The sequence below is a fragment of the Ectopseudomonas guguanensis genome, from assembly GCF_900104265.1.
In the GTDB taxonomy this organism is placed as follows: domain Bacteria; phylum Pseudomonadota; class Gammaproteobacteria; order Pseudomonadales; family Pseudomonadaceae; genus Aquipseudomonas; species Aquipseudomonas guguanensis.
Genome location: NZ_FNJJ01000011.1, coordinates 1 through 55,921, shown reverse-complemented (window position 1 = coordinate 55,921; position 55,921 = coordinate 1). Strand labels below are relative to the sequence as shown.

Genomic DNA, 55,921 nt, shown 5'->3' with positions numbered 1-55,921 from the left:
CCTTGCCCGACGCTACTGCACCGCTGCGTTTCGCCTTCTGGGGGGCCAACACCCACGGCGTGCGTTTGAGCCGAGCGCTACGGGAACTGCGCCCCGGCAGTGAGCTGGTGGTGGTAGTGGATGAATACCTGCAGGCCGACAGCTTCTGTGGTGTGCCCGTGGTGCGTTCCGATGCTCTGCCGAGATTGCGGCAGGAGGGCGTCTATGTGTTCATTGCAACCTATGCAGGGCGTGACTATGCCGAACGGCATTTGCAGCAGGCGGGGGTCGAGCATGGTTGTCTGTTCGATGACCTGCTCACCTTCCACGCGCTCTCGTAGGCCATGCGGTCAACAGGGATAATTCGCCCGGCCAGCCCGGGAACGCCTTGCTCGAAGGCATGCGGCCCACGGCAAGTTCCGACGCCGATGCCCTTGCGGGGCGCAACACAATGACAGGGGGCATGATGCAGAGTGAAGTGATGGTCGGAGGTCGTTGCCTCGACAGGCCGTGGCGGGTAGGTATCGCAGGCGTGGCCTGCGATGATCCCGAGCAGCTTTTCGTCCTCGACGAAGCATCCTGGCAGCCTTTGCTGCTTGAGCTGCCCTGGCGGCAGCTGCAGGCCTATGGCGATGCCCATGGGCTGATTTTCGAGCGCCTGGTGACGGGGCAAGAGGTGACGCATGACGCCCTCCTGCTCGTGGCAGGCGTCCCGGCCGGGCCAGCGCTCGTTGCGGCGAACCCGCAGGTGCGTCGCTATCTTCTGCTGCGGGGCGCGCAGCCACGTTTTTCCGCCGAGCAGGAGGCCTCGTTCGCACGCATTTTCCTTCCGCTCGGCGAGCCCTTCACCGATGGCCGACTCGTTTGCCTGAACCAGCCGCTTAATCTGCCGGTATCGCCATCCAGCGCATCGCACTGGGCAATCTGCGCCGATGCACCCGAGTTGCCGGGGTTGCTCTCGCCGCAGTGGCGTGAGTGCCTGGAAAAGGGCAGCGTACCTGTGCACCTGGGCGATTGGAACGTGCCCGAGTGGTTACCGCAAGGCTGCTACATCGATGCTCGGGGCTGTGCGGGTGAGCCGGAGATCAACGCACGCTGCAATGCCGAGGTCGGCGCCGCAGCTGCAGTGCTGCAGGCGTTCTTCACCGACAGGCGCAGTTATCCCCATTCCATCGAGTGCTGGATCGTTGCGCTGACCGCCGCCATCGCCGGTGATGCCGCCGCCGTCCGCGGCAGCGTGCCGTTGCTCAGCGTGATCATCCCGACCTACAACCACGGTCGCTTCCTCAGGCAAGCGGTGTCCTCGGTGCTGGAGCAGGGGCTGGAGGATATCGAGATTCTCGTTCTGGACAACGCCTCGACGGACGGCACTCCAGAGATCATGCGGGCCTATGCGGACGAACCTCGTGTGCGTTATCTGCGCAATCTGCGCAATGTCGGCCCCAGCTACAACGTGCTCAACGGCATCCAGCTTGCTCGCGGTCGCTATCTGTCGATGCTGATGGCCGATGACTTCTACAACCCCGGCTACCTGTCGCGCCTCTTGCCCCGATTGTTGCAAAAGCCCGAAGCCGTCGTTGGCTACACCGCGATACGTTGGGTCAACGAGCAGGGCGAGGCACTCGCCGCACCCAGGCATCCGGGCTATCGCAACGATGACTATGACGGCGGCCGCAACGAAGTGGCGGAGCTGCTGATTCATGACAACTACATTCCTCCGTCGGCGGCGCTGATCCAGCGAGCGCCATTTCTCCAGGTCTGGCGACGCGATCCTCGGCTCAATGGCGCCGGTGACTGGCTTTCCATGCTGCAGGTGGCGGAGAAGCACCCCGATTTCATCTTCCTGAGCGAGCCCGGCGTCACCTATCGGGCTCACTCGGCACAGCTCTCTACCGAGTTCTACTCGTCGAATGCGCCGCTGGCCGATCACATCCGCCTGGTTGAAGGCGTTTTCGAGCGCAATGCTCAGGGCAAGTTACGAGGTCGGGAGCGCGACGTGGCGGCGCACCTGCGCCGACGTCTGGCCCTGTATCCCGATGAGCTCGAGTCGCCGCTGGGCGTTCGCGTACGGCTCCTGTGCGAGCGGCTCGAGGCGCTCGCGGCGTTTGACGAGCGAGCGCTGTTCTCCATCATCCTCACCACCTACAACCGCCCCGATCTGCTGCAGGACGCCCTGGCCAGTGTCGGCAGCCAGACGCTGCGCGACTTCGAAGTCATCCTGGTCAATGACAACGGCGAGCCGGTGGAGCATTTGCTGGCTGCCTACGATTTCCCCATCACCTATATTCGCCAGGGGCGCAACCAGGGCCTGTCCGCGGCGCGTAACGCGGGGCTGGCGCTTGCTCGTGGGCGCTACATCGTCTACCTCGACGACGACGACATCTACCTGCCCAATCACCTGGCGGTGCTGGCCGAGGCGTTCGAGCGCCATCCCGATAGCGTCATCTATACCGGGGTGGAATACGTCAACGAGAAGCTGGAAGACGGCCAGCGCATCGAGCTCGGCCGTGGTCAGCCGTTCAAGCACGAGGTGTTCGATCGCGATCGTCTGTTCGTGCAGAACTACATTCCGGTCAATACCTGGGCGCATCCGCGGCAGATGCTCGCCAGCGTCGGCGAGTTCGATACCGGCCTTGCCGCGTTCGAAGACTGGGACATGCTGCTGCGCCTGGCCACGCGTTATCCCTTCGTGCACGTCCCGACCGTGACCAGCGAGGTTCATACGCGGGCGCCTGGTGCGGGCGGCGACCACATGCTGGGGCGCGAGCGCAAGAACTTCCCGGCGCTGTACCGCGAGCTCTACGAACGTTATTCGGGCTCTGCGAGCGAGGGCCTGCAGCGCGGCCGCCAGCAGATGCTCGAGAGCCTGGGCGAGCGCCCCCGGGGCGGCCTGACGCAATGGCTGGCCGAGCGTCTGCCGACGGCGACCGAGAACCGCCTGATCGCCGAATACCTGCAGGATCACCAGGGCGGGCCGCTGATCGGCATCGTGGTGCTCGATACCGACGGGCAGCCCGAACGGTTGATGGTCACGCTGAAGAGTCTGATCGGTGAACGCTGCCTGTACGCCACTTTGCGGATACTGGTAATCACACCCTCCGAAGTGCCGGCCACTTCGGCTGCGGACAAGCTGCATTTCCTGCGCCTGAGCGACGAGCCCCTGGCGACGCAGATCAACCGTGCCGTGCAGGCCAGCGATTGTCAGTGGTTCATGCTGGCGCGCGCCGGCGACGAGTTCACCCAGAGCGGGCTGATGATCGCCGGGCTGGAATTGACCACCAATCCCGATTGCCGTGCCGTCTATGGCGACCAGTTGCAGCGCTTGCCCGATGGCGGCCTGGGGGCTGCCTTTCTGCCGGGTTTCAACCTCGACCTGCTGCTCAGCTTCCCGATGGTGATGGCGCGTCACTGGTTGTATCGCCGCGATCTGTTCCTGGCCGTCGGTGGCTTCGACGCCGAATATCCCGAGGCCTTCGAGTTCGAACTGTTGACCCGCCTGATCGAGCAGGAAGGGCTGAACGGGTTGGGACACATCGACGAGCCCATGCTGATCACCGATGCACCAGCGTTGCTCGATAACGCCGATGAGCGTCGGGTGATAGAACGCCATCTGGGCAACCGCGGCTACCAGGCCCGGATCCTGCCCGGCTTGCCGGGTCGCTACCGGGTGCACTACGGCCACGCCGCGAACCCGCTGGTGTCGATCATTCTGGCGACGGACGTGCCCCTGGCTGCCCTGCAGCGCTGTACCGACAGCCTGCTGGAAAAGACCGCCTACGGGCATTACGAGTTGCTGCTGGCCGACAGTGGCAACCGTCCGGACGTCAGCGCCTGGCTGCGTGACGTAGCGGCTCTGGGGGACGACAAGGTGCGTGTGATCGGCGTCGGGGCGGGGCTGGCGCAGAACCGTGCTGCCGAACAGGCGCGCGGTGAGTACCTGTTGCTGCTGTCCGGCGAAGCGGCCATCGTCAATGCCGATTGGCTGGGCGAGTTGCTCAACCATGCCCAGCGTCCCGAGGTGGGTGTGGTGGGCGGCAAGCTCCTCACGGCGAACGGCCGTATCGCCCAGGCGGGGCTCCTGCTGGGCCTCAACGGCCCGGCCAGCCCTGCATTCGCTGGCGAGCCGATGGAGGCGCCGGGTTACCTGCAGCGCCTCCAGGTGGACCAGAATTACACCGCGGTCGGCGAAGACTGCCTGATGGTACGCGCAGAGGTCTTCCACCATGTCGGCGGCATGGACGCCACCCTGGCCGCCTACCGCGATGTCGATCTGTGCCTGCGGGTGCGCGATGCAGGCTACCTGACGGTCTGGGCAGCGAACGCCATTCTCCTGCATGAGGCCAGGCAGGAAGGCGCCAGCACCGAGGCGCAGGACGCGCTCTATGATCGGTACCTGCCGCAGTTGGCCAACGATCCGGCCTACAACCGCAACCTGGCATTGAGTGGCCCCGGCTTCGATCTGGAAAGCGACGTGTCCCTGACCTGGCGCCCGCTGAGCTGGAGGCCGCTGCCGGTGGTGCTGGCTCATCCTGCCGATCCCTGGGGATGCGGCCATTACCGGGTCATTCAGCCGTTCTCGGCGCTGAAGGAGCAGGGCCTGCTCGATGGCACCTTGTCCATGGGCCTGCTGCAGGTGACGGACCTGGAGCGTTACGCTCCCGATGTGGTGGTTCTGCAGCGCCAGATCGGTGAGGAGCGCCTGGACGCCATGCGCCGTATCAAGCGCTTCTCGCGAGCATTCAAGGTATATGAACTGGATGATTACCTGCCCAACCTGCCGCTCAAGAGCGTGCACCGGGGGCAGATGCCGCGGGACATTCTCAAGTCGCTGCGCCGCGGCCTGGAATTCGTCGATCGTTTCGTCGTCTCCACTCAGCCGTTGGCAGAGGCGTTCGCCGGCCTGCACGACGACATCCGGGTGGTCGAGAACCGTCTGCCGACAACCTGGTGGAAGGGCCTGCAAAGCCAGCGCCAACGCGGACGCCAGCCTCGGGTAGGCTGGGCGGGTGGCGTGAGCCACACCGGTGATCTGGAGCTTATCGTGGATGTCGTTCGCGAGCTGGCAGGGGAGGTCGAGTGGGTATTCATGGGCATGTGCCCGGATGCCATCAGGCCGTACGTTAATGAATTTCACGGCGGTGTCGATATCGAGGGTTATCCGGCTGCGCTCGCGAGCCTGGATCTCGACCTGGCATTGGCGCCGGTGGAGCCGAACCTGTTCAACGAGTGCAAGAGCAATCTGCGCCTCCTCGAGTACGGTGCCTGCGGTTTCCCGGTGATTTGCAGCGATCTGCTGTGCTATCGCGGTGATTTGCCGGTGACGCGGGTCAAGAACCGCTTCCGCGATTGGGTCGATGCCATCCGCATGCACATCAATGACCTGGATGCTGCTGCGCAGGCGGGGGATCGGCTACGCGAGGCGGTTTATCGTGACTGGATGCTCGAAGGCGAGAATCTGCACCGCTGGCAAAGGGCGTGGATGCCGGATTGAGCAGGCAAGGATCGTCGAGCGCTGCAAAGGCGCTCGACGGTTTTCAGTCAGGGCGGCCAGGAAAGGCTGGTATGGCTAGTTAAGTGATTGACTGAGAAGAATAAAAAAAAGCTGAAAATTGTCTCTAAAGCTCCTTAGGCAAGCGCCGATAAAGAGATCGAATGCGAACTCTCTGGGCGTCTGAGCATGCAGGCCCGAGCTCGCAAGCTCAGACAAACGGTTCTAAGGTCATCTGGAGGCAATACCATGGCCCTTACAGTCAACACTAACGTTGCGTCTCTCAACACTCAGCGTAACCTGAACACCTCGTCCAAAGGCCTGGATACTTCCCTCCAGCGCCTGTCCACCGGCTATCGCATCAACAGCGCCAAAGACGACGCTGCCGGTTTGCAGATCGCCAACCGCCTGACCAGCCAGATCAGCGGCCTTGGCGTGGCTACCCGTAACGCCAACGACGGTATCTCCCTGGCGCAGACCGCTGAAGGTGCACTGCAACAGTCCACCGGCATCCTGCAGCGCATGCGTGACCTGGCGCTGCAGTCGGCCAACGGCTCCAACGGCGCTACCGAACGTGCTGCTCTGCAGGGCGAAGTCGCCCAGCTGCAACAGGAACTGAACCGTATCGCTGACACCACCAGCTTCGGTGGTCGCAAGATCCTCGATGGCAGCTTCGGTTCGCAGAGCTTCCAGGTCGGTGCCAACGCCTACGAAACCATCAGCGTTTCCATCGGCTCTGCTTCTACCGATCGCATCGGCATCAACCGCTTCACCACCTCCGGTGGCGCTGCTCAGGCCACCGCTTCCGGTGCCACTTTCAGCGCCACTTCGGGCAGCGCCTACGGCAGCTCTTCGTTCAACATCAACTCCAAGCTTTCCAACGGTGATGTCGCCATTAGCGGCGCTGCCAGCGGCTCGGCCAGCGAAGTGGCTCGTGCGATCAACTCGAAGAGCGACGAGACCGGCGTAACTGCCAACGCTCGCACCGTGGCCGTACTGGGTGGCATCACCGCTTCCGGCACCGTCTCCTTCAACCTCTCCGGTCTGACCAGCAAGTCGAAGGACAGCGATGCAGCTACCGTATCGGCGGTCGTCGACGATGTAACAAACCTGTCCTCGTTGGCTGATGCCATCAACCGTGAAACCGGCAAAACCGGCATCTCGGCAGTCTCCAAAGGCGGCACCATCGAACTGGTCAGCTCGCGTGGCGATGCAATCAGCATCAGTAACTACGCCGGTTCGGGTGGTGCGACTCTGCAGGCCAAGAGCTTCGACGGTGTGGACAACGTGGGTGCCGCAGCGACCATCGTCGCAGGTGGCGGTGCACGCGCCGACGGCCAGGTTCAGCTCGAGGCAGCCGATGCCTTCCAGGTCACTGGCCTCACCGGCGGTCTGGGTGCTGACGGCTTCAGCCAGCTGGATGCGGTGAACACCATCGACATCAGTACGGCCACCGGCGCTCAGGACGCTCTGGGTATCATCAACGGTGCGATCTCCAACATCGACAGCCAGCGTGCTCAGCTCGGTGCCGTGCAGAACCGCTTCGAGAACACCATCTCGAACCTGCAGAACATCGCTGAGAACTCCTCCGCTGCTCGTAGCCGGATTCGCGACACCGACTTCGCTGCCGAAACTTCGGAACTGACCAAGAATCAGATCCTGCAGCAGGCCGGTACCGCGATCCTGGCTCAGGCCAACCAGTTGCCGCAGGCCGTGCTCAGTCTGCTGGGCTAAGGTCAAAGGCGCTAGACTACGGGGGAAAGGGCCTGGCTCTTTCCCCCGTTACCTCATTGTGAGGAGCAATTTATGGACGTCGGTTCGATTAAAACCTCTGTAAATCCCACGCTTGCACGTGATAGCGGCCTGTCGAGCAACGTCGATGCGCGTCAGAAGATCTCCAGTGCCGGCGCTGCCATGGTTTCCAGGACTGCCGAAGAGGCGACGCAGCAGCCCGAGGCCAGGGTAGTGGAGCCGCCTCAGGAAATCAGTCGCGAACAGGTCGAGGATGCTGTTGCGACCATTCAGGAGTTCGTTCAAAGCGTGCGACGTAGCATCAACTTCGCTGTCGACGACGGTTCCGGTCGAGTCGTGGTGAAGGTGACGGATGCGGGATCGGGTGATGTGATCCGACAGATTCCATCGGAGGAGGCGCTCAAGTTGGCAGAGAACCTGTCGGAGGTGCGCAGCCTTCTGTTCAAGGCCGAGGCGTAGTTCATGGTCTTGGCATGAGTTTTGACTGTTATCCGGTTGTTCCGCGGATACGGTCGGATTTTTGACGAGGTACAGCATCATGGTAGGGATTACAGGTGTAGGTTCAGGCATCGACATCGACACCATCGTGAAAACGCTGGTGAATGCCGAGAAGGCGCCCAAAACCAGTCAGCTTGATCGTCTGGAAAAGCAGACCACCACCCGAATCTCTGCGATCGGTACGCTGACCGGCGCGCTCAATACCTTCAAGTCCGCTGTCGATTCGCTCAACAAGACTTCCTTGTTCGAAGCCCGAACAGCCAGTTCGTCGAGCAGCAGCACGCTGAAGGCGACCGCTACCAGCACTGCGCCGGCTGGTTCCTACAGTGTCCAGGTGCAGCAGCTCGCTGCCAGTAGCAAGGTGGCCTTGCAGTCCGTTTCCACCTCCGGCAGCACGGCCGCCACCTTCAATAGCGGTACGCTGGAAATCTCCGTCGGTACTACCAGCATAAGCGTGGACGTTACCGCGGCCAACAACACCCTGGCCGGTATGCGTGACGCTATCAACGAGGCTGGCAAGAGCAGCGGCATCAGTGCCTCTATCATCACCGATGACTCCGGCTCGCGTCTTGTCCTGAGTTCCACCAAGACCGGCGCTGGCAACGATATCCGGGTGGTCGCCGAGGAAGACGGCGTGACTACCGGCAGCAACCTGCTGACCACCCAGAACTTTGCCCCGACTGCCGACCCGGCCAACGCGGGCGCCTTTCTCAAGCCCGACTCCACGAGTGGTGCCGGCGGCGTCATCACCCAGGCCAAGTCTGCACGCCTGACCATTGATGGCTTGCAGGTGGTGCGTAGCAGCAACAAGATTTCCGATGCCCTGGAGGGCGTCACCCTGGATCTGCTCGCGGCGCAGAGCAGCACCGATCTGACTGACGGCAAGACCATCAACATCACGGTCGGCGTGGACAAGGCGGGTGTGAGAAGCAGCCTGCAAAAGTTCGTCGATGCCTACAATGCCCTGATCAGCACCACCGCCCAGTTGACGGCCTTTGTTCCGGTAGACGGGTCCAATCCCGTTACCGGGCCGCTGTTTGGTGACACCTCGGTGCGCGGACTGCTGTCCGGGCTACGCAACGAGCTGGCCAACACTTCCGGGCAGGACGGTATCAAGGCGCTTGCCGAACTGGGCATCACCACCGGCAAGGATGGCAAGCTGTCCCTGGATGACACCAAGCTGACGGCTGCATTGGACAGGGATTTTGATCAGGTGGGTAGCTACCTGGCGGGCGATAATGGCCTGATGGGGCGCCTTTCCAGCTTCACCTCCAGTTATGTCGCCACCGACGGTGTGCTCAAGCAGCGTAACGATGCCCTGCAAGTCACCAAGAAGGATATCGACAAGCAGCGTGAATCGCTCAACAAGCGCGTGGAGAGCCTGCAGGAGCGCCTCTATGCCCAGTACAACGCCATGGACTCCCTGGTCGGTCAGCTCAAGCGCACCAGCGAAAGCCTGAGCGGCATGCTGGCCAACCTGCCCGGCTTCGTCAGAAAGGATAAGTAAGTCATGAGCAAGAACCCCATCGATGCCTACAAGCAGGTCAAGACCAGCCAGGAGGTTTCTCCCTATCGCACCGTGCAGCTCCTGCTCGAAGGCGCGCTGCAGCGCGTGATGCTGGCCAAGCATGCGCAGGCCGAGGGCGATACCGAGATTCGTGGCATGGCGGTGGGTAGCACCATCACCATCCTTGGCGTGCTACAGGCTGCCCTGGACAAGGAGCTGGGTGGCGAAATCGCCGAGAATCTGGATGCACTTTACGATTACATGACCCGCCGTCTGGCAGGTGTCGCGCTGGACGATACGCCGCGCACGCTGGACGAAGTTCAAGCGCTGCTCGGCGATATCAAGAGCGCCTGGGATGCGATCGGGCCGGAGGTCGAGCCGGCGCCTGCCGGTTGATCGCTCGCTGTTGGCTGGCCGTTTTCAGCGACAAAAACGCTAAAGCTTTGTGCCACAGGGCCGATACCTGGAGTATCAGCCCACCGGTAGAGCGAGAGCGACTATGAACGCAATGGCGGCCCTCAAGCAGTATCAGACCGTCAACAACCAGGCGCAGGCCGCAGAGGCCAGCCCGCATCGACTGATTCAGATGTTGATGGAGGGTGGGTTGTCGCGCATCGCTCAGGCGCGAGGTGCCATGGAGCGTGGGCAGACGGCGCTGAAAGGGGAGTTGATCGGCAAGAGCATTGCCATCGTGGCGGGACTGCGCGAGAGTCTCGACCATCAGCAGGGCGGCGAGCTGGCCGGCAACCTCGATAGCCTGTACGAGTACATGATTGCCCGTTTGACCGAAGCCAATGTCAGCAACGAACCGGAGCTTCTCGAGGAAGTGTCGGTATTGCTGCGTAACGTCAAGCAGGGTTGGGATGCCATCGCCCAGTGATGGGCGGGCATCGAAGGAGAAGCGAATGAGTTCATCCGTCCAGCGTTTGGAAGCCACAGGGTCGGCCATGCGTGATGCGCTGGCCAAGCAGGATTGGGCCGCGATCGGCGAGCTCGACCTGCAATGCCGTCTGGCAGTCGAAGCGGCCATGGTCGACAGCCGTGACGAAGAGGACCTGCGCAGCGGTCTGGAAAATCTCCTGGCCCTGTACCGCGAACTGGTAACCGTCTGTCAGACCGAGCAGCAGCGTCTGGCCAGTGAGCTGGTGCAGCTCAACCAATCCCGCCAGGGCGCCAAGGTTTATCAGCTTTTCGGTTGATTGCCGCGTGTTCGCCGAGTTTAGCCAGCAGGTTGGGCTCGGTCGCCTCTCTCCACGATCTGCCATTTCCTGTTTTCAGCGATGGGCGCGACCTGGCTTTGCAAGGCGCTACCCAGCCAAGGCGCTTGGCGGGCAAAAAAGTTACGTCATAAATTTGACTGACTTCAATTTTTTGACTTTACTAGTGGCTAATTGCCGGTGCGCGCTAAAGATCTGGCGCATCCTTCCCCTCACTCCTCGAGTCAGACAAGCACAAGATGTGGCGTGAAACCAAAATCCTGTTGATCGATGACAATGCTGTGCGCCGCCACGAGCTGGCGATCATTCTGAGTTTTCTCGGGGAAGAGCATCTGGCCTGCAGCAGTCAGGATTGGCGCAGTGCCGTGGCTGAGCTGGGCTCCAGTCGAGAAGTGCTCAGCGTTCTGCTCGGTGATGTCGAGGCCAAGGGCGGGGCACTGGAACTGACCAAGCAGATCGCGGGCTGGGACGAGTTCCTGCCGCTGTTGACGGTCGGTGAATCCAGCATCGCCGAGTGGCCGGAAGATCTGCGCAGGCGCGTGCTGGCCAGTCTGGAAACTCCGCTCAGTTACAACAAACTGCTCGATTCCCTGCATCGCGCCCAGGTCTATCGTGAAATGTACGACCAGGCCCGTGATCGTGGTCGCCAGCGCGAGCCCAACCTGTTCCGCAGCCTGGTGGGCACCAGCCGTGCCATCCAGCAGGTGCGGCAGATGATGCAGCAGGTGGCCGATACCGAAGCCAGCGTGCTGATCCTTGGTGAGTCCGGTACCGGCAAGGAAGTGGTGGCGCGCAACCTGCACTATCACTCCAAGCGTCGCGAGGCCCCCTTCGTGCCGGTCAACTGCGGCGCCATCCCCGCCGAGTTGCTGGAAAGCGAATTGTTCGGCCACGAAAAGGGTGCCTTCACGGGCGCCATCACCAGCCGGGCAGGGCGCTTCGAGCTGGCCAACGGTGGCACGCTGTTCCTCGACGAGATCGGCGACATGCCGCTGCCCATGCAGGTCAAGCTGCTGCGCGTGCTGCAGGAGCGCACCTTCGAGCGTGTGGGCAGCAACAAGACGCAGACGGCCGATGTGCGCATCATCGCCGCTACCCACAAGAACCTGGAGAAGATGATCGAGGACGGCAGCTTCCGCGAGGACCTGTACTACCGCCTCAACGTCTTCCCCATCGAGATGGCGCCGCTGCGAGAGCGCATCGAAGACATCCCGCTGCTGATGAACGAGCTGATCTCGCGCATGGAGCACGAGAAGCGTGGCTCCATTCGTTTCAACTCCGCCGCCATCATGTCGCTGTGTCGTCATGACTGGGCAGGTAACGTGCGCGAGCTGGCCAACCTGGTCGAACGCATGGCGATCATGCATCCCTACGGCGTGATCGGCGTTGGCGAGTTGCCGAAGAAGTTCCGCCATGTCGATGACGAGGATGAGCAGCTTGCCGCCAGCCTGCGCGACGAGATGGAAGAGCGTGCCGCGATCATGGCCGGTCTGCCGGGGCTGGATACCCCGGCCATGCTGCCGCCCGAAGGCCTGGACCTGAAGGATTATCTCGGCAATCTGGAGCAGGGACTTATCCAGCAGGCGCTGGATGACGCCGGCGGCGTGGTGGCGCGCGCGGCCGAACGCCTGCGCATCCGCCGCACCACCCTGGTGGAGAAGATGCGCAAGTACGGCATGAGTCGTCGCGACGAGGAAGGTCAGGACGAGGAGTGACTGGTCTGGGGGCGGCCGTGCAGCTTTACAAGTCATGCTCCTGTACTGCTGGTGCGCATGGCGCCCCCTGCTAGTGATTGCTGACCCAAGAGCCGGAGCTTTGACGCAAGCTCCGGCTTTGTTTTTTCAAGTCATTGATAAACAAGGATAAAAAAGTAGGCACGGGGATTGCTAAGGCTCTCGTATCCGACCGTCTTCTGACGGTGCGTCGTACGAGAGAAGCCGATGGAAGCCAACCTTCGTCCTACCGAGTCAGCCGAGCCGAGCCTTCCCGCGCCGCTCGAACAAGCCAGCCGCGCAGGACTGGAGCAGGCCTTTGCCCTGTTCAATCAGATGTCCAATCAGCTCAGCGAGTCGTACAGCCTGCTCGAGGCGCGGGTCAATGAGCTGAAGGGGCAGCTGGCACTCGTCAGCGCTCAGCGCATGCAGGAGCTGGCCGAAAAGGAGCGCCTGGCGCATCGCCTGCAAAGCCTGCTGGATCTGCTGCCTGGCGGGGTGATCGTCATCGACGGTCAGGGCGTGGTGCGCGAGGCCAACCCGGTGGCGCGCGCCTTGCTCGGCCAGCCGCTGGTTGGCATGCTCTGGCGCCAGGTGATTGCTCGCAACTTCGCCCCGCGCGAGGACGATGGTCACGAAATTTCCATGCGCGACGGCCGTCGTCTATCCATCGCCACCCGTTCCCTGCATGGCGAGCCCGGGCAGCTCGTGCTTCTGACCGACCTGACGGAAACCCGTCGCCTGCAGGATCAGCTGTCTCGTCACGAACGTCTTTCCGCACTGGGGCGAATGGTCGCCTCCCTCGCGCATCAGATTCGCACGCCGCTGTCCGCTGCATTGCTCTACGCCAGTCACCTCAATGAGCAGGTCCTGCCGGCCGAGCAGCAGCAGCGTTTTGCCGGGCGCTTGAAGGAGCGCTTGCACGAACTGGAGAACCAGGTGCGCGACATGCTGATCTTCGCTCGCGGCGAACTGCCGCTGCCGGATCGCCTGTCGCCGCTGACCCTGTTCGACGCATTGCGCGCCGCTGCCGATGCCCATGTCGGCGACATGGCCGTGCGCTGGCAGTGCGACGTGCGCGAGGGCGAGTTGCTGTGCAATCGCGACACGCTGGTCGGCACCGTGCTCAACCTGATCGACAACGCCATCCAGGCGGCCGGCCGCGATGCGCGTCTGAAGATTCATCTGTATCGCCGCGACAGCCAGCTGCGCCTGTGCGTCAGCGACAACGGGCCGGGTATGAGCAAGGACACCCTGGCGCGCCTGGGCGAACCCTTCTTTACCACCAAGACCACCGGAACCGGCCTGGGCCTGGCGGTGGTCAAGGCGGTGGCGCGTGCCCACCAGGGCCAGCTGCTGCTGCAATCACGCGCGGGTCGTGGTACCTGCGCCATCGTTTCTCTGCCGCTGCAAGACGCGGCGACTCACTCGAATCAGGAGTAATCCATGGCTACCAAAGTCCTGCTGGTCGAAGACGATCGCGCGCTGCGCGAAGCCCTGGCCGATACCCTGTGCCTGGGGGGGCATGATTATCGGGCGGTCGATTGTGCCGAGGCGGCATTGCTTGCCTTGACCGAAGAGCCGTTCGGGCTGGTGGTCAGTGACGTCAACATGCCGGGCATGGACGGGCACCAGCTGCTGGCGCAGATTCGCAGCCGTTACCCGCAATTGCCGGTGCTGCTGATGACGGCCTTCGGCGCGGTGGAAAGGGCGGTGGATGCCATTCGCCAGGGGGCGGCCGATTATCTGGTCAAGCCGTTCGAGCCGCGCACGCTGCTGGAACTGGTGGCCAGGCATGCCCTTGGCAAGCTGACAACGGGGGATCGTGACGGTCCGGTAGCGCTCGAGCCGGCCAGCGTACAACTGCTGGAGTTGGCGTCGCGCGTGGCGCAGAGCGATTCGACGGTGATGATCACCGGTGAGTCCGGTACCGGCAAGGAGGTGTTGGCGCGCTACATCCACCAGCAGTCGCCACGTGCCTCGGGGCCTTTCATCGCCATCAACTGCGCGGCGATTCCCGACAACATGCTCGAGGCCACCTTGTTCGGTCATGAGAAGGGTGCCTTCACCGGTGCGGTCACCGCGCAGCCGGGCAAGTTCGAGCTGGCCGATGGCGGCACTATTTTGCTCGACGAGATTTCCGAAATGCCGCTGGGCCTGCAGGCCAAGCTGCTGCGTGTGCTGCAGGAGCGCGAGGTGGAGCGCGTAGGGGCGCGCAAGCCGATCAACCTGGACATCCGCGTGCTGGCCACCAGCAACCGTGACCTGGCCAGCGAAGTGGCGGCCGGACGTTTCCGCGAGGACCTCTACTATCGTCTGTCGGTTTTCCCGCTGGCCTGGCGGCCGCTGCGCGAACGACCTGCCGACATCCTGCCGCTGGCTGAGCGACTGCTGGCCAAGCACGTCAAAAAAATGAATCAGGCGCCGGTGCGTTTGTCCGAGTCGGCTGCGCAGAGCCTGGTACAGCATCAGTGGCCGGGTAACGTGCGCGAGCTGGATAACGCCATCCAGCGCGCATTGATTCTGCAGCAGGGCGGAGTGATTCAGGCGCAGGACCTGTGCCTGCATGCGCCTGTCGGCCAATCGGTGCAAGGTGCGGCACCGCGCCTGGCCGTGGTACCGAGCGTTGCGCCGCCAATGGCGCAACCGCTGGAGTCGCCGGGTGCGGTCGATGCCGGTGCGCTGGGCGAGGATCTTCGCCGTCGCGAGTTTCAGGTGATCATCGACACCCTGCGCGCCGAGCGTGGTCGCCGCAAGGAGGCCGCCGAGCGCCTGGGCATCAGCCCGCGCACCCTGCGCTACAAGCTGGCGCAGATGCGTGATGCCGGCATGGATGTCGAGGCGTATCTCTACGCCAGTTAGTTTGCCGACCTGGGTAAGTAGGACCTGCGGCTGATAGGGTGGAATCCCCGCGTTCGCGGGAGTAGCCTCGGGTTTTCTATCACCGTCATCCCCGCGAAGGCGGGGAACCAGCGGCGGCGCTCAGGTTGTCCTGGCTTATTGAGCGATTATTTGTCGTTCGGGCTTGAATCGACCGTTGAATAGGTTTCCTTGCTCACGCAGGGCACAATCTGCAAAGGACTGCAGCATCAAACAACCAGCCGTTTACATTATGGCCAGCCAGCGTAATGGCACGCTCTACGTCGGAGTTACCGCGGATTTGCTGCAGCGTATCTGGCAGCATAGAGAGGGATCGCTTGAGGGCTTTACGCGCCGCTATGGCGTGAAGTTGCTGGTGTGGTACGAGCAGCATGGAAGTATGAGTGACGCGATAGCCCGGGAGAAGGCGATCAAGAAATGGAATCGTGCCTGGAAGCTGCGTCTGATCGAGGAGCGAAACCCGCATTGGCAGGATCTCTGGCCGGTGATTATTGGTGATTCGTCTCTTGCTGCTGGGTCCCCGCCTTCGCGGGGATGACGGTCGTTATCCCCTTTATCTGCTTGTCCTCGGTCTGATTCCCATAAGCCGCCTGTAGCCGCTCTTTTGGCACCCTTGTTGCTAATACCCCTGCATAGCGCCGCTAGCGTCAAAAAGCGGGCAGTGGAGGAAGTCATGAGCCAGGGTGTCGAATTCAATCGCTTGATGCTGGAAATGCGAGCCATGCAGGCCGAGGCCATGGCCCGGCAGAAGCCGGCTGTCAGCGAGCCAGTGCCGGGGGCGCCGAGCTTCTCGGAAATGCTCGGCCAGGCGGTGAACAAGGTCAGCGAGACCCAGCAGGCTGCCAGCAAGCTCGCCACTGCCTTCGAGATGGGGCAGAGCGGGGTCGATCTGACCGACGTGATGATCGCCTCGCAGAAAGCCAGCGTATCCTTCCAAGCCATGACCCAGGTGCGTAACAAGCTGGTCCAGGCGTATCAAGACATCATGCAGATGCCGGTCTGAGGGTTGATTCATGGCTGAAGCAGCAGTAGCAAACGTACCGGCCAAGGCCGAAGCGGGCGAGCCGAAGAAGCCCCTGCTGGGTCTTAGCTTCCTGGAAAACCTCGCCGAGATGTCGGTGCTGCGTCAGCTCGGCCTGCTGGTCGGTCTGGCGGCCAGCGTGGCCATCGGTTTTGCCGTGGTGCTCTGGTCGCAGCAGCCGGATTATCGTCCGCTCTACGGCAGCCTCAACGGTATGGATGCGACCCAGGTGGTCGAAACCCTGACCGCTTCGGGTATCGACTACACCATCGAACCCAACTCCGGCGCACTGCTGGTCAAGGCCGACGATCTGGCGCGGGCGCGCATGCGCCTGGCCGCTGCCGGTGTGGCACCGACCGACAACAGCGTCGGTTTCGAGATCCTCGACCGCGAACAGGGGCTCGGCACCAGCCAGTTCATGGAGGCGACCCGTTACCGCCGCGGCCTCGAAGGTGAACTGGCGCGTACCGTTTCCAGCCTCAATAACGTCAAGGCGGCTCGCGTTCACCTGGCCATGCCCAAGGCTTCGGTCTTCGTGCGTGACGAGCGCAAGCCGTCGGCCTCGGTTCTGGTCGAACTCTATCCGGGGCGTGCGCTGGAGCCGAGTCAGGTCATGGCCATCGTCAATCTGGTGGCGACCAGCGTGCCCGAGCTGGACAAGAGCCAGGTTACCGTGGTCGATCAGAAGGGCAATCTGCTTTCCGATCAGCAGGAGCTCTCCGAGCTGACCATGGCTGGCAAGCAGTTCGACTACACCCGCCGCATGGAAACCCTGTTCACCCAGCGCGTGCACAACATCCTGCAGCCGGTGCTGGGCACCGGCCGCTACAAGGCGGAAGTCTCGGCTGATGTGGACTTCAGCTCGGTGGAGTCCACCTCCGAGATGTTCAACCCGGATCAGCCGGCGCTGCGCAGCGAGCAGCAGGTCAACGAACAGCGCCAGAGCAGCCTGCCGCCGCAGGGCGTACCGGGTGCGCTGTCCAATCAGCCGCCTGGTCCGGCTGCCGCTCCGCAGCAGGCCGCCGGTGCCGCTGCGCCGGCTGGTCCGGTGGCGCCGGGGCAGCCGCTGGTCGACGCCAACGGCCAGCAAATCACGGACCCGGTTACCGGCCAGCCAATGCTGGCGCCGTACCCGGCGGACAAGCGCGAGCAGTCCACCCGCAACTTCGAGCTGGACCGCTCCATCAGCTACACCCGTCAGCAGCAGGGGCGCCTGCGTCGCCTGTCGGTGGCGGTGGTGGTGGACGACCAGATGCGTGTCGATCCGGCCACCGGCGAGACTACCCGAGTGCCGTGGACGGCCGATGACCTGGCGCGCTTCACTCGCCTGGTGCAGGACTCGGTGGGCTTCGATGCCAGCCGTGGCGATAGCGTCAGCGTGATCAACACCACCTTCACCGCCTCGCTGGGTGAGGAAATTCCCGATATTCCGTTCTACACCCAGCCCTGGTTCTGGGACATCGTCAAGCAGGTGCTCGGCGTGCTGTTCATCCTGGTGCTGGTATTCGGCGTGCTGCGTCCGGTGCTCAACAACATCACCGGTGGCGGCAAGGGCAAGGAACTGGCCGGTTCCGGCGATGTGGAGCTCGGCGAGATGGCCGGCCTGGATGGCGAGCTGTCCGACGACCGCGTCAGCCTCGGTGGGCCGCAGAGCATACTGCTGCCGAGCCCCAGTGAGGGGTATGATGCACAACTGAACGCCATCAAGAGCCTGGTGGCCGAAGATCCTGGCCGCGTAGCCCAGGTCGTCAAAGAGTGGATCAACGCCGATGAGTGACAATCGTACCGCTACCAAGCTGACCAAGGTCGACAAGGCCGCGATTCTCCTGCTCTCGCTGGGCGAGACCGATGCCGCGCAGGTGCTGCGTCACCTCGGGCCCAAGGAAGTGCAGCGCGTCGGTGTCGCCATGGCCGGCATGCGCAACATTCATCGCGAGCAGGTCGAGCAGGTGATGGCCGAGTTCGTCGACATCGTCGGCGACCAGACCAGCCTTGGCGTGGGCGCCGACGGCTACATTCGCAAGATGCTCACCCAGGCCCTGGGTGAGGACAAGGCCGGCAACCTGATCGACCGCATCCTCCTGGGTGGCAGTACCAGTGGTCTGGACAGCCTGAAGTGGATGGAGCCGCGCGCCGTTGCCGATGTGATTCGCTACGAACACCCGCAGATTCAGGCCATCGTCGTCGCCTATCTCGACCCGGACCAGGCCGGCGAGGTACTCAGCCATTTCGATCACAAGGTGCGCCTGGACATCATCCTGCGGGTGTCCTCGCTCAACACCGTGCAGCCCTCTGCGCTCAAGGAACTCAACCAGATCCTCGAGAAGCAGTTCTCCGGCAGCGCCAACACCACGCGCGCCACCATGGGCGGCGTCAAGCGTGCGGCGGACATCATGAACTTCCTCGACAGCTCGGTGGAAGGCCAGCTGATGGACTCGATCCGCGAAGTGGACGAAGACCTGTCGACGCAGATCGAGGACCTGATGTTCGTCTTCGACAACCTGGCCGATGTGGACGACCGCGGTATCCAGGCGCTGATGCGCGAAGTCTCCTCCGAGGTGCTGGTGCTGGCGCTCAAGGGCGCCGACGATGCGATCAAGGACAAGGTGTTCAAGAACATGTCCAAGCGTGCTGCCGAGCTGTTGCGCGACGATCTGGAGGCCAAGGGTCCGGTGCGTGTCAGCGATGTGGAAGCGGCGCAGAAGGAAATTCTCACCATCGCCCGGCGCATGGCCGAGGCCGGCGAGATCGTGCTCGGCGGCAAGGGCGGCGAGGAAATGGTTTAGCAGGGTCTATTCCCGTTTCGCCACGGCCGCGCCGGAGCCAGTTTTTGCGCGGGGCAAGGCATGAGGAGAGAAGTTTGGTCATTCCAAATGAACGACGAATAACGCAGCAGCGCGCAAAAACCGGCCCGGCCCTTCGGGTTGCGCGGCAAATGGCGCCATGCGGTGTTGCGGGACTTGGCAAGGGGGCAACCATTCCCTGCGTCCCGCGCCTTGCCTGGCGCCATTTGGCGCAGCAACGCGGCTCGCGTCGAAACGGGAACAGACCCTGATGGCAGCCAAGGAGCCCGAGAGCGAGCTGATTCGCGCCAAGGACCTGGGCACTTTCGACCGCTGGGCACTGCCCAGCTTCGACGCGCCGGGTGAGGAGCCGAACGAGGCCGAGAGCGCGAGCGACGAGACGCCGCCTGCTCCTGTGGCTGCCGAGGCCGAGGAAGCCGGGCAGGTGGAGGAGGTGGCCATCGAGGACGTCAAGCCGCTGACGCTCGATGAGCTCGAGGCGATTCGCCAGGACGCCTACAACGAAGGTTTCGCCACTGGCGAGAAGGACGGTTTTCATGCTGGCCAGCTCAAGGCCAAGCAGGAGGCCGATGCCGCGCTGGCGCTCAAGATCGGCAGCCTGGAACGCCTCATGGTGCAGCTGCTCGATCCGATTGCCGAGCAGGATCAGCAGATGGAGGTGGCCCTGGTTCGCCTGGTCAGCCATATGGTGCGTGAGGTGATCCAGCGCGAGCTGAGCATCGATTCCAGCCAGATTCGTCAGGTGCTGCGCGAGGCGCTCAAACTGTTGCCCATGGGCGCCGACAACGTGCGCATCCAGGTCAACCCGCAGGATTTCGAGACGATCAAGGCGCTGCGCGAGCGCCATGAGGAAAGCTGGCGCATCCTCGAGGACGACAGCCTGCTGCCCGGCGGCTGCCGCATCGAGTCGGAACACAGCCAGATCGACGCCAGTGTCGAGACGCGCATGGCGCAGGCGCTCAAGCAGCTGTTCGAGCAGCAGCGCGCGCAGAGTACCCAGCCGCCGGAGGCGGACATCCACCTGGATCTGGATGGCGGCGATGCGCCTTGATCGCGTGAGCTTCGCCCGGCGTCTGGAGGGCTACAGCGAAGCGATCAGCCTGCCCAGCCAGCCCATACTCGAAGGCCGTCTGCTGCGCATGGTCGGCCTTACCCTGGAGGCCGAAGGCCTGCGCGCGGCCATCGGCAGTCGCTGCCTGGTGATCAACGACGACAGCTATCATCCGGTTCAGGTCGAGGCCGAGGTGATGGGATTTTCCGGCGGCAAGATCTACCTGATGCCGGTGGGCAGCCTGGCCGGCGTTGCCCCGGGCGCGCGCGTGGTACCGCTGCCCGATGCCGGGCGTCTGCCCATGGGTATGTCGATGCTCGGCCGGGTTCTCGACGGCGCCGGCCGTGCGCTGGACGGCAAGGGCGGTATGAAGGCCGAGGACTGGGTACCGGTGGATGGCCCGACCATCAACCCGCTCAACCGCGATCCCATCAGCCAGCCGCTGGACGTCGGCATTCGTTCGATCAACGGTTTGCTCACCGTCGGGCGCGGTCAGCGCCTGGGCCTGTTCGCCGGTACCGGTGTCGGCAAGTCGGTGTTGCTGGGCATGATGACGCGCTTTACCGAGGCCGAGATCATCGTCGTCGGGCTGATCGGTGAGCGCGGGCGCGAGGTCAAGGAGTTCATCGACGAGATTCTCGGCGAAGAGGGGCTCAAGCGCTCGGTCGTCGTGGCCTCGCCGGCCGACGATGCGCCGCTGATGCGGCTGCGTGCCGCGCAGTACTGCACGCGTATCGCCGAATATTTCCGCGACAAGGGCAAGAACGTCCTGCTGCTGATGGACTCGCTGACGCGCTACGCCCAGGCGCAGCGTGAAATCGCCCTGGCCATCGGTGAGCCGCCGGCCACCAAGGGCTATCCGCCTTCGGTGTTCGCCAAGTTGCCCAGGCTGGTCGAGCGTGCCGGTAATGCCGAGGCTGGCGGCGGTTCCATCACCGCGTTCTACACCGTGCTGAGCGAGGGCGACGACCAGCAGGACCCCATCGCCGATGCCGCGCGCGGCGTGCTCGATGGCCACTTCGTCCTGTCCCGGCGCCTGGCGGAGGAGGGGCACTATCCGGCGATCGATATCGAGTCGTCGATCAGCCGGGTCATGCCGCAGGTGGTGCCGCCGGAGCAGCTCAAGCAGGCGCAGCGCTTCAAGCAGCTGTGGTCGCGCTACCAGCAGAGCCGCGATCTGATCAGCGTCGGCGCCTACGTTGCGGGGGGCGATGCGGACACCGACCTGGCCATCGCCCGTCAGCCGATCATGGCCCAGTACCTGCGCCAGGGGCTGGAGGAGAGCGTGGGGCTGCCCCTGAGTCGAGAACAGCTGGCCGCCGTGCTGGGGCAATGATGAAGCGCGCTCGCTATTGTTTCGACGTCATTGAGGCCGCGGCGCCATGAGCCTGAGTCGTGCCCGGCGCCTGCAACCGGTGGTCGAGATGGCGCAGAAGGCCGAGCGCGAGGCGGCGCGTCAGCTCGGGCACTGCCAGGGGCTGGTCGGCCAGGCCGAGGCCAAGCTGGGTGAACTGGAGCGCTTTCGCGGCGATTACCAGCAGCAGTGGATCAGCGAGGGCAGCAAGGGGGTTTCCGGCCAGTGGCTGATGAATTATCAGCGCTTCCTGTCACAACTCGAGACGGCGGTCGGCCAGCAGCAGCAAAGCCTGGAGTGGCATCGTGCCAACCTGGAGAAGGTACGTGCCGTGTGGCAGCAGCGCTATGCGCGCCTCGAAGGCCTGCGCAAGCTGGTGCAGCGCTATATCGACGAAGCCCGGCTGGCCGAGGACAGGCGCGAGCAGAAACTGCTCGATGAACTGGCGCAGCGCCTGATCGACCGCGGCGAACCCTGATCAGCGCCGCTCGGCGACTTTTTCATACAAATCTGAAAGTTGTTTCGGCGCCTGGCAGGTGCTACACCTTCAGACGTGAACTGCCCTATCTGGCAAAGTCTCGACAAAGGAGTAGACATGGCCATCACCTCGCAGCCGTCGGCAGACGGGCAAGAGCTGACCATCGTGATCAGAGGACGCTTCGACTTCGCCTCCCATCAGGAGTTTCGTGACGCCTACGAGCGCGTCAATGTGACGCCCAAGCGCTATCAGGTCGACCTGCGCGACACCAGCTATCTGGATAGCTCGGCGCTGGGCATGTTGCTGCTGTTGCGTGATCACGCCGGCGGCGATTCGGCGCAGATTCGTCTGCTCAACTGCAGCAGCGACGTGCGCAAGATCCTTGCGATTTCCAATTTCGAGCAGCTGTTTCAGATCAGCTGATGCCCGATCGTCTTGCGATCCTGATTGCCGAGGACAATGCGGCTGACCGCATGCTGTTGTCCACCATCGTCAGCCGCCAGGGCCATCGTGTGCTGACCGCCAGCAATGGCCTGGAGGCGGTCGCCCTGTTCGAGCAGGAGCGCCCGCACCTGGTCCTTATGGATGCGCTGATGCCGGTGATGGATGGCTTCGAGGCGGCGCGACGGATCAAGGAGCAGGCCGGCGAGGCGCTGGTGCCGATCATCTTCCTTACCTCGCTCACCGAGGGCGAGGCGCTGGTACGGTGTCTGGGAGCCGGTGGTGACGACTTTCTCGCCAAGCCCTACAACCGGGTGATACTCGAGGCCAAGATCGGCGCGATGGATCGTCTGCGCCGTCTGCATGACACCGTGCTGCAGCAGCGCGACCTGATCGCCCGGCACAACGAACACCTGCTGCGCGAGCAGCGCGTGGCCAAGGCGGTATTCGACAAGGTGGCGCATTCCGGCTGCCTGGACGCGCCGAACATCCGCTACATGCAGTCGCCCTATGCGTTGTTCAACGGCGATCTGCTGCTGGCGGCCTACAAGCCCTCTGGCGGCATGCACGTGATGCTCGGCGACTTCACTGGCCATGGCCTGCCTGCGGCCATCGGCGCCATGCCGCTGGCCGAGGTGTTTTATGGCATGACGGCCAAGGGGCATGCACTGGCCGAGATCCTTCGCGAGATCAATGCCAAGCTCAAGCGCATCCTGCCGGTCGGGGTGTTCTGCTGCGCCACCCTGCTCAACATCAGCAGCAAGCGCGGTCTGCTGGAGGTGTGGAATGGCGGGCTGCCGGATGGCTACCTGCTGCATGCCGATGGCCGTCCGCGCCAGCCCCTGGTGTCACGCCATCTGCCTCTCGGCATCCTCGAACCCGCGGCATTCAGCGATCGCTGCGAGGTCTATCCGCTGGCGCCGGGGGATCGCATCTTCCTGCTCAGTGACGGCGTCCTCGAAGCCAGTGATCGGCAAGGGCAGCTGTTCGGCGAGGCGCGCCTGCTCGGGCTGCTCGATGCCAATCGCCAGCCGCAGGCCTTGTTCGAGGAAATCCAGCAGGCGCTGGTGGCATTCCGCGGGGAGCAGCAGGACGACGTCAGCATGCTCCAGGTCGGGCTCGCCGAGGACGACGAGCGTCCGCGGCCGCTGGCCTTCGCCGATAGTGGCCAGAGCAGCCTGATGGACTGGTCGGCCAGCTTCGAGTTTCGCGCGCTGAGCCTGCGCCATTTCAACCCCTTGCCGTACCTGCTGCAGCTGCTGCTGGACGTGCAGGCCCTGCGCCCACGTGGCGGCGAGCTGTATACGGTGCTCGCCGAGCTGTATTCCAATGCACTGGAACACGGAGTGATGGGGCTGGATTCCTCGCTCAAGCAGGACGCCAGCGGCTTCGCCGAATACTACCGGGAACGGCGCCTGCGCCTGGGAGCCCTGCGTGACGGCTACGTACGTTTTCATCTGCAGATGCTGCCCGAGGACAATGGCGGTCGGCTGATCGTGCGGGTGGAGGATAGCGGGCCGGGTTTCGACCCCGCCAGGCTCATGGCGACGAGGGAGGGCGCGCTCTGCGGGCGCGGGCTTGCGCTGGTGCGTGAGCTGAGTGACGGTTTTGCTTGCGGCCCCGACGGACGGGGCGTCAGCGTGGAGTTTTGCTGGTCCGCTGAGGCATAATCCGGGCCTTGAAGTTCAGGGAGTGACCCGGTGTCCGATATCCATCTCGACGATGCCGTCCTGGCGGCCTTGCAGGACGTCATGGAAGACGAATACCCCATTCTGCTCGATACCTTCGTCGCCGACTCGGAAGAGCGTTTGCGCCTGTTGCATCAGGCCCGCGCCGAGGGCGACGCGCAGGGCCTGCGGCTGGCTGCGCACAGCTTCAAGGGCAGTTGCAGCAACATGGGCGCCGTGCTGCTGGCCGGTCTGTGCAAGGAGCTGGAGGATGCCGGGCGGCGCGAGGCGCTGGAACTGGCCCCGGCGCTGATCGAGCAGATCGAGCGCGAGTTCGCCATCGTGCGCATCCTGTTCAAGTCCGAGCGCCAGCGCTACCGCGTCTGAGCTTTCACGAGTTGGCCCGCCCTTTGCTCTGGTACCGTCACGACCCATCAGACGGAGAGCGTCCATGTCCGCGTTGCCCGACCTACGCCTGCAGGCCACGCCTGAGGCAAAGAGCAAAGCGAAGCAGCCGGCCAAAGCGCCGGAACCCAGCAAGAACGGTGCTTCCAGCTTTGCCGAGGTATATGCCAAGGAGCGTCAGGCCAAGCCTGGCGAGCGTGCTGGCAGTACCGACAGAACCAGCCAGGAGCAGAAGCCCGCGCCCGCCACGGCAGAGTCCGATGCCGCTGCGACTGCCGCCGAGCAGCCTGCGGTTGCCGCCCCCGGCAATTCCTTGCCGACGCAGGAGGAGGCTGAAGAGGCGCTCGACCCGCTGCTGGCGATGGCGCTGGGTGGCATCCAGGTTCAGCCGGAGGAGGCCCCGGTAGCCGAGGAAGCGCCGGACATGCCAGCGCTGCTGATTACCGGTACCAGCGTCGGCGCCGCCGAGAGTGCCGAGCCGGTGCTGGAGGAGGACGCGCTCGACCCGCTGGCGCTGCTCAAGCAACCAGTGGAAGAGGCAAGCAAGGCCCAGGCCCCGCAGGATGCTGCGAGCAAAAGTACCAGGGTCGCCACCAGTACCGACTTTGCCGCGGCCATGGCGGCGATGGGCAAGGGCGAGCAATCCAGCGAAAGCAGCGAAGAGCAGATGCTGGACCTGCCGCCGGAAAGCCTGGCCAAGGATGCCCTGGAGAGCCTCAGGGAGAGCGTTCAGCCCAACCGTCCGGATCAGTTCGTCAGCAAGCTCAATGCGCTGACCCAGGCGCTCAATCATCAGGCTGGCGCCGCGCAGCGCCTGCCGCTGGTACCGGGGCAGCCGGTGGCGATGCAGCAGGGCGGCTGGAGCGAGGCGGTGGTCGATCGCGTCATGTGGCTGTCCAGCCAGAACCTCAAGTCGGCTGAAATCCAGCTCGACCCGGCTGAGCTGGGGCGCCTCGAGGTACGCGTGAACCTGTCCCAGGATCAGGCGCAGGTGACCTTCGCCAGCCCCAACGCCGGGGTGCGTGAGGCGCTGGAGGGACAGATGCACCGCCTGCGTGAGCTGTTCGCCCAGCAGGGCATGAACCTGGCCGATGCCAACGTTTCCGACCAGTCGCTGAACCGCGGCTGGCAGGGGCAGGGCGAAGGCGGCCGCGGTGGCTCCGCCTCGCGTGATGGTCTGCTCGCTGGCGAAGAGCTGCAACCCGGTGCCCAGCAGGAGGTGCGCAGCGAGCGCTTGACCGCCGGCCGTGGTCTGGTCGACTACTACGCCTGAAGAACGCTTCCAGTCCCGAGGCAATGCCCGACGCTCGGCATCCTCCGCTAGACTTTCATTCGCCCGGGCCGCCGAAAGGTGCTCGGGCGAATGCATTTTGGGTGACAGCGAGCAGCGGGCGCTGTTAAATCCGCAGCCCAGAGTTAGACAAGCCTGCTCATATGCTGGCATAACACTTGCTCTTAACCCCTTGAATGCGGAAAAGAACCCAGGCACTGACGGATTATTGGCATGGCTAAGAAAGAAGCGGCACCGGCTGCCGACGGACAACCCGCCGGCAAGAGCAAGCTCAAACTCATCATCCTCATCGTGGTGGGTCTGCTTCTGGCTGTCGGCCTGTCCGTTGGCGGTACCTGGTTCATTCTCAGCAAGGGCGACAAGCACGAGGAGGCCAAGCCGGCAGAGGCCGTGGCAGCTGCCCCGGTGCGTCAGCCAGCCATTTACCAGGACCTGATGCCGGCCTTCGTGGTCAATTTCAATCATCAGAACCGCACCCGCTATCTGCAGGTCAGCATGGCCCTGATGAGCCGTGATGCCGCCGGGATGGAAAAGCTCAAGGTGCACATGCCGGTGCTGCGCAATCGTCTGGTGATGCTGCTGTCCGGCCAGGACTTCGCCGCGCTGCAAACGCCACTGGGCAAGGACATGCTCCTGCAGCAGGCGCTGGCCAGCGTGCAGGAGCTGGCGCAGAAGGAAACCGGCAGTACCGTGGTCGAGCAGGTGCTGTTCACCAATTTCGTGTTGCAGTAGCGGGAGCCGAAGATGGCCGTGCAAGACCTGCTTTCCCAGGACGAGATCGATGCGCTGTTGCATGGCGTCGACGACGGCCTGGTGGAAACCGAGGACGCCGCGGAGCCGGGTAGCGTCAAGCAGTATGACCTGACCAGTCAGGATCGTATCGTCCGTGGGCGCATGCCGACCCTGGAGATGATCAACGAGCGTTTCGCCCGTTACACCCGCATCAGCATGTTCAACCTGCTGCGCCGCTCGGCCGACGTCGCCGTCGGCGGCGTGCAGGTGATGAAGTTCGGCGAATACGTGCATTCGCTCTACGTGCCCACCAGCCTCAACCTGGTGAAGATGAAGCCGCTGCGCGGCACCGGGCTGTTCATCCTCGACGCCAAGCTGGTGTTCAAGCTGGTGGACAACTTCTTCGGCGGCGACGGTCGTCACGCCAAGATCGAGGGTCGCGAGTTCACCCCCACAGAGCTGCGCGTGGTGCGCATGGTGCTCGACCAGGCGTTCATCGACCTGCGCGAGGCCTGGCACGCGGTCATGGACATCAACTTCGAGTACGTCAACTCCGAGGTCAACCCGGCCCTGGCCAACATCGTCAGCCCCAGCGAGGTAGTGGTGGTATCCACCTTCCATATCGAACTGGACGGCGGTGGCGGCGACCTGCACATCACCATGCCGTACTCGATGATCGAGCCGATCCGCGAGATGCTCGACGCCGGCTTCCAGTCCGATGTCGACGATCAGGACGAGCGCTGGATCAAGGCGCTGCGCGAAGACATTCTCGATGTCAGCGTACCGCTGGCCGCCACCGTGGCACGTCGTCAGCTGAAGCTGCGCGACATCCTGCACATGCAGCCGGGCGACGTGATCCCGGTGGAACTGCCGGAGAACGTGATCATGCGTGCCAATGGCGTACCGACCTTCAAGGTCAAGCTGGGCGCACACAAGGGCAATCTGGCCCTGCAGGTGCTGGAACCAATCGAACGCCAGCGCTGAGGCGCTGGAACTGCGCAGGGGCAGCGGGCCCGATGCAAACGAATAGCTGAAGCCAGGCGAGGAAAGACGATGGCAGACGAAGAAAACACTTCCCCAGAGGAACAGGCGCTGGCCGACGAGTGGGCCGCAGCGCTGGCCGAGGCGGGCGATGCGGGGCAGGACGATATCGATGCGATGCTGGCCGGACAGGCACCTGCCCAGCCATCGGCGCCGCGTGCGCCGATGGAGGAGTTCGGCAGTGTGCCGCCGCCCAGCAACCTGCCGACCAGCCTGGAAGGACCCAATCTGGACGTGATCCTGGACATTCCGGTGTCCATTTCCATGGAGGTGGGCAATACCGACATCACCATTCGTAACCTGCTGCAGCTCAACCAGGGGTCGGTGATCGAACTGGATCGCCTGGCCGGTGAGCCGCTCGACGTGCTGGTCAACGGTACGCTGATCGCCCATGGCGAAGTGGTGGTGGTCAACGAGAAGTTCGGCATTCGCCTGACCGACGTGATCAGCCCCAGCGAACGCATCAAGAAGCTGCGCTGATCATGGCTCGACTCCTCGCGTTATTGTGTGCGCTGCCAGGGTTAGCGCTGGCCGCCGAGCCTGCGGGCAAGGCCGCCACGCCCATGGCCGGCAGCGACGTGGCCGGCCAGCTGGGGCAGTTGCTGCTGGGCCTGCTGCTGGTCATCGGCCTGATCTTCCTGCTCGCTTGGCTGCTGCGCCGCGTGCAGCAACTGGCGCCACGTGGCGGCCAGGTGATCAAGTTGCTGGCCACGCAGCCGCTGGGTCCGCGTGATCGCCTGGTGCTGGTGCAGGTGGGTAGCGAGCAGATACTGCTGGGCCTTTCCGCCGGGCGCATCACGCCCCTGCATGTGCTCAAGGAGCCGGTGCACCTGGCCGACGCCGAGCCCGCCACACCGGAATTCGCCCAGCGTCTGATGGAGCTGCTGGGCAAGGATCAGAAGGACAAATCCTGATGCTGCGCTTGTTGCTGGTGCTGGTACTGAGCCTGGCTGCTTCACTGGCATTCGCCGAAGACCCGCCTGGCGCCAGCTCGCTGATTCAGCAGGGCAACAGCCCGCTGTCGATCCCGGCCATCACCCTGTCGACGGACGCCGACGGCCAGCAGGAATACTCGGTCAGCCTGCAGATCCTGCTGATCATGACGGCGCTGAGTTTCATTCCGGCGTTCGTCATGCTGATGACCAGCTTCACCCGGATCATCATCGTCTTTTCCATCCTGCGCCAGGCCCTGGGCCTGCAGCAGACGCCATCGAACCAGATGCTTGTGGGCCTGGCGCTGTTTCTGACGCTGTTCATCATGGCGCCGATTTTCGACCGGATTAACACCGATGCCCTGCAGCCCTACCTCAACGAGGAGATCATCGCCCAGGAGGCGCTGACCCGCGCTGAGGGGCCGATCCGCGATTTCATGCTGGCACAGACCCGCGAGAGCGACCTCGCCCTGTTCGTAAGACTGTCCAAGCGTACCGACCTGGCGAGTGTCGAAGATGTGCCGCTGACCATCCTGGTGCCGGCCTTCGTCACGTCCGAGCTGAAGACCGCGTTCCAGATCGGCTTCATGATCTTCATCCCGTTCCTGATCATCGATATGGTGGTCGCCAGTATCCTCATGGCGATGGGCATGATGATGCTGTCGCCGCTGATCATTTCCCTGCCGTTCAAGATCATGCTGTTCGTCCTGGTCGATGGCTGGGCGCTGATCATGGGCACCCTGGCCGCCAGTTTCGGCACGTTATAGCGAGGCTCACCATGACTCCCGAGGTGGCGGTTGACCTGTTTCGCGAAGCGCTCTGGCTGATCGTGCTGATCGTCGGCCTGGCCGTGGTGCCGAGCCTGGTGGTGGGCCTGATCGTGGCCATGTTCCAGGCGGCCACGCAGATCAACGAACAGACCCTGAGCTTCCTGCCGCGTCTGATGGTGATGCTGATCACCCTGATCTGGGCCGGCCCCTGGCTGGTCAGCCAGCTGATGGAGTACACCCAGAACCTGATCCAGAACATTCCGTACCTCATAGGTTGAGGGGCAGGGCGCGATGCTGGAGTTGAGCAACGAGCAGATCAGCGGCTGGGTCGCCCAGTTCCTGCTGCCGTTGTTCCGTATCGCGGCGATGCTGATGGTGATGCCGATCATTGGTACCCAGTTGGTGCCGACCCGGGTGCGGCTCTACCTGGCCCTGGCCATCAGCGTGGTGCTGGTGCCGACCCTGCCGCCGATGCCGCAGGTCGATGCCCTGAGCCTGCGCAGCCTGATGCTGATCCTCGAGCAGGTGCTGATCGGCGCCATGTTCGGTTTCATTCTGCAGCTGTTCTTCCACCTGTTCGCCGTTGCGGGGCAGATCATCGCCATGCAGATGGGCCTGGGCTTCGCCTCCATGGTCGACCCGACCAACGGCGTGTCGGTGCCGGTGCTCGGCCAGTTCATGCTGATGCTGGTGACCCTGCTGTTTCTCGCCATCAACGGTCATCTGGTGGTGCTGGAAATCCTCGCGGAGAGCTTCCTGACCCTGCCGCCAGGGCAGGGACTGATGGTCAATCATTATTGGGCGCTGGCCGGCAAGCTGGGCTGGGTAATCGGCGCCGGGCTGTTGCTGACCCTGCCCATGGTCACCGCGCTGCTGGTGATCAACCTGGCGTTCGGCGTGATGACTCGGGCCGCGCCGCAGCTGAACATCTTTTCCATCGGCTTCCCCCTGACCCTGGCCCTGGGCCTGGTGATCTTCTGGGTGGGGCTCTCCGATTTCGGCAGCCTGTTCCAGGCGCTGGCCAGCGACGCCCTGCAGCAGTTGGGCGAGTTCGCCTTGACGCGATGAGGGGCGAGCATGGCTGAAAGCGAGAGCGGCGCCGACAAGAGCGAGGAACCCACAGGCAAGCGACTTGAAGAGTCGCGCAAGAAAGGCCAGATCGCTCGCTCCAAGGAGCTCAATACCCTGGCGGTGACCCTCACCGGTACCGTGGCGCTGATCATCTTCGGCGCCTACATGGGCAACGTGCTGATGGACATCATGCGCGGCAATTTCAGCCTGCCACGCGACGTGCTGATGAGTGAACGCAGCATGGCGCTGTACCTGCTGGCCTCGGGCAAGGAGGCATTGCTGGCGACGCAGCCATTTCTGATCGCCTTACTCATCGCCTCCATCGCCGGCCCCATTGCCCTGGGCGGCTGGCTGTTTTCCGCCGAGGCGCTGCAGCCCAAGGCCAGCCGGATGAACCCGCTGGCGGGGCTCAAGCGCATGTTCTCGGTTCAGGCCCTGGTCGAGCTGGTCAAGGCACTGGCCAAGTTCCTGGTCATCCTGGCGGTGGCGCTGGTGGTGCTGGCGCTGGACCAGGACGATCTGCTGGCGATCGCCAACGAGCCGGTCGAGCCGGCCATCCTGCACAGCCTCAAGGTGGTCGGCTGGAGCGCTTTCTGGCTGTCGTGCGGGCTGATCCTGATCGCCGCCGTGGATGTGCCGTTCCAGCTGTGGAGTCACAAGCAGAAGCTGATGATGACCAAGCAGGAAGTGCGCGACGAATACAAGGACACCGAGGGCAAGCCCGAGGTCAAGGGGCGCATTCGCCAGCTGCAGCGCGAGATGGCCGAGCGACGCATGATGCAGGCGGTGCCGCAGGCCGACGTGGTGATCACCAACCCGACGCACTTCGCCGTGGCGCTCAAGTACGACCCGGAGAAGGGCAGTGCGCCAGTGCTGCTGGCCAAGGGCGGCGACTTCCTGGCGTTGAAGATCCGCGAGATCGCCCAGGAGCATCAGGTGATGGTGCTGGAGTCTCCGGCGCTGGCGCGGGCGGTGTACTACTCCACCGAACTGGACCAGGAAATTCCTGCCGGGTTGTACCTGGCGGTGGCCCAGGTTCTGGCGTACGTCTACCAGCTGCGCCAGTACCGAGCCGGCAAGGGCAAGCGCCCCGGGCCGCTGCCGGATCTGCCGATTCCGCCGGACTTGCGGCGCGACGGATGAGAACGACGGCTTCAGGCTTCAGGCTAAAGCATCAAGTCCTGCGCCATAGGCTTTCGTTTTGCCTGCAGCCACCTTTCTGGAACACTTCTTGCCATTACCCCTTCGAAACGCATTTTCGCGTCAAAAGTTTGAATGGCTTGGGGTAGGGACGTGGCAGTAGATCGCGCACAGTTAATCGGTGATGTCCGCAGCAACCTGGCGGGCCTGCGTCACGGCAATCTGGGGATTCCCCTGCTGCTGCTGGTCATGCTCGGCATGGTCATGCTGCCCATCCCGGCGTTCCTGCTCGACGTGCTGTTCACCTTCAGCATCGCGCTGTCGATCGTGGTGCTGCTGGTCAGTATCTACGCGCTGCGGCCGCTGGACTTCGCCGTCTTCCCCACCATCCTGCTGGCGGCGACCTTGCTGCGCCTGGCGCTGAACGTGGCCTCGACCCGCGTCGTGCTGCTCAACGGCCATGAGGGGCATGGCGCGGCGGGGCAGGTGATCCAGGCCTTCGGTGAGGTGGTGATCGGCGGCAACTACGTGGTCGGTATCGTGGTGTTCGCCATCCTCATGATCATCAACTTCGTGGTGGTCACCAAGGGCGCCGGGCGTATCTCCGAGGTGAGCGCGCGCTTCACCCTCGATGCCATGCCCGGCAAGCAGATGGCCATCGACGCCGACCTCAACGCCGGTCTGATCGATCAGGCCGAAGCCAAGAAGCGTCGTTCGGAAGTGGCTCAGGAAGCCGATTTCTACGGCTCGATGGACGGTGCCAGCAAATTCGTGCGCGGCGATGCCATCGCCGGCCTGCTGATCCTGTTCATCAACCTCATCGGCGGTATCGCCATCGGTGTGCTGCAGCACCAGCTGGCATTCGCCGATGCCGGCAAGGTCTACACCCTGCTGACCATCGGTGATGGCCTGGTCGCGCAGATTCCCTCGCTGCTGCTGTCCACCGCCGCTGCGGTGATGGTGACCCGCGTCTCTACATCCGAGGACATGGGCGCTCAGGTCAATCGGCAGATGTTCGCCTCGCCGCGCGCGCTGGCCGTGGCCGCTGCCATTCTCATCGCCATGGGCCTGGTTCCGGGCATGCCGCACTTTTCCTTCATCAGCCTCGGGCTGGTGGCGGCTGCGGGGGCCTACTGGATCGCCCACAAGAATCGCAAGGCCAAGGAAGCCGAAATCAAGGAGGTCCAGCGTCAACAGGAGCTGATCCCCGCGCAGAAGGCGCAGGAGGTCAAGGAGCTGGGTTGGGACGACGTCACCCCGGTGGACATGGTCGGTCTGGAAGTGGGCTATCGCCTGATTCCGCTGGTCGACCGCAATCAGGGCGGGCAGTTGCTGGCGCGGATCAAGGGTGTACGCAAGAAGCTGTCGCAGGAGATGGGCTTTCTCATGCCCTCGGTGCATATCCGCGACAACCTCGACCTGGCGCCCAATGCCTACCGTCTGACCCTGATGGGCGTGAGCGTGGCCGAGGCCGAGGTCTATCCGGACCGTGAGCTGGCGATCAACCCGGGCCAGGTATTCGGCCCGCTCAACGGCATCGCCGCCAAGGATCCGGCGTTCGGCCTGGAGGCGGTATGGATCGACCCCAGCCAGCGCGACCAGGCACAGTCGCTCGGTTACACCGTGGTCGATGCCAGTACCGTGGTTGCCACCCACCTCAACCAGATCCTGCACAAGCATGCCCACGAGCTGCTGGGGCACGAGGAAGTGCAGCAGCTCATGCAGTTGCTGGCCAAGAGCTCGCCCAAGCTTGCCGAAGAGCTGGTGCCGGGGCTGGTGTCGCTGTCGACCCTGCTCAAGGTGCTGCAGGCGCTGCTGCAGGAGCAGGTGCCGGTGCGCGACATCCGCACCATCGCCGAGGCGATCGCCAACGTCGCGCCAAAGAGTCAAGATCCCGCCGCGATGGTTGCCGCGGTGCGTGTCTCGCTGGCCCGCGCCATCGTGCAAAGCATCGTGGGACTAGAGCCGGAGCTGCCTGTGATCACCCTCGAACCAAGGTTGGAACAGATATTGCTCAATAGCCTGCAGAAGGCCGGTCAGGGCAGCGAGGATGGCATCCTCCTCGAACCTGGCATGGCCGAGAAGCTGCAGCGTTCCCTGGTGGAAGCGGCGCAGCGCCAGGAAATGCTCGGCAAGCCGGTGATTCTGCTGGTGGCCGGACCGGTCCGGGCGATGCTGTCGCGCTTCGCGCGGCTGGCGGTACCCAGCATGCACGTGCTGGCGTACCAGGAAATTCCGGACAACAAGCAGGTCACCATAGTCGCTACGGTCGGCCAGAACTGAGGTAAAGGGTCATGCAGGTCAAACGCTTCTTCGCCGCCGATATGCGGACCGCCATGAAACTGGTGCGTGACGAATTGGGCGCCGACGCCGCGATCATCGGCAACCGCCGTGTCGCCGGTGGCGTCGAGCTGACCGCTGCGCTGGATTACCAGGCACCGACGCCGGTGCGTCCGAACCCGGCGCTGGAAGCGGAGCTGCGCAAGACCCAGGCGCGCATCGCCAGCGCCCAGGCCGAGCTGGCCACCCGTGCCGAGCAGGATGCCGGCAAGGACCGCCAGCTGTTCGCCAACGAATCGCTGCTGGCCCCCGAACTGCCGGCGACGCCGGTCAAGCCGCAGCGTCCGGTCGAGGCTGCAGCGCCTGCCGCCCCGGCGGTCGACCCACGCGCGCTGGACGCCATGCGCTTCGAGCTGCACGGTCTGCGTGAACTGATCGAAGTGCAGCTGGGCTCCATCGCCTGGGGCCAGTTGCAGAATCGCCGTCCGCAGCAGGCCAATCTGTGGCGGCGCCTGCAGCGCATGGGCCTGTCCGCCGAACTGTCGCAGGCGCTGCTGGGCAAGGTGGCCGGTGTCGCCGAGCCGCGCCAGGCCTGGCGCATGCTGCTGGCGCACCTGGCGCACGCGATCAAGACGCCCAAGGTCGAGCCGCTGGAAGAGGGCGGGGTGATCGCCCTGGTCGGGCCGGCCGGCATGGGCAAGACCACCACCCTGGCCAAGCTGGCCGCGCGCTACGTGCTTAAGTACGGCGCGCAGCAGGTCGCTCTGGTGAGCATGGACAGCTTCCGCATCGGCGCGCAGGAACAGCTCAAGACCCTGGGGCGTATTCTTGGCGTATCGGTGACCCAGATCGACCCCGGTCAGTCCCTGCTACAGGCGCTGGCGCCGCTGGCCAAGAAGCGCGTGGTGCTGGTCGATACCGCCGGCCTGCCGGGCAATGACCCGGCGCTGCGTCTGCAACTGGAAAGCCTGGCCTCGGCACGCATCAAGGCGAAGAATTATCTGGTCCTGGCCGCAACAAGTCAGAGCCAAGTGCTCAAGGCCGCCTACCATAGTTATAAGCGCTGTGGCCTCGCAGGCTGCATACTGACGAAACTGGATGAGGCCGCGAGCCTGGGCGAGGTTTTGGGTCTGGCTATAGGCCAGCAACTGCCGGTAGCCTATGTGACGGACGGGCCGCGCATTCCGGATGACCTGCAGGTGCCGCGCAGCCACCAGCTGGTCAGCCGTGCGGTAGGTCTGCAGGCTCCCGAGGAGCCGAGCGAGGAGGCCATGGCGCAGATGTTCGCCGGCCTCTACCACAGTCCGGCGAAACGAGCCGGCTGAAACGGCGAGAATGTTGCACCCTCTCGCGCAGGTGCTGCGAGAGTGAACGGCCTGAGGGCCAAGTCGAAGTTAGACAAGGTGTAAAGAGAACATGGGTATGCATCCCGTACAGGTGATCGCGGTGACCGGCGGCAAGGGTGGCGTCGGCAAGACCAATGTGTCGGTGAATCTGTCCATGGCCCTGGCCGATCTTGGCCGTCGGGTGATGCTGATGGACGCCGACCTGGGCCTGGCCAATGTCGACGTGCTGCTGGGGCTCACGCCCAAGCGCACCCTGGCCGATGTCATCGCAGGCGAATGCGATCTGCGCGACGTGCTGCTGCAGGGGCCGGGCGGCATCCGTATCGTGCCGGCCGCCTCCGGTACACAGAGCATGGTCAGCCTCACGCCGATGCAGCACGCCGGCCTGATCCAGGCGTTCAGCGACATCAGCGAAAATCTCGACGTGCTGGTGATCGACACCGCCGCCGGCATCGGCGATGCGGTGGTCAGCTTCGTGCGCGCCGCGCAGGAAATCCTCGTGGTGGTGTGCGACGAGCCCACTTCGATCACCGACGCCTATGCGCTGATCAAGTTGCTCAACCGCGACCACGGCATCAGCCGTTTCCGCGTCCTGGCCAACATGGCCCACAGCCCGCAGGAAGGACGCAATCTCTTTGCTAAGCTGACCAAGGTGACGGATCGCTTCCTCGATGTCGCCCTGCAGTATGTCGGTGCCGTGCCCTACGATGAGTGTGTGCGCAAAGCCGTGCAGAAACAGCGCGCAGTCTACGAAGCCTTCCCACGATCCAAGTGCGCTCTGGCGTTCAAGGCGATAGCTCAGAAGGTTGACACCTGGCCGCTGCCGGCCAATCCCCGTGGCCATCTGGAGTTTTTCGTCGAACGTCTGGTGCAGCAACCGACTGCAGACTCGGCCGTATGACAGCAGCCTCTGGACTTCGTATGTACAACAAGGCTCAGGCGCAGGATTCCCAGCACCAGCTGATCGAGCGCTACGCGCCACTGGTCAAGCGCATCGCCTACCACCTGTTGGCACGTCTGCCGGCCAGCGTGCAGGTCGATGATCTGATTCAGGCCGGCATGATCGGCCTGCTCGAAGCCTCGCGCAAATACGATTCCAGCAAGGGTGCCAGTTTCGAAACCTTCGCCGGTATTCGTATCCGCGGCTCCATGCTCGATGAGGTGCGCAAGGGTGACTGGGCGCCGCGTTCGGTGCACCGCAACAGCCGTATGGTCAGCGACGCCATTCGCGCCGTCGAAGCCAGAACCGGACGCGACGCTAAAGATCACGAGGTTGCGGCCGAACTCCAATTGAGTCTGGAGGATTACTACGGCATCCTTGGCGACACTTTGGGCAGCCGCCTGTTCAGCTTCGACGACCTGTTGCAGGACGGCGAGCACGGCGGGTTGCACGAAGACGCCGGGCAAACCCACCTCGAACCTTCGCGGGACCTCGAAGACGAACGCTTCCAGGCGGCCTTGGCCGATGCCATCGCCGGCTTGCCGGAGCGTGAACGTCTGGTGCTGGCGCTGTATTACGATGAAGAACTGAACTTGAAGGAAATCGGTGAAGTGCTGGGGGTTAGCGAGTCGCGTGTCAGCCAGTTGCACAGCCAGTGCGCGGCGCGTTTGCGCTCGCGGCTGAGTGAATGGCGCGCCGGCTGAAGGCGACGCACTCGCAGGCAGAAACGGTTTCACGATTAAAGGACGTAGTTGCAAGCGCAATACGTTTGGGACTGTACGGAGGTCGACTTGGACAAGAACATGAAAATCCTCATCGTTGACGATTTCTCGACGATGCGACGGATCATCAAGAACCTCTTGCGGGACTTGGGTTTCACCAACACCGCGGAAGCCGACGACGGCACCTCGGCGCTGCCGATGCTGCAGAGCGGCAGCTTCGACTTTCTGGTGACCGACTGGAACATGCCCGGCATGACCGGCATCGACCTGCTGCGCGCGGTGCGCGCCGACGAGCGCCTCAAGCACCTGCCGGTGCTGATGGTGACCGCCGAAGCCAAGCGCGATCAGATCATCGAGGCGGCCCAGGCCGGCGTGAATGGCTACGTGGTCAAACCCTTCACCGCCCAGGTGCTGAAGGAAAAGATCGAGAAGATCTTCGAGCGGGTCAACGGCTGATGCCAGCCGCGAGGGTGCTATGGAACACGATGACTCCACGCTGGGTGACCTCGAGTCGACCCTGAAAAACAATGCCCGCGATCTGGTCGACAGCCTCGAACAAGGCAACTTCGGCGCCGCGGTGCAACTGATCAACGAGCTCAACAAGGTCCGTGATCGCGGGCTGTACCACGAAGTCGGCAAGCTGACCCGTGAGCTGCACAACGCCATCGTCAACTTTCAGCTCGATCCGCGCATGCCGCATGCTCAGGAGCTGTCGCAGATCGCCGACGCCACCGAGCGTTTGAACTACGTCGTGACCATGACCGAGAAGGCCGCCAACCGCACCATGGATCTGGTGGAGCAGAGCGCGCCGCTGGTCAACGATCTGAGCGACGAAGCGCAGAGTCTGAGCGTCGAGTGGGGCCGCTTCATGCGCCGCGAAATCGGTGCCGATGGCTTTCGCGAGCTGGCCAAGCGCGTCGAGCTGTTCCTCGCCCGCAGCGAGCGAGACGGCGCCAAGCTTTCCGGCCATCTCAATGACATTCTGCTGGCGCAGGACTACCAGGACCTCACCGGTCAGGTGATCAAGCGCGTCACCCAGCTGGTGACCGAAGTGGAAAGCAACCTGCTCAAGCTGGTGCTCATGGCCAGCCAGGTCGACCGTTTCGCCGGTATTCAGCACGACCATGAAGTGCTGCGTGCCGAACAGGAAAAATTAAAAGAACCATCGCGGGGTGAAGGTCCGCAGATTCATGCCGATAAGCGTGATGACGTTGCCTCCAGCCAGGACGATGTCGACGACCTGCTGTCCAGTCTAGGGTTCTAAGGAGCACACAATATGAGCTTCGGCGCCGATGAAGAGATCCTCCAGGATTTCCTGGTAGAGGCCGGCGAGATTCTCGAACAGTTGTCCGAACAGTTGGTCGAGCTGGAAAGCCGACCGGACGACATGAACCTGCTCAATGCCATCTTTCGCGGTTTCCATACCGTCAAGGGCGGAGCGGGCTTCCTCCAGCTCAACGAGCTGGTGGAGTGCTGCCATATCGCCGAAAACGTCTTCGACATCCTGCGCAAGGGTGAGCGTCGCGTCGATTCGGAGCTGATGGATGTGGTGCTCGAGGCTCTTGATGCAGTCAATGGCATGTTCGGCGAGGTGCGTGAGCGTCGCGAGCCGACGCCCGCGTTGCCAGAACTTCTCGCGGCCCTGTCGCGCCTGGCCGAGCCGGGCGGCAGCGAGGCTGCCCCTGCGCCCGTAGCGCAGGCCGTGGCGCAACCCGAGCCGGAGCCGGAGCCCCAGCCGGTCGCGCCGCCCGTGGCCACGGGTGACATCACCGACAGCGAATTCGAGCAACTGCTCGACGCGCTGGGTGATGCGCCGGCGGCCGCGCCGAGCGAGCAGGGCGCTGGCGGTGACGAGATCACCGATGACGAGTTCGAGTCGCTGCTCGATCAGCTGCATGGCAAGGGTCAGTTTTCCGGCGCGGTCGAGACCTCTGCCAGTGCAAGCGTCGCCGCTGCGCCGGCTGCTGCGGCGGCGAGCGACGATATAACCGACGACGAATTCGAAGCGCTGCTCGATCAGCTGCACGGCAAGGGCCAGTTCTCCGCTGCTGCCGAGGCCGCGGCGCCGGCTGCCGTGGCCGCAGCGCCCGCACCGGCCAGTGACGAGATCACTGACGACGAGTTCGAATCGCTGCTCGATCAGTTGCACGGCAAGGGCAAGTTCGTGCCACCCAGCGAGCCGGTAGCCGCTCCTGCATCCGCTGCCAAGCCGGCTGCAGCGCCCAAGGCCGCGGCACCTGCCAGCCCGGCGCCGGCCAGGGCCGAGCCCGCTGCTGCGCGTGCCGCCGCCGCGCCCGCGTCCGCCGACAAGGCTCCGCCGGCGAGCGAAGCGGAAACCACCGTACGGGTCGATACCGCACGCCTCGACGAGATCATGAACATGGTCGGCGAGCTGGTGCTGGTGCGTAACCGCCTGGTACGCCTGGGGCTCAACAGCGGTGACGAGGCCATGTCCAAGGCCGTATCGAACCTGGATGTGGTGACCGCCGACCTGCAGACCTCGGTCATGAAGACCCGCATGCAGCCGATCAAGAAGGTTTTCGGCCGCTTCCCGCGTCTGGTCCGCGATCTGGCGCGCAACCTGAAGAAGGAAATCAACCTCGAGCTGGTGGGCGAGGAAACCGACCTCGACAAGAACCTGGTCGAGGCCCTGGCCGACCCGCTGGTGCACCTGGTGCGTAACGCCGTCGACCATGGCGTGGAGACCCCGGAAGAGCGCGAGAAGGCCGGCAAGGCCCGCGCCGGCCGCGTGGTGCTGTCCGCCGAGCAGGAAGGCGACCACATCCTCCTGTCGATCACCGATGACGGCAAGGGCATGGACGCCGATGTGCTGCGAGCCAAGGCCGTGGAGAAGGGCCTGCTGGACAAGGACGCGGCCGAACGACTGAACGAGTTCGAATGCTACAACCTGATCTTCGCCCCGGGCTTCTCGACCAAGACCGAGATTTCCGACGTGTCCGGCCGCGGCGTGGGCATGGACGTGGTGAAGACCAAGATTTCCCAGCTCAACGGCACGGTCAACGTGTTCTCGCAGAAGGGCCAGGGTTCGAAGATCGTCATCAAGGTGCCGCTGACCCTGGCGATCATGCCGACGCTGATGGTGATGCTGGAGAACCAGGCCTTCGCCTTCCCGCTGGTCAACGTCAACGAGATCTTCCACCTCGATCTGTCGCGCACCAACGTGGTCGACGGCCAGGAAGTGGTCATCGTGCGCGACAAGGCGCTGCCGCTGTTCTACCTCAAGCGCTGGCTGGTGCCGCAGGCCTTCCATGAGGGGCAGCGCGAGGGTCATGTGGTGATCCTTACCGTCGGCAGTCAACGCATCGGCTTTGTCGTCGATCAATTGGTCGGCCAGGAGGAAGTGGTAATCAAGCCGCTGGGCAAGATGCTCCAGGGCACGCCCGGGATGTCCGGCGCCACCATTACCGGCGACGGTCGCATCGCATTGATTCTCGACGTACCGAGCATGCTCAAGCGCTACGCTCGACGTTTCTGATGTTTCGCGGCGCGGGCCCTGGCTTCGCGCCGTCTAGGAGTGTGTATGGCTGTTAAGGTTCTGGTGGTGGACGACTCCGGTTTCTTCCGCCGGCGCGTTTCGGAAATCCTGTCTGCTGACCCCAGCATTCAGGTCGTGGGCACGGCCACCAACGGGCGCGAAGCCATCGATCAGGCGTTGGCGCTCAAGCCCGACGTGATCACCATGGATTACGAGATGCCGATGATGGACGGCATCACCGCGGTACGAAACATCATGCAGCGCTGCCCGACGCCGGTATTGATGTTCTCCTCGCTGACCCACGAAGGCGCGCGCGTCACCCTCGATGCGCTGGACGCCGGTGCGGTGGATTTCCTGCCGAAGAATTTCGAGGACATCTCGCGCAACCCCGAGAAGGTCAAGCAGATGCTCTGCGAGAAGGTGCACAGCATCGCGCGCAGCAACCGTCGTTTCAGCTCGGCCGCGGTGGCTCCGGCGCCGACTGCGGCCAGTCCGAGCGTGGCGCCGACTAGTCGTCCTGCTGTCTCGACGCGTCCGGCGGCGCCTGCTCCCGTTGCGCCTGCGCGTCCTGCGCCGACCGCGGGCGGTGCATCGGCATCGCCTGCGCCCAAGCGCAAGGCTTACAAGCTGGTGGCCATAGGCACCTCCACCGGTGGTCCGGTGGCGCTGCAGCGCGTGCTGACCCAGCTGCCAGCCAATTTCCCGGCGCCCATCGTGCTGATCCAGCACATGCCGGCGGCCTTCACCAAGGCCTTCGCCGAGCGTCTGGACAAGCTGTGCCGCATTCAGGTCAAGGAAGCCGAGGACGGCGATATCCTGCGTCCCGGCCTGGCCCTGCTGGCCCCTGGCGGCAAGCAGATGATGGTCGATGCGCGCGGTGCGGTGAAGATCCTGCCGGGCGACGAGCGCCTCAACTACAAGCCGTGCGTCGACATCACCTTCGGTTCCGCGGCCAAGTCCTATGGCGACAAGGTGCTGGCCGTGGTGCTGACCGGCATGGGCGCCGATGGCCGCGAGGGTGCGCGCCTGCTCAAGCAGGGCGGCAGCCAGGTGTGGGCCCAGGACGAAGCCAGCTGCGTGATCTACGGCATGCCCATGGCGGTGGTCAAAGCCAATCTGGCCGACGCGGTCTACGGCCTGGACGATATCGGTCGACACCTGACCGAGGCCTGCCAGTGACGATCGCTAAGTCGGGTGCATCGGCATGGATGTACTGAGCCTAATCGGCGTCATTCTGGCCTTCGTCGCGATTCTCGGCGGCAACTATCTCGAAGGCGGGCATGCCGGTGCGCTGCTCAACGGACCGGCGGCGCTGATCGTCATCGGCGGTACCCTCGGTGCAGCCTTCCTGCAGGCTCCGGTGCAGGTGTTCAAGCGTGCCATGGGCATCCTGCGCTGGATCTTCTTTCCGCCACGTATCGATCTGGTCGGCGGCATCAATCGTGTGGTCGGCTGGAGCATGGTAGCGCGCAAGGAGGGCCTGCTGGGCCTGGAGGCGGTGGCCGATGCCGAGCCCGATCCCTATGCGCGCAAGGGCCTGCAGTTGCTGGTCGACGGTGCCGAGCCCGAGTCCATCCGCAGCATTCTGGAGGTGGATCTGTACACCCAGGAGGCGCGGGATATCCAGGCCGCCAAGGTGTTCGAGAGCATGGGCGGCTATGCGCCGACCATCGGCATCATCGGCGCGGTGATGGGGCTGATCCACGTGATGGGCAACCTGGCCGATCCGAGCATGCTCGGCAGTGGTATCGCCGTGGCCTTCGTCGCCACCATCTACGGTGTCGGTTTCGCCAACCTGCTGCTGTTGCCGGCCGGCAACAAGCTCAAATCCATCGCGTTGCGCCAGTCGCGCTACCGCGAGATGCTCCTCGAAGGCATCCTGTCCATCGCCGAGGGTGAGAACCCGCGTTCCATCGAACTGAAGCTGCAAGGCTTCATGGACTGATGGAGGCATGCCATGGCGCGCAGGCGGCAACATGAGGAGCACGAGAATCACGAGCGCTGGCTGGTGTCCTACGCCGACTTCATCACCTTGCTGTTCGCCTTCTTCGTGGTGATGTACTCGATCTCCTCGATCAACGAAGGCAAGTACAAGATTCTCTCGGAGTCGCTGACCGGCGTGTTCAACCAGCCGGACCGCTCGATCAAGCCCATACCGGTGGGCGAGGAGCGGCCGCGTACCAGCGAGCCGGAGAACACCTCGATGGACGATCCCAGTGCGGACTCGTCCCTGCAGAGCATCGCTTCCAGCGTGCGTGAGGCGTTCGGCGAGTTGATCAAGGCCGATCAGTTGACCGTGCGCGGCAACGAAATGTGGATCGAGATCGAGCTCAGCTCCAGCCTGTTGTTTCCCAGCGGCGATGCCATTCCGAACAATCAGGCGTTCGACATCATCGAAAAGGTCGCCAAAATCCTGGCGCCGTATCAGAATCCGGTCAAGGTCGAGGGGTTCACCGACAACCTGCCGATCCAGACCGCCCAGTATCCGACCAACTGGGAGCTGTCGTCGGCGCGCGCGGCGAGCATCGTGCGTATGCTGGCCATGGATGGTGTCGATCCTTCGCGTCTGGCGGCGGTAGGCTATGGCGAATTCCAGCCTGTGGCCGATAACGCCTCGGCCGAAGGCCGGGCGCGCAATCGCCGGGTGGTGCTGGTGGTTTCGCGCAACCTCGACACGCGACGTGGCGCGGGCAGTGCCGCGACCCAGCAGTCGGAGGCTGGCACGCAACCTGCACCGGCGTCTGCGTCGGGGGTTCCACAGTCGTGAGCCGTCAAATCCCAGTCGCCTGCTGTGTGCATGCGACAGCCATTCTCGGCCTGAGCGCTTCGTGCCGGGAGGATGAGAGAAGATGAAAGTCTGGGCAGTAGCCAATCAGAAGGGTGGGGTCGGCAAGACCACCACCTCCATCGCGCTGGCGGGCCTGTTGGCCGACGCCGGTAAACGCGTGGTCGTGGTCGATCTCGACCCCCATGGGTCGATGACCAGTTATTTCGGCCATGATCCCGATGCGCTGGAGCACAGCTGCTTCGATCTGTTCCTGCACCAGGGCAACGTGCCGCAAGGCCTGCCCAAGCAGTTGCTGCATGGCACCAGCCACGAGAACATCGCCTTGCTGCCGTCGAGCACGGCGCTGGCCACGCTCGAGCGTCAGTCGCCGGGGCAGAGCGGCCTGGGCCTGGTGATCGCCAAGAGCCTGGCGCAGCTGTGGGAGGATTTCGATCACGCCGTCATCGACAGCCCGCCGCTGCTCGGCGTGCTGATGGTCAACGCCCTGGCGGCCAGCCAGCAGCTGGTGATCCCGGTGCAGACCGAATTTCTCGCGGTCAAGGGCCTGGAGCGCATGGTCACCACGCTGGCGATGATCAACCGCTCGCGCAAGCAGGCGCTGCCCTACACCATAGTGCCGACGCTGTTCGATCGGCGCACCCAGGCGTCCATGAGTACGCTGCGGGTGCTGCGCAATACCTACCCCGATCATCTGTGGCCGGCCTACATTCCGGTCGATACCCGTTTACGCGATGCCAGCCGGGCAGGGCGCACACCTTCGCAGTTCGATGCGAACAGTCGTGGCGTGATCGCCTACCGGGCGCTGCTCAAGCATCTGCTCAGCCATCAGCCGGCGGCGCAGGTGGCTTGAAATGAGCGTCTGTGTTGAACTGCGTCACTCAAGTCGGGGCATGCTGCGGCCGATAGGCTGTAAAGATCTTATCTTGGGTTCCTGTCATGAGTCGTAACCTCGCCACCGCCACACGCTCCCAGCTGGCCCTGCAGTCCTATCTCGATGGGCTGCTGCAGGAAGCCGCGGCCGAGCTGGAGATGTCCGTCAGCCTCGACGAGTTCGAGGCCGCGGTGCTCGAGGAACAGGTGCGTGATGCGCGGCTGGCCGAGCCGGTCGCGCCCGTGGTGGCTCCCGTTGCCCTCGCGGCGGTGGTCGAGCCGCAGGTGCAGGTTACCGTTGCGCCGGTGGAGTTGCTCGCTCCGGTAAGGACGCCGGTGATCGAGGAGGCGCCGCCAGAGGTTGCCAGCCTGGCCGAACGGACGCCGCAACCGGCGGCCTTGCTCGCCGATGGTCGCCCGACCTGGGCCGAAGAGCCGTTCGAGTGCCTGCTGTTCGATGTCGCCGGGCTGACCCTGGCCGTGCCGCTGATCTGCCTGGGCTCGATCTATCCGCTCGAAGGCCAGGAGCTGACCCCGCTGTTCGGTCAGCCCGACTGGTTCCTCGGTATCCTGCCGAGCCAGGCCGGCAACCTGAAGGTGCTGGACACCGCGCGCTGGGTGATGCCGGATCGCTACCGCGAGGACTTCCGCGAAGGCTTGCAGTACGTGATTTCGGTACAGGGTTACGAGTGGGGGCTGGCGGTGCATCAGGTCAGCCGCTCGATTCGTCTGGACCCCAGCGAGGTCAAGTGGCGCAGCCAGCGTACCCAGCGGCCCTGGCTGGCCGGCACGGTGATCGAACACATGTGCGCACTGCTCGACGTGGCGGCGCTGGCCGAGCTTATCGCCAGCGGTGCGGCGAAACGCCTGAATGCTGGAAAAGTGCATTGAGAATTGGTGGGTCTGTGCCAACGGGCTCTATAGTTGATGACAAGCGGGTCGACCGCACATGCCGCGCTGAGCGGTTTTTGACGAGGCTAGGGACATGAAGAAAAGTTCTGCACAAGGTGCCGAAGATCCGATTCTGCAGTGGGTGACCTTTCGCCTGGACAACGAGACCTATGGCATCAACGTGATGCAGGTGCAGGAAGTCCTGCGCTACACCGAGATCGCCCCGGTACCGGGTGCTCCGAGCTACGTGCTGGGCATCATCAACCTGCGCGGCAACGTGGTGACCGTGATCGATACCCGCCAGCGCTTCGGCCTGGGCTCGGCACCGGTCACCGACAACACCCGTATCGTCATCATCGAAGCGGACAAGCAGGTGGTCGGCATCCTGGTCGACAGCGTGGCCGAAGTGGTCTATCTGCGTCAGTCCGAGATCGAGACCGCACCGAACGTCGGTAACGACGAGTCGGCCAAGTTCATCCAGGGCGTGTGCAACAAGAACGGCGAGCTGCTGATCCTGGTCGAGCTGGACAAGATGATGAGCGAGGAAGAGTGGTCGGAGCTGGAGAGCATCTGAGCCATGTCCGAGTTTGCCATGCTCGCTGCTGCCGTGGCCTTCCTGGCCTTGCTATGCGTGGCACTGGGCATCGTCTGCAATGGCCTGTATCGCAACCAGCAGCGTCTGCTGGCCGAGCAGGCCAAGCGTGACGCCGCGCGCGATGCGCGAATCAAGGAACTGAGCAAGCGCCTCGATACCTACCTGACCGGCAGTATCCGCATGGGCGAGGAGTTGCATGAGCTGCGCCGGGTGGTGGCGCCATTGCCGGACAAGGTCAGCCAGATCGAGCAGCGCGATCCCAGCAGCCTGTCCTTCACCCAGGCGGCGCGTCTGGTGGGCATGGGGGCCAGCGTCGAGGACCTGACCCAGTCCTGCGGCCTGAGCAAGGCCGAGGCCGAGCTGATCAGCCGTCTGCACAAGCCCAGGGCAGGTCAGCCGCAATAGCCTTGTCTCCATGGAGCGCATAGTCGCGCTCGTTCTTAGCCGGCCTCGTCGCCTGCGCAATCAATCCTAGAACCTGTTCGCACCCATCTACGCTCAAGGGTAATGGTTCGTGCGACTGTGCTCAGCGCGGGGATTGATCATGCATCGTCTGGTTATGCTGTTGGCAGCCTGGCTGCTGTGTCAGCCGCTTTTCGCCCAGGAGGCGCCGTTGCAGGTGGCTGGCGCGATCACGGTCAACGTCATGCAGGCCAAGCAGCTGCACGACCATGGCGCGCTGTTCATCGATGTGCGGGCGGCCCGCGAGTGGGAGTGGGGCCATGTCGAGGGGGCCATTCACCTGGATCTGCGCGGGCAGTTCGCCGCTCTGGCCCACGCGCCCTGGCCCCGCGAGATACCGCTGGTCATCTACTGCGACAGCGAAGTGTGTTTGCAGAGCGCGCTTGCCGTGGAGCAGGCCGTGGCCTGGGGCTTTACCCGCGTGTTCTATTTCCGTGGCGGGTACTTCGCCTGGCAGCTGTTTGACATGCCCAGCGGCAAAGGCAGTGCTGGCGAACGGCTGGCGTTCAGTTCGTCGGGCCCTTGAGCAGGGGCAGTGGCGGGGTGACGTCGCGCTCGCCGTCTGCCTCGAAGCCAGGCGGGGTCTTGCCTTGCAGATACCAGGCGAAGGCAATGATCTCGGCGATGCAGCGATACAGCGCTTCGGGAATGGCATCGCCCAGCTCCAGGCGCGCCAGCAGGCGCACCAGCTCGGCATTCTCGTAGATCGGCACTTCGTATTCGCGGGCAATGGCGAGTATGGCTTCGGCCAGTTCGTCATCACCCTTGGCGCTGAGCACCGGCGCGTTCTGCCCGTCGTAGTTGAGGGCGATGGCCTGACGGACTTCGGGCTGCGGCTTGCGGCTCATGCGGTTTCATCCACCCAGCGCTGTTCCAGTGAGGTCTTCGGCCCCTGTGGCGGCATGCCCTGGCTGCAGGCCAGTTCACCGACCTCAAGCCCTGCTGCCTGCAGGCGTTCTCGCAGGTGGCCCAGCTCGGCGTTGATCAGGGCGGTGGTGTCGGCGCGTTCGGCCCACAGCTGGCTGGACAGGCTGCCGCGCAGCAGTTGCGCGCGCACCTGCAGCGGGCCGAGGTGATCGAGCTCGAAGGCCAGTTCCACGCGCCAGAGCGTTTCCTTCTGTTCCGCCTTTTCCGCCTTGCCGCCATCTTCGCGCTGCAGCTTGACTTGCAGCGGGATCACGTCCTGCTGGTGACGCATGGGCAGCTCCAGCTGCCAGGTGGTCAGCAGATTGCCGTTGGCGTCCACCTGGGTTTGCGCCAGGCTCGACAACTGGTGGGTCTGCAGCCTCGAAACGGCCGCTGCGGCGAGTTTCAGCAGGGTTTCCAGGTCGGCTTCGCCATCCATGTTCTGCAGCAGGCGCGAGGGCAGGGGAAAGGTCAGGGCCTGCTGGCGCGACGAGCCGGCCGCGTTCACGCCGAGTAGTTGCCGGGCCAGGTTGGGCAGGTTCTGGTTGAGTGCGTTGTGCAGGCCGGCGAGGGCGCCGGCGCCCCCTGGCAGTTGCGGCATCAGTTGGGCGATCAGGCGCAGCAGGTTGGCTTTCAGGTCCTGCGCCAGGGCACCGGTCTGGCCCTGCAGCAGCTTGGCTTCGAGCAGTACGCCGCTGCTTTCCAGAGCCTGCGCCAGGCCCTTGGCGGTGCTCAGCTGGGCGCTGTCGGGCAGGGCGCCGAGCAGCTTGTCGATGCTGCCGCGCAGTGCCTCGTCGCCACCGCTCAGGTTCTGCAGGCCCTTGAACAGCCCCTCCAGCGAAGCCTGGCGATTCTGCTGGGCGGCTAGCTGCTGGCCCAGTACCAGTTGGTCGAGACGGCCGCTGAGGGGCAGGAAGGCGAGACTCTGGCTGCCCTGTACCTGGGCGCTGAGCAGGCTGCCCAGCGGCAGCGGCATGGGACTGTCGAGCGCCAGCTGGCTGCCGGCAAGGGGCGTATTGAGCAGGTTGACCACCAGGCGATACACCGTCTGCGCGCCCAGCGGCGGCAAAACGTCGCGGCTGACGACCTTGCCCTGGACCAGGGTGCCGGGCGGCAGCTGCTGCAGATCGAGGCTGGTCAGCGGTTTGTCGCCGCCGGCCTGCAGGAGCACTGCCAGGCGGGTGTCCGACAGGGCGGTGACCACCAGAGCGCTGCCCTGGGCCAGCGGCCTGGAACTTTCCGCCTGCAGGGTGGCCTGCCGACCGCCGTCGAGGGTGAGTTTGAGCAGCAGCTGAAAACTCTGCGCCTGCTCGCGAATCGCCACCACTTCAGCCTTGGCGCTTTCGCCGGCTGCCAGCATGCCTTCCAGCGGCTGTAACAGTCGCACGGCCAGGTCCGCTGCGCTTGCGCTGGGGCGGATCACCGCGGCGGAGGGAGGAAGCGGGCGTGGGCTGCTGATTTCGCTCATGGGCTTGGGTTGGGCTCCGTCCTTTGAAGGGGCCGTAGGGTGCGCCATGCGCACCGGTTTCGACTGCTGCTGCGTATGGCACACCCTACGCGATTAACAACCTGTCGAAAATGCTGACTGCGGGGACAGTGACGCGCCATGTATAATGCCGGCCCGCTGCGCACCACACTTCCGGCACGCTTCAGTATAGCGGCCGGAGCACCGTCGACTTTAACCCTGCCAGGTATCGATGACCCGTCCCGTTCCCCTTCTCGAAGCCGTGGCGCTCAGCTGTGAGCGGGACTGGCGCATGCTTTTCGAGCAGCTGCATTTCGCCTTGCAGCCGGGTGACATGTTGCAGATCAGCGGTCCCAACGGCAGCGGCAAGACCAGCCTGCTGCGTCTGCTCGCCGGGCTGCGTCAGCCCACTGCCGGCGACATTCTGCTGCAGGGCCGGCCGTTGGCCGAGCAGCGCAGCGAACTGGCCCATGACCTGCTGTGGATCGGCCATGCCGCCGGCATCAAGGGGCTGCTGACCGCCGAGGAGAACCTCGCCTGGCTCTGCGCCCTGCATCGTCCGGCCAGCCGCGAGGCCATCTGGCACGCGCTGGAAGCGGTCGGCCTGCGCGGTTTCGAGGACGTTCCCTGTCACACCCTGTCCGCCGGTCAACAACGCCGGGTGGCCCTGGCGCGCCTGTATCTGGAAGACACGCCGCCGTTGTGGGTGCTCGATGAGCCCTTCACCGCGCTGGACAAGAGCGGCGTGGCGCAACTCGAAGCGCACCTGGCCGGCCACTGCGAGCGCGGCGGCGTGGTGGTGCTGACCACCCACCACAGCCTGCAGCACAAGCCGGCCACCTATCGCGATCTGGATCTGGGGCAGTACGCCGCATGAGCAACGTCTTTACCCAGCTGCTGTCGCGCGAGATGCGTCTGCTCGCTCGCCGCCCGTCCGACCTGGCCAACCCGCTGGTGTTCTTCGCCATCGTCATCGCCCTGTTCCCGCTGGCAGTGGGGCCGGAGACGCAATTGTTGCAAACCCTTTCCCCAGGCCTGGTGTGGGTGGCAGCGCTTTTGGCCGTGCTGCTCTCGCTGGACGGGCTTTTTCGCAGTGATTTCGAGGACGGCTCGCTGGAGCAGTGGGTCCTTTCGTCGCACCCCCTGCCTCTTCTGGTGTTGGCCAAGGTGCTGGCACACTGGCTTTTCAGCGGTCTGGCGCTGGTTTTGCTGGCGCCCGTGCTGGCGCTGATGCTCGGTCTGCCTGGGCGTTGCCTGCCGGTACTGCTGATTTCCCTGCTGCTCGGCACCCCGGTGCTGAGCCTGCTCGGCGCGGTGGGCGCGGCGCTCACCGTTGGTCTCAAGCGCGGCGGCCTGCTGCTGGCGCTGCTGATCCTGCCGCTGTACATCCCGGTGCTGATTCTTGGCAGCGGGGCGTTGCAGGCGGCCCTGCAAGGACTGCCGGCTAGCGGTCACCTGTTGTGGCTGGCCAGCCTCACCGCCCTGGCGGTGACCCTGACACCTTTTGCGATTGCCGCCGGCCTGACCATCAGCGTCGGCGAATAAGAACGAACCGTGATGTAGCCCGGATGCAATCCGGGAGTTCTCGATAGCCTCCCCGGATTGCATCCGGGCTACGTAGTAGATGATGAGTCGACTGAATGAACTGGACGTGGTTTCACAAATGGGGTTCGCCCAAGTGGTTCTATGAGATGAGCGGCCGCTGGCTGCCCTGGCTCAGCATCGCTGCCGTGTTGCTGATCGTCGCCGGCCTGGTCTGGGGCCTGGCCTTCGCACCGCCGGACTACCAGCAGGGCAACAGCTTTCGCATCATCTACATCCACGTTCCTGCGGCGTTCCTCGCCCAGTCCATCTACGTGACACTCGCCATCGCCGGCCTGGTCGGCCTGGTCTGGAAGATGAAACTGGCCGACGTCGCCCTGCAGCAGGCCGCGCCCATCGGCGCCTGGATGACCGCCATCGCGCTGCTCACCGGCGCCATCTGGGGCAAGCCGACCTGGGGCACCTACTGGGTCTGGGACGCGCGCCTGACCTCGATGCTGATCCTGCTGTTCCTCTATTTCGGCGTCATCGCCCTGGGCAACGCCATCAGCAACCGCGACAGCGCCGCCAAGGCCTGCGCCGTGCTGGCCATCGTCGGCGTGGTCAATATCCCGATCATCAAGTACTCGGTGGAGTGGTGGAACTCGCTGCACCAGACCGCCACCTTCAAGATCACCGAGAAGCCGGCCATGCCGGTGGAAATGTGGCTGCCGCTGCTGCTGGCGGTGCTGGGCTTCTACTGCTTCTTCGGGGCCGTGCTGCTGTACCGCATGCGTCTGGAAGTACTCAAGCGCGAAGCGCGCAGCAGCTGGGTGAAAGCCAAAGTGCAGAACCTGGTGGAGGGCAAGGCATGAGCTTCTCGTCCTTTTCCGAATTTCTCGCCATGGGCACCCATGGCGCCTACGTCTGGAGCGCCTACGGCATCAGCCTGGCGATCCTGGCGTTGAATGTGGTGCTGCCGATCCTGGCGCGCCGCCGTTACCTGCAAGACGAGGCGCGCCGTTTGCGCCGGGAGAAGTCGAAGTGAATCCGGTTCGCAAGAAACGCCTGTACATCGTCCTGGCCATCCTCTGCGGCGTCAGCATCGCCGTCGCCCTGGCGCTGACCGCGCTGCAGGAGAACATCAACCTGTTCTACACCCCGAGCCAGATCGCCAATGGCGAGGCCCCGGAAGGCACGCGCATTCGCGCCGGCGGTCTGGTGGAAGAGGGCTCGGTCAAGCGTTCGCCCGATTCGCTGGAAGTGGATTTCGTCGTCACCGACGGCGCCCACGGCGTGACCATCCGCTACAGCGGCATCCTCCCGGATCTGTTCCGCGAGGGGCAGGGCATCGTCGCGCTTGGGAGGGTCAATGAGCAGGGCGTGCTGGTGGCCGACGAGGTACTGGCCAAGCACGACGAGAACTACATGCCGCCTGAAGTCATGCAGGCGCTGGAAAAGAGCGGAATGATGCAGAAGCACAATGAGGCCAAAGCCGCCAAACAGGGCTATCAGCAGGAGAGTGCGCAATGATCCCCGAGCTTGGCCATCTGGCGATGATCCTGGCGCTGTGCCTGTGCCTGGTACAGGCCACACTGCCGCTGGTCGGCGCCTGGCGCGGTGACCACCAGTGGATGAGCCTGGCGCAGCCGGCCGCCTGGGGTCAGTTCGCCTTCCTGTTGTTCTCCTTCATCTGCCTGACCTACGCCTTCATGGTCGACGACTTCTCCGTCGCCTACGTGGCCAACAACTCCAACACGGCGCTGCCCTGGTACTACAAGTTCAGCGCGGTATGGGGTGCCCACGAGGGCTCGCTGCTGCTGTGGGCATTGATCCTGGCCGGCTGGACCTTCGCCGTGGCGATCTTCTCGCGCCACCTGCCGGAAGAGATGCTCGCCCGTGTGCTGGCGGTGATGGGCATGATCAGCGTCGGCTTCCTGCTGTTTCTGATCGTCACCTCCAACCCCTTCGAGCGTCTGCTGCCGAACTCGCCTGTCGACGGCCGCGACCTCAACCCGCTGCTGCAGGACTTCGGCCTGATCGTCCATCCGCCGATGCTGTACATGGGCTACGTCGGCTTCTCGGTGGCCTTCGCCTTCGCCATCGCCGCGCTGCTCGGCGGCAAGCTGGACGCCGCCTGGGCGCGCTGGTCGCGGCCGTGGACCATCGTCGCCTGGGCCTTCCTCGGCATCGGTATCGCCCTCGGTTCCTGGTGGGCGTACTACGAACTGGGCTGGGGTGGCTGGTGGTTCTGGGACCCGGTGGAGAACGCCTCCTTCATGCCCTGGCTGGTGGGCACCGCCTTGATCCACTCGCTGGCCGTGACCGAGAAGCGTGGCGTGTTCAAGAGCTGGACCGTGCTGCTGGCTATCGCCGCCTTCTCCCTCAGCCTGCTGGGGACCTTCCTGGTGCGTTCCGGCGTACTCACCTCGGTGCATGCCTTCGCCACCGACCCGGAGCGCGGCGTGTTCATCCTCGCCTTCCTGCTGGTGGTGGTCGGCGGTTCGCTGGCGCTGTTCGCCGTGCGCGCACCGGTGGTCAAGAGCCAGGTCGGCTTTGGCCTGTGGTCGCGTGAGACCCTGCTGCTGGTCAACAACATCGTGCTGGTGGTGTCGGCGGCGATGATCCTGCTTGGCACCCTCTACCCGCTGGTGCTCGATGCCCTGACTGGCGCCAAGCTGTCGGTCGGTCCGCCTTACTTCAACGCGCTGTTCCTGCCGCTGATGGCGCTGCTGATGGCGGTGATCAGCGTCGGCGTGCTGGTGCGCTGGAAGGACACCCCGCTTAAGTGGCTGGGCAGCATGCTGACGCCGGTGCTGGTGGCCAGCGTGGTGCTGGCGGTTGCCGCCACCTTCCTGCATGGCGATTTCCACTGGGCGGTGCTGGCCGTCTGCCTGCTGGCGTTCTGGGTGGTCCTCGGCGGCGTGCGCGACATTCTCGACAAGACCCGCCACAAGGGCCTGCTCAAGGGCCTGCCGAGTCTCGGTCGCAGCTACTGGGGCATGCAGACGGCGCACCTGGGCTTCGCCGTATGTGCCCTGGGCGTGGTACTGACCAGCCTGGGCAGCTACGAGCGCGACCTGCGCATGGCGCCGGGCGATTCGGTGGAACTGGGCGGCTATCGCTTCCAGTTCGACGGCGCCGTGCATCACGAAGGCCCCAACTTCATCTCCGACAAGGGCACGGTACGTGTCTTCGACGGTGAGCGGCAGATCAAGGTGCTGCACCCGGAGAAGCGCCTGTACACCGTGCAGCAGTCGACCATGACCGAGGCGGGCATCGATGCCGGTTTCACTCGCGATCTGTTCGTCGCCTTGGGTGAGCCGCTGGAGCAGGGCGCCTGGGCCGTGCGCATTCACATCAAACCCTTCGTGCGCTGGATCTGGCTCGGCGGTCTGTTGATGGCCTTCGGCGGCTTCCTCGCCGCGGCCGACAAGCGCTACCGGATCAAGGTCCGCACCCGTGTGCGCGACGCCCTGGGCTTGCAGGAGGCCAGCGCATGAGACGTTTGCTGCTGCTGTTGCCGCTGCTGGCCTTTCTGGCGATTGCCGTATTTCTCTACCGCGGCCTGTTTCTCGATCCGTCCGAGCTGCCCTCGGCGCTGATCGGCAAGCCGTTCCCGGCTTTCAGCCTGCCGGCGCTGGATGACCCCGAACGCACCCTGAGTGCGGATGATCTCAAGGGCAGGCCTGCGCTGGTCAACGTCTGGGCCACCTGGTGCCCGGCCTGCCGTCACGAGCATCCGGTGCTGAACAAGCTGGCCGAGGCCGGTGTGGTGATCCATGGCATCAACTACAAGGATCAGCGCGAGCCGGCGCAGAAGTGGCTGCGTGACCTGCACAACCCCTACCAGCTCAATATCGAGGATGCCAAGGGCAGTCTGGGGCTGGATCTCGGGGTGTATGGCGCGCCGGAAACCTTCTTCGTCGACGCCAAGGGCATCATCCGGCACAAGTACGTCGGGGCCATCGACGAGCGCATCTGGCGCGAGAAGCTGGCGCCGATCTATCGAGAACTGGTCGACGAGGCACAGGCACCATGAAAACTACTGCGCTCGATCATGCTGCGTTGAAAACAGGCTGGAGCGCCAGCCCGGTCAAATGCTCATTTACAACTTGTAAACTCCGCTTCTTCGCCTGCTTTCGCCTTGCCTGCTCTTCGCTCGCGACGTTTTCATGGCGCCTGCCTAAACGTTTGCTGATGTCCGCCGGTCTGGCGCTGGGCCTGTTGGCCAGCGCCCATGCCGCCATCGATACCTTCGAGTTCGCCAGCGAGGCCGAGCGCCAGCGCTATCGCAGCCTGATCGAAGAGTTGCGCTGCCCGAAATGCCAGAACCAGAACATCGCCGACTCCGATGCGCCGATCGCCATGGACCTGCGTGGCGAAATCTATCGCATGCTCGAAGAGGGCAAGAGCAACGAGGAGATCATCGACTTCCTGGTTGCCCGCTATGGCGACTTCGTGCTTTACAAGCCACCGCTGACCAGCCGCACGCTGCTGCTCTGGTACGGTCCGGCCGGCCTGCTGCTGATAGGTTTCGGCGTGCTTGGGGTGATCGTCCTGCGCCGCCGTGGTCAGCAGAAGGATCGCACCGCCGCTGGCCTCTCCCTTGATGAGCAGGCGCGCCTCGACGCGCTGCTCGCCCAAGCCTCTCAGGACAAGAAAGACCAATGATCGATTTCTGGTTGCCCGCCGGGCTGCTGTTGCTGACTGCTCTGGCGTTTCTGTTGATCCCGGTACTGCGCATTCGCAAGCTGCAGGCTGAAGAAGACCGCACCGCACTCAACGTCACCCTCTATCAGGAACGCCTGCAGGAGCTGGAAGCCCAGCGCCAGGCCGGTGTGCTCGATGATGCGCAGATGCAGGCCGGTCGCGCCGAAGCGGCGCGCGAGCTGCTCGACGATACCGAAGGCGTGCAGCGCCGCAGCGGTGTGCTCGGCGGCAAGATCCCGCTGGTCTCGGCGTTGCTGGTGCCGGTACTCGGCGTGGCCCTGTACCTGCACTGGGGCGCGCTCGACCAGGTCGAGCAGACCCGTCAGCTGGCGGCCATGCAGCCGCAGAGCATCGAGGAAATGACCGCGCGCCTGGAGCAGACCGTCAAGCAGCAGCCGGACTCCGCCGAAGGTTGGTACTTCCTCGGTCGTACCTACATGGCGCAGGAGCGTGCCGGCGATGCCGCCAAGGCCTTCGAGCGCGCCGTGGAGATCGCCGGGCGTGCCCCGGAGCTGCTCGGCCAATGGGCGCAGGCGCTGTATTTCGCCGAAGGCAAACAGTGGAACGAGCGACTGCAGGGGCTCACCGACGAGGCGTTGCAGGCCGATCCGCAGGAGGTCACCAGCCTGGGCCTGCTCGGCATCGCCGCCTATGAAAGTCAGCGCTATGCTGATGCAGTGCGCTACTGGGAGCGTCTGGTCGCCGTGCTGCCGGAGCAGGACCCGTCCCGCGCGGCCATCGCCGGCGGCATAGAGCGTGCCCGGCAGCAGATGGGCGAAGGCGAGCAGCCCAGTGCTGCCGCCGAGGCGAGCGCCAAGGTGCATGCTCTGGAGGTCAGCGTGTCGCTGTCGCCCGAGGTACAGCAGAAGGTGCAGCCGGACGATGCCGTGTTCGTCTTCGCCCGCGCGCTCAGTGGCCCGCCGATGCCGTTGGCGGTCAAACGCCTGAAGGTATCCGACCTGCCAGCGCAGATCAGCCTGTCCGATGTGGATGCGATGATGCCGGAACTGAAGATTTCCCGATTCGATCAGGTGCAACTGGTGGCGCGCGTTTCCCGCGCCGGTAATGCTACCCAGGGCGAGTGGACCGGCCAGACCGGCCCGGTTGCCAATACCGCCCGTGACGTGCAGGCACTGCTGATCGACAGCCGCGACGGGCAGGCCCAGTGAAGCGTCTGCTGCTGGCCTGCTTGCTCGGGTTTGGCCTGAGTGGCTGCGTACTGCAGCAGCCGAGCGCGCCGGTCGACAGACTGCCACCGGCGCAGCAGCCGGGTACGCCGGCTGGCAAGTTGCCGCCTGTCCAGCAACCCTCGCATCCGCGTTACGCACCGCCGCCCGGGGTGAAGAGCCACTGGAACCCGGCATTGGGTGTCTACGTGGTCGAAGGCGCCCAAGACCTCTACTACCGCGAGCGCATCTTCTACCGCTGGGACGGCGGCTGGAGCTGGTCGCCACAAGCTGGCGGGCCGTGGAAGGCAACCGACAGCTCGGGCATTCCACCGGGGTTGTTCCGCCAGTATCAGAACCGCTGATCGCGTAGGGCGGGTGAAACCCGCCAATCGACCTGGCAGGTCGCATTCACCCTACAACCGCCTATGAAAACGGCGCCCGAAGGCGCCGTCTTGTGGTTCTTCGCATGTTTTGGGGAAAGTGCGGGTTGACCCCGGACTGGCAAGTTTGTGTGCGTATCGCTTGC

Annotated in this window: 57 protein-coding genes (1 of these 57 cut by a window edge); 55 read left to right on the top strand and 2 right to left on the bottom strand. The window is 64.2% G+C overall.

From position 1 onward, the window contains the following. From BLS61_RS16415 to BLS61_RS16195, 45 genes are all read left to right on the top strand, one after another. Positions 1-320, top strand: the end of a protein-coding gene (locus BLS61_RS16415; protein ID WP_090432617.1) for a polysaccharide pyruvyl transferase family protein. 985 nt of this gene lie to the left of the window's left edge; only the last 320 of its 1,305 coding nucleotides appear in the window; its start codon lies beyond the left edge, outside the window; it ends in the stop codon at positions 318-320. Between the two features lie 122 nt (positions 321-442). After that, positions 443-5,470 carry a glycosyltransferase gene (locus tag BLS61_RS16410; protein WP_244157969.1) on the top strand — a complete coding sequence of 1,676 codons (5,028 nt, stop codon included), beginning with the start codon at positions 443-445 and terminating at the stop codon, positions 5,468-5,470. Between the two features lie 246 nt (positions 5,471-5,716). Next, a complete protein-coding gene (locus tag BLS61_RS16405) occupies positions 5,717-7,201 on the top strand; it encodes a flagellin (RefSeq protein WP_090432615.1) in 1,485 nt (494 codons plus the stop codon). A 72-nt stretch (positions 7,202-7,273) separates the two neighbouring features. After that, a complete protein-coding gene (locus tag BLS61_RS16400) occupies positions 7,274-7,678 on the top strand; it encodes a flagellar protein FlaG (RefSeq protein WP_090432613.1) in 405 nt (134 codons plus the stop codon). Positions 7,679-7,757: 79 nt separating this feature from the next. After that, positions 7,758-9,224, top strand: coding sequence for a flagellar filament capping protein FliD (gene fliD / locus BLS61_RS16395; RefSeq protein ID WP_090432611.1), 1,467 nt, complete (start codon positions 7,758-7,760; stop codon positions 9,222-9,224). A gap of 3 nt (positions 9,225-9,227) precedes the next feature. Next, entirely contained in the window at positions 9,228-9,620 is a 393-nt protein-coding gene (fliS, locus tag BLS61_RS16390) for a flagellar export chaperone FliS (protein ID WP_090432609.1), read from the top strand. Between the two features lie 103 nt (positions 9,621-9,723). Further along, a complete protein-coding gene (gene fliS, locus BLS61_RS16385) occupies positions 9,724-10,104 on the top strand; it encodes a flagellar export chaperone FliS (protein ID WP_017361938.1) in 381 nt (126 codons plus the stop codon). A 25-nt stretch (positions 10,105-10,129) separates the two neighbouring features. Then, positions 10,130-10,423, top strand: coding sequence for a flagellar protein FliT (gene fliT, locus BLS61_RS16380; RefSeq protein ID WP_090432607.1), 294 nt, complete (start codon positions 10,130-10,132; stop codon positions 10,421-10,423). A gap of 257 nt (positions 10,424-10,680) precedes the next feature. Then, a complete protein-coding gene (locus tag BLS61_RS16375) occupies positions 10,681-12,156 on the top strand; it encodes a sigma-54 dependent transcriptional regulator (RefSeq protein ID WP_090432605.1) in 1,476 nt (491 codons plus the stop codon). A 225-nt stretch (positions 12,157-12,381) separates the two neighbouring features. Beyond that, complete coding sequence (locus tag BLS61_RS16370) at positions 12,382-13,596, top strand: sensor histidine kinase (RefSeq protein ID WP_090432603.1); 1,215 nt, start codon at positions 12,382-12,384, stop codon at positions 13,594-13,596. Positions 13,597-13,599: 3 nt separating this feature from the next. Then, positions 13,600-15,015 (top strand): sigma-54-dependent response regulator transcription factor FleR, encoded by a 1,416-nt coding sequence (gene fleR / locus BLS61_RS16365; protein WP_090432600.1) that lies wholly within the window; start codon positions 13,600-13,602, stop codon positions 15,013-15,015. A gap of 250 nt (positions 15,016-15,265) precedes the next feature. Next, on the top strand, positions 15,266-15,571 hold the full coding sequence (locus BLS61_RS16360) for a GIY-YIG nuclease family protein (RefSeq protein WP_090432597.1): 306 nt from the start codon (positions 15,266-15,268) through the stop codon (positions 15,569-15,571). Positions 15,572-15,706: 135 nt separating this feature from the next. Beyond that, positions 15,707-16,036: a flagellar hook-basal body complex protein FliE gene (gene fliE / locus BLS61_RS16355; RefSeq protein WP_090432595.1), complete on the top strand. Its 330-nt coding sequence runs from the start codon at positions 15,707-15,709 to the stop codon at positions 16,034-16,036. Positions 16,037-16,046: 10 nt separating this feature from the next. Beyond that, on the top strand, positions 16,047-17,831 hold the full coding sequence (gene fliF, locus BLS61_RS16350; protein WP_090432593.1) for a flagellar basal-body MS-ring/collar protein FliF: 1,785 nt from the start codon (positions 16,047-16,049) through the stop codon (positions 17,829-17,831). Then, positions 17,824-18,840: a flagellar motor switch protein FliG gene (fliG, locus tag BLS61_RS16345; RefSeq protein WP_090432591.1), complete on the top strand. Its 1,017-nt coding sequence runs from the start codon at positions 17,824-17,826 to the stop codon at positions 18,838-18,840. Before fliF ends, fliG begins: the two co-directional genes overlap by 8 nt. Before the next feature lie 268 nt (positions 18,841-19,108). Next, a complete protein-coding gene (fliH, locus tag BLS61_RS16340) occupies positions 19,109-19,909 on the top strand; it encodes a flagellar assembly protein FliH (RefSeq protein WP_090432589.1) in 801 nt (266 codons plus the stop codon). Further along, the gene (gene fliI, locus BLS61_RS16335; protein ID WP_090432587.1) at positions 19,899-21,245 is read left to right on the top strand and encodes a flagellar protein export ATPase FliI; all 1,347 of its coding nucleotides are present in this window, start codon (positions 19,899-19,901) and stop codon (positions 21,243-21,245) included. Before fliH ends, fliI begins: the two co-directional genes overlap by 11 nt. Positions 21,246-21,291: 46 nt before the next feature. Beyond that, the gene (gene fliJ / locus BLS61_RS16330) at positions 21,292-21,741 is read left to right on the top strand and encodes a flagellar export protein FliJ (protein ID WP_090432585.1); all 450 of its coding nucleotides are present in this window, start codon (positions 21,292-21,294) and stop codon (positions 21,739-21,741) included. Positions 21,742-21,858: 117 nt separating this feature from the next. Next, positions 21,859-22,164 carry an STAS domain-containing protein gene (locus tag BLS61_RS16325; RefSeq protein WP_013714984.1) on the top strand — a complete coding sequence of 102 codons (306 nt, stop codon included), beginning with the start codon at positions 21,859-21,861 and terminating at the stop codon, positions 22,162-22,164. After that, positions 22,164-23,852 (top strand): fused response regulator/phosphatase, encoded by a 1,689-nt coding sequence (locus BLS61_RS16320; RefSeq protein ID WP_090432583.1) that lies wholly within the window; start codon positions 22,164-22,166, stop codon positions 23,850-23,852. Before BLS61_RS16325 ends, BLS61_RS16320 begins: the two co-directional genes overlap by 1 nt. Before the next feature lie 30 nt (positions 23,853-23,882). Then, positions 23,883-24,236 carry an Hpt domain-containing protein gene (locus tag BLS61_RS16315; protein ID WP_090432581.1) on the top strand — a complete coding sequence of 118 codons (354 nt, stop codon included), beginning with the start codon at positions 23,883-23,885 and terminating at the stop codon, positions 24,234-24,236. A gap of 64 nt (positions 24,237-24,300) precedes the next feature. Beyond that, a complete protein-coding gene (locus tag BLS61_RS16310; RefSeq protein ID WP_090432579.1) occupies positions 24,301-25,527 on the top strand; it encodes a flagellar hook-length control protein FliK in 1,227 nt (408 codons plus the stop codon). 231 nt (positions 25,528-25,758) lie between these two features. Beyond that, on the top strand, positions 25,759-26,277 hold the full coding sequence (gene fliL / locus BLS61_RS16305; RefSeq protein ID WP_090432576.1) for a flagellar basal body-associated protein FliL: 519 nt from the start codon (positions 25,759-25,761) through the stop codon (positions 26,275-26,277). 12 nt (positions 26,278-26,289) lie between these two features. Beyond that, positions 26,290-27,261: a flagellar motor switch protein FliM gene (gene fliM, locus BLS61_RS16300; RefSeq protein ID WP_090432574.1), complete on the top strand. Its 972-nt coding sequence runs from the start codon at positions 26,290-26,292 to the stop codon at positions 27,259-27,261. Between the two features lie 69 nt (positions 27,262-27,330). After that, positions 27,331-27,798: a flagellar motor switch protein FliN gene (fliN, locus tag BLS61_RS16295; protein WP_090432572.1), complete on the top strand. Its 468-nt coding sequence runs from the start codon at positions 27,331-27,333 to the stop codon at positions 27,796-27,798. Positions 27,799-27,800: 2 nt separating this feature from the next. After that, on the top strand, positions 27,801-28,232 hold the full coding sequence (gene fliO, locus BLS61_RS16290) for a flagellar biosynthetic protein FliO (RefSeq protein ID WP_090432570.1): 432 nt from the start codon (positions 27,801-27,803) through the stop codon (positions 28,230-28,232). Further along, the gene (gene fliP, locus BLS61_RS16285; RefSeq protein ID WP_090432568.1) at positions 28,232-29,017 is read left to right on the top strand and encodes a flagellar type III secretion system pore protein FliP; all 786 of its coding nucleotides are present in this window, start codon (positions 28,232-28,234) and stop codon (positions 29,015-29,017) included. The genes fliO and fliP overlap by 1 nt, the downstream gene beginning before the upstream one ends. An 11-nt stretch (positions 29,018-29,028) precedes the next feature. Continuing rightward, positions 29,029-29,298, top strand: a complete 270-nt coding sequence (gene fliQ, locus BLS61_RS16280) for a flagellar biosynthesis protein FliQ (RefSeq protein WP_090432566.1) — start codon at positions 29,029-29,031, stop codon at positions 29,296-29,298. Between the two features lie 13 nt (positions 29,299-29,311). Then, complete coding sequence (gene fliR / locus BLS61_RS16275) at positions 29,312-30,088, top strand: flagellar biosynthetic protein FliR (protein WP_090432564.1); 777 nt, start codon at positions 29,312-29,314, stop codon at positions 30,086-30,088. Between the two features lie 9 nt (positions 30,089-30,097). After that, positions 30,098-31,234, top strand: a complete 1,137-nt coding sequence (gene flhB, locus BLS61_RS16270; RefSeq protein ID WP_090432562.1) for a flagellar biosynthesis protein FlhB — start codon at positions 30,098-30,100, stop codon at positions 31,232-31,234. 132 nt (positions 31,235-31,366) lie between these two features. After that, positions 31,367-33,514, top strand: coding sequence for a flagellar biosynthesis protein FlhA (gene flhA / locus BLS61_RS16265; protein ID WP_090432559.1), 2,148 nt, complete (start codon positions 31,367-31,369; stop codon positions 33,512-33,514). A gap of 11 nt (positions 33,515-33,525) precedes the next feature. Continuing rightward, complete coding sequence (gene flhF, locus BLS61_RS16260; RefSeq protein ID WP_090432557.1) at positions 33,526-34,836, top strand: flagellar biosynthesis GTPase FlhF; 1,311 nt, start codon at positions 33,526-33,528, stop codon at positions 34,834-34,836. A gap of 91 nt (positions 34,837-34,927) precedes the next feature. After that, on the top strand, positions 34,928-35,758 hold the full coding sequence (gene fleN, locus BLS61_RS16255; protein WP_167494315.1) for a flagellar synthesis regulator FleN: 831 nt from the start codon (positions 34,928-34,930) through the stop codon (positions 35,756-35,758). After that, a complete protein-coding gene (gene fliA / locus BLS61_RS16250; RefSeq protein ID WP_167358743.1) occupies positions 35,755-36,501 on the top strand; it encodes an RNA polymerase sigma factor FliA in 747 nt (248 codons plus the stop codon). Before fleN ends, fliA begins: the two co-directional genes overlap by 4 nt. A 99-nt stretch (positions 36,502-36,600) precedes the next feature. Beyond that, positions 36,601-36,975, top strand: a complete 375-nt coding sequence (locus BLS61_RS16245; protein ID WP_169968482.1) for a chemotaxis response regulator CheY — start codon at positions 36,601-36,603, stop codon at positions 36,973-36,975. 19 nt (positions 36,976-36,994) lie between these two features. Continuing rightward, positions 36,995-37,783 carry a protein phosphatase CheZ gene (locus tag BLS61_RS16240; RefSeq protein ID WP_090432553.1) on the top strand — a complete coding sequence of 263 codons (789 nt, stop codon included), beginning with the start codon at positions 36,995-36,997 and terminating at the stop codon, positions 37,781-37,783. A 12-nt stretch (positions 37,784-37,795) separates the two neighbouring features. Beyond that, positions 37,796-40,015 (top strand): chemotaxis protein CheA, encoded by a 2,220-nt coding sequence (locus BLS61_RS16235; RefSeq protein WP_090432551.1) that lies wholly within the window; start codon positions 37,796-37,798, stop codon positions 40,013-40,015. Between the two features lie 45 nt (positions 40,016-40,060). Continuing rightward, complete coding sequence (locus BLS61_RS16230; protein ID WP_090432549.1) at positions 40,061-41,194, top strand: protein-glutamate methylesterase/protein-glutamine glutaminase; 1,134 nt, start codon at positions 40,061-40,063, stop codon at positions 41,192-41,194. Positions 41,195-41,219: 25 nt separating this feature from the next. After that, positions 41,220-41,960, top strand: a complete 741-nt coding sequence (locus tag BLS61_RS16225; RefSeq protein WP_090432547.1) for a flagellar motor protein — start codon at positions 41,220-41,222, stop codon at positions 41,958-41,960. Between the two features lie 12 nt (positions 41,961-41,972). After that, a complete protein-coding gene (gene motD / locus BLS61_RS16220; protein WP_090432545.1) occupies positions 41,973-42,782 on the top strand; it encodes a flagellar motor protein MotD in 810 nt (269 codons plus the stop codon). 82 nt (positions 42,783-42,864) lie between these two features. Then, positions 42,865-43,653 (top strand): ParA family protein, encoded by a 789-nt coding sequence (locus BLS61_RS16215; protein ID WP_090432543.1) that lies wholly within the window; start codon positions 42,865-42,867, stop codon positions 43,651-43,653. An 86-nt stretch (positions 43,654-43,739) separates the two neighbouring features. Beyond that, positions 43,740-44,564 carry a CheW domain-containing protein gene (locus BLS61_RS16210; protein WP_090432541.1) on the top strand — a complete coding sequence of 275 codons (825 nt, stop codon included), beginning with the start codon at positions 43,740-43,742 and terminating at the stop codon, positions 44,562-44,564. A gap of 94 nt (positions 44,565-44,658) precedes the next feature. Further along, positions 44,659-45,138, top strand: a complete 480-nt coding sequence (locus BLS61_RS16205) for a chemotaxis protein CheW (RefSeq protein ID WP_003243242.1) — start codon at positions 44,659-44,661, stop codon at positions 45,136-45,138. Between the two features lie 3 nt (positions 45,139-45,141). Further along, positions 45,142-45,564 (top strand): DUF2802 domain-containing protein, encoded by a 423-nt coding sequence (locus BLS61_RS16200; RefSeq protein ID WP_090432539.1) that lies wholly within the window; start codon positions 45,142-45,144, stop codon positions 45,562-45,564. A 139-nt stretch (positions 45,565-45,703) separates the two neighbouring features. Further along, positions 45,704-46,147, top strand: coding sequence for a rhodanese-like domain-containing protein (locus tag BLS61_RS16195; protein WP_090432537.1), 444 nt, complete (start codon positions 45,704-45,706; stop codon positions 46,145-46,147). On the opposite strand, the gene BLS61_RS16190 is transcribed toward BLS61_RS16195, so the two are convergent. Further along, entirely contained in the window at positions 46,128-46,469 is a 342-nt protein-coding gene (locus BLS61_RS16190; protein WP_090432535.1) for an EscU/YscU/HrcU family type III secretion system export apparatus switch protein, read from the bottom strand. The genes BLS61_RS16195 and BLS61_RS16190 overlap by 20 nt on opposite strands. After that, entirely contained in the window at positions 46,466-47,995 is a 1,530-nt protein-coding gene (gene fliK / locus BLS61_RS16185) for a flagellar hook-length control protein FliK (protein WP_090432533.1), read from the bottom strand. The genes BLS61_RS16190 and fliK overlap by 4 nt, the downstream gene beginning before the upstream one ends. Positions 47,996-48,224: 229 nt before the next feature. On the opposite strand from fliK, the gene ccmA reads away from it, so the two are divergent. The 10 genes from ccmA to BLS61_RS16135 all read left to right on the top strand — a co-directional run bounded on the left by ccmA (position 48,225) and on the right by BLS61_RS16135 (position 55,757). After that, positions 48,225-48,869 carry a cytochrome c biogenesis heme-transporting ATPase CcmA gene (ccmA, locus tag BLS61_RS16180; RefSeq protein WP_090432530.1) on the top strand — a complete coding sequence of 215 codons (645 nt, stop codon included), beginning with the start codon at positions 48,225-48,227 and terminating at the stop codon, positions 48,867-48,869. Beyond that, positions 48,866-49,537, top strand: a complete 672-nt coding sequence (gene ccmB, locus BLS61_RS16175; protein ID WP_003460796.1) for a heme exporter protein CcmB — start codon at positions 48,866-48,868, stop codon at positions 49,535-49,537. The genes ccmA and ccmB overlap by 4 nt, the downstream gene beginning before the upstream one ends. Positions 49,538-49,632: 95 nt before the next feature. Further along, on the top strand, positions 49,633-50,388 hold the full coding sequence (locus BLS61_RS16170; protein WP_090432529.1) for a heme ABC transporter permease: 756 nt from the start codon (positions 49,633-49,635) through the stop codon (positions 50,386-50,388). After that, a complete protein-coding gene (ccmD, locus tag BLS61_RS16165) occupies positions 50,385-50,561 on the top strand; it encodes a heme exporter protein CcmD (protein WP_013715013.1) in 177 nt (58 codons plus the stop codon). Before BLS61_RS16170 ends, ccmD begins: the two co-directional genes overlap by 4 nt. Beyond that, entirely contained in the window at positions 50,558-51,046 is a 489-nt protein-coding gene (gene ccmE / locus BLS61_RS16160; RefSeq protein ID WP_024307733.1) for a cytochrome c maturation protein CcmE, read from the top strand. Before ccmD ends, ccmE begins: the two co-directional genes overlap by 4 nt. Beyond that, positions 51,043-53,016: a heme lyase CcmF/NrfE family subunit gene (locus tag BLS61_RS16155; RefSeq protein ID WP_090432526.1), complete on the top strand. Its 1,974-nt coding sequence runs from the start codon at positions 51,043-51,045 to the stop codon at positions 53,014-53,016. Before ccmE ends, BLS61_RS16155 begins: the two co-directional genes overlap by 4 nt. Next, complete coding sequence (locus tag BLS61_RS16150; protein ID WP_090432524.1) at positions 53,013-53,555, top strand: DsbE family thiol:disulfide interchange protein; 543 nt, start codon at positions 53,013-53,015, stop codon at positions 53,553-53,555. The genes BLS61_RS16155 and BLS61_RS16150 overlap by 4 nt, the downstream gene beginning before the upstream one ends. Positions 53,556-53,713: 158 nt before the next feature. Continuing rightward, the gene (locus BLS61_RS16145; RefSeq protein ID WP_090432522.1) at positions 53,714-54,187 is read left to right on the top strand and encodes a cytochrome c-type biogenesis protein; all 474 of its coding nucleotides are present in this window, start codon (positions 53,714-53,716) and stop codon (positions 54,185-54,187) included. Beyond that, a complete protein-coding gene (gene ccmI / locus BLS61_RS16140; RefSeq protein WP_090432520.1) occupies positions 54,184-55,395 on the top strand; it encodes a c-type cytochrome biogenesis protein CcmI in 1,212 nt (403 codons plus the stop codon). Before BLS61_RS16145 ends, ccmI begins: the two co-directional genes overlap by 4 nt. Then, a complete protein-coding gene (locus BLS61_RS16135) occupies positions 55,392-55,757 on the top strand; it encodes a hypothetical protein (RefSeq protein WP_090432518.1) in 366 nt (121 codons plus the stop codon). Before ccmI ends, BLS61_RS16135 begins: the two co-directional genes overlap by 4 nt. Positions 55,758-55,921 lie beyond the last annotated feature (164 nt).

Bases quoted from the DNA above. Each gene is read 5' to 3' on its own strand.
- fleR (WP_090432600.1), top strand. From the start codon at position 13,600: ATGGCTACCAAAGTCCTGCTGGTCGAAGACGATCGCGCGCTGCGCGAA.
- fliJ (WP_090432585.1), top strand. From the start codon at position 21,292: ATGAGCCTGAGTCGTGCCCGGCGCCTGCAACCGGTGGTCGAGATGGCG.
- BLS61_RS16200 (WP_090432539.1), top strand. From the start codon at position 45,142: ATGTCCGAGTTTGCCATGCTCGCTGCTGCCGTGGCCTTCCTGGCCTTG.
- BLS61_RS16225 (WP_090432547.1), top strand. From the start codon at position 41,220: ATGGATGTACTGAGCCTAATCGGCGTCATTCTGGCCTTCGTCGCGATT.
- BLS61_RS16325 (WP_013714984.1), top strand. From the start codon at position 21,859: ATGGCCATCACCTCGCAGCCGTCGGCAGACGGGCAAGAGCTGACCATC.
- BLS61_RS16310 (WP_090432579.1), top strand. From the start codon at position 24,301: ATGTCCGCGTTGCCCGACCTACGCCTGCAGGCCACGCCTGAGGCAAAG.
- fliM (WP_090432574.1), top strand. From the start codon at position 26,290: ATGGCCGTGCAAGACCTGCTTTCCCAGGACGAGATCGATGCGCTGTTG.
- BLS61_RS16205 (WP_003243242.1), top strand. From the start codon at position 44,659: ATGAAGAAAAGTTCTGCACAAGGTGCCGAAGATCCGATTCTGCAGTGG.
- fliE (WP_090432595.1), top strand. From the start codon at position 15,707: ATGAGCCAGGGTGTCGAATTCAATCGCTTGATGCTGGAAATGCGAGCC.
- BLS61_RS16410 (WP_244157969.1), top strand. From the start codon at position 443: ATGATGCAGAGTGAAGTGATGGTCGGAGGTCGTTGCCTCGACAGGCCG.
- fliN (WP_090432572.1), top strand. From the start codon at position 27,331: ATGGCAGACGAAGAAAACACTTCCCCAGAGGAACAGGCGCTGGCCGAC.
- fliK (WP_090432533.1), bottom strand. From the start codon at position 47,995: ATGAGCGAAATCAGCAGCCCACGCCCGCTTCCTCCCTCCGCCGCGGTG.
- fliH (WP_090432589.1), top strand. From the start codon at position 19,109: ATGGCAGCCAAGGAGCCCGAGAGCGAGCTGATTCGCGCCAAGGACCTG.
- fliL (WP_090432576.1), top strand. From the start codon at position 25,759: ATGGCTAAGAAAGAAGCGGCACCGGCTGCCGACGGACAACCCGCCGGC.
- fliA (WP_167358743.1), top strand. From the start codon at position 35,755: ATGACAGCAGCCTCTGGACTTCGTATGTACAACAAGGCTCAGGCGCAG.
- fleN (WP_167494315.1), top strand. From the start codon at position 34,928: ATGGGTATGCATCCCGTACAGGTGATCGCGGTGACCGGCGGCAAGGGT.
- BLS61_RS16320 (WP_090432583.1), top strand. From the start codon at position 22,164: ATGCCCGATCGTCTTGCGATCCTGATTGCCGAGGACAATGCGGCTGAC.
- BLS61_RS16145 (WP_090432522.1), top strand. From the start codon at position 53,714: ATGTCCGCCGGTCTGGCGCTGGGCCTGTTGGCCAGCGCCCATGCCGCC.
- BLS61_RS16150 (WP_090432524.1), top strand. From the start codon at position 53,013: ATGAGACGTTTGCTGCTGCTGTTGCCGCTGCTGGCCTTTCTGGCGATT.
- fliR (WP_090432564.1), top strand. From the start codon at position 29,312: ATGCTGGAGTTGAGCAACGAGCAGATCAGCGGCTGGGTCGCCCAGTTC.
- fliS (WP_090432609.1), top strand. From the start codon at position 9,228: ATGAGCAAGAACCCCATCGATGCCTACAAGCAGGTCAAGACCAGCCAG.
- fliS (WP_017361938.1), top strand. From the start codon at position 9,724: ATGAACGCAATGGCGGCCCTCAAGCAGTATCAGACCGTCAACAACCAG.
- BLS61_RS16360 (WP_090432597.1), top strand. From the start codon at position 15,266: ATGGCCAGCCAGCGTAATGGCACGCTCTACGTCGGAGTTACCGCGGAT.
- fliF (WP_090432593.1), top strand. From the start codon at position 16,047: ATGGCTGAAGCAGCAGTAGCAAACGTACCGGCCAAGGCCGAAGCGGGC.
- fliG (WP_090432591.1), top strand. From the start codon at position 17,824: ATGAGTGACAATCGTACCGCTACCAAGCTGACCAAGGTCGACAAGGCC.
- fliI (WP_090432587.1), top strand. From the start codon at position 19,899: ATGCGCCTTGATCGCGTGAGCTTCGCCCGGCGTCTGGAGGGCTACAGC.
- BLS61_RS16170 (WP_090432529.1), top strand. From the start codon at position 49,633: ATGAACTGGACGTGGTTTCACAAATGGGGTTCGCCCAAGTGGTTCTAT.
- flhF (WP_090432557.1), top strand. From the start codon at position 33,526: ATGCAGGTCAAACGCTTCTTCGCCGCCGATATGCGGACCGCCATGAAA.
- BLS61_RS16215 (WP_090432543.1), top strand. From the start codon at position 42,865: ATGAAAGTCTGGGCAGTAGCCAATCAGAAGGGTGGGGTCGGCAAGACC.
- BLS61_RS16210 (WP_090432541.1), top strand. From the start codon at position 43,740: ATGAGTCGTAACCTCGCCACCGCCACACGCTCCCAGCTGGCCCTGCAG.
- ccmA (WP_090432530.1), top strand. From the start codon at position 48,225: ATGACCCGTCCCGTTCCCCTTCTCGAAGCCGTGGCGCTCAGCTGTGAG.
- fliQ (WP_090432566.1), top strand. From the start codon at position 29,029: ATGACTCCCGAGGTGGCGGTTGACCTGTTTCGCGAAGCGCTCTGGCTG.
- fliO (WP_090432570.1), top strand. From the start codon at position 27,801: ATGGCTCGACTCCTCGCGTTATTGTGTGCGCTGCCAGGGTTAGCGCTG.
- BLS61_RS16235 (WP_090432551.1), top strand. From the start codon at position 37,796: ATGAGCTTCGGCGCCGATGAAGAGATCCTCCAGGATTTCCTGGTAGAG.
- fliD (WP_090432611.1), top strand. From the start codon at position 7,758: ATGGTAGGGATTACAGGTGTAGGTTCAGGCATCGACATCGACACCATC.
- BLS61_RS16375 (WP_090432605.1), top strand. From the start codon at position 10,681: ATGTGGCGTGAAACCAAAATCCTGTTGATCGATGACAATGCTGTGCGC.
- fliP (WP_090432568.1), top strand. From the start codon at position 28,232: ATGCTGCGCTTGTTGCTGGTGCTGGTACTGAGCCTGGCTGCTTCACTG.
- motD (WP_090432545.1), top strand. From the start codon at position 41,973: ATGGCGCGCAGGCGGCAACATGAGGAGCACGAGAATCACGAGCGCTGG.
- flhB (WP_090432562.1), top strand. From the start codon at position 30,098: ATGGCTGAAAGCGAGAGCGGCGCCGACAAGAGCGAGGAACCCACAGGC.
- ccmI (WP_090432520.1), top strand. From the start codon at position 54,184: ATGATCGATTTCTGGTTGCCCGCCGGGCTGCTGTTGCTGACTGCTCTG.
- BLS61_RS16155 (WP_090432526.1), top strand. From the start codon at position 51,043: ATGATCCCCGAGCTTGGCCATCTGGCGATGATCCTGGCGCTGTGCCTG.
- ccmB (WP_003460796.1), top strand. From the start codon at position 48,866: ATGAGCAACGTCTTTACCCAGCTGCTGTCGCGCGAGATGCGTCTGCTC.
- ccmD (WP_013715013.1), top strand. From the start codon at position 50,385: ATGAGCTTCTCGTCCTTTTCCGAATTTCTCGCCATGGGCACCCATGGC.
- BLS61_RS16370 (WP_090432603.1), top strand. From the start codon at position 12,382: ATGGAAGCCAACCTTCGTCCTACCGAGTCAGCCGAGCCGAGCCTTCCC.
- flhA (WP_090432559.1), top strand. From the start codon at position 31,367: ATGGCTTGGGGTAGGGACGTGGCAGTAGATCGCGCACAGTTAATCGGT.
- fliT (WP_090432607.1), top strand. From the start codon at position 10,130: ATGAGTTCATCCGTCCAGCGTTTGGAAGCCACAGGGTCGGCCATGCGT.
- BLS61_RS16245 (WP_169968482.1), top strand. From the start codon at position 36,601: ATGAAAATCCTCATCGTTGACGATTTCTCGACGATGCGACGGATCATC.
- BLS61_RS16400 (WP_090432613.1), top strand. From the start codon at position 7,274: ATGGACGTCGGTTCGATTAAAACCTCTGTAAATCCCACGCTTGCACGT.
- BLS61_RS16240 (WP_090432553.1), top strand. From the start codon at position 36,995: ATGGAACACGATGACTCCACGCTGGGTGACCTCGAGTCGACCCTGAAA.
- BLS61_RS16190 (WP_090432535.1), bottom strand. From the start codon at position 46,469: ATGAGCCGCAAGCCGCAGCCCGAAGTCCGTCAGGCCATCGCCCTCAAC.
- BLS61_RS16195 (WP_090432537.1), top strand. From the start codon at position 45,704: ATGCATCGTCTGGTTATGCTGTTGGCAGCCTGGCTGCTGTGTCAGCCG.
- BLS61_RS16230 (WP_090432549.1), top strand. From the start codon at position 40,061: ATGGCTGTTAAGGTTCTGGTGGTGGACGACTCCGGTTTCTTCCGCCGG.
- BLS61_RS16405 (WP_090432615.1), top strand. From the start codon at position 5,717: ATGGCCCTTACAGTCAACACTAACGTTGCGTCTCTCAACACTCAGCGT.